This window comes from Methylobacterium sp. Leaf89, from assembly GCF_001422215.1.
In the GTDB taxonomy this organism is placed as follows: Bacteria; Pseudomonadota; Alphaproteobacteria; order Rhizobiales; family Beijerinckiaceae; genus Methylobacterium.
The window spans coordinates 58,001-115,671 of record NZ_LMML01000012.1 but is presented as its reverse complement, the minus strand read 5'-3'; the positions used below and the strand labels follow the sequence as shown (position 1 = coordinate 115,671).

Sequence of the window (57,671 nt, the reverse complement as noted above, 5' to 3'; positions counted from 1 at the left end):
TGGTGCCGAGGCGGCCCTCGCCCTCGCTGAGCTGGCGATCGGCCTCCGTGACCATGTCGCGCAGGCGAGCGAGGATCGTCTCGCCGCGCTGCTCCAGCACCGCGCCGAGGGAATTGCTGCCGAGGTCGAACAGCCGGGCGAGCTCGGTGATGCGGCCGCCGAGGGCGCCGAACACGGCGCGCCCCTTCTCGTCGAGCTCGGTGCCCATCGCGGCGGTGCGGGCATCGATGAGGCGGACGAGCTCGTCGGCGCGCTGCGAGAACGCCTCGCGGATGGCCACGGCCTGGGTGTCGAGGGCCTGGTTGGCGCTCCCGGTGCGCTCGACGATCATGTCGACGAGCTCGCGGGTGCGGGTCGCCAGATCCTCGTCCACCGCGCGGGTGCGGCTCTCGATCAGGCGGATCGCCTCGAAGGCCTGGGCTCCGAACGACTCCTCGATGAGGCGGCTGCGCTCCTCGAGGGCGGTACCGATCGCTTCCAGGCGACCGAGCACGCCGGCATCGAAGCGGCCGGCGCCCTCGTCGAGGCGGCGGGACAGCTCCAGGGTCTGCTCGTCGAGGCGGCGGGCGATGTCCGCCGAGCGCTCGCCGAGGACGTCGCCGAGGCTGGCGCCGCGCTGGGCGATGTCGAGGGCCATGGTATCCGCCCGCGTGTCGAGGGCCTGGACCAGGTCGCGGCCGCCCTCGGCCATGACGCGGGCCATCTCGGCGGTCCGCACGATCAGGGCTTCGTTCAGGGCGGTGGCGCGGCCGCCGAGATGGCCGTCGATCTGGGCGACCAGGTTGGCGAAGGTCTCGCCGATCTCGGTCGAACGACGGGCGGAGCGCTCCTCGAGGGCGCCGAGCTGGCTCTCGACGGTTTCCTGGGCCTCCCGGGTGCGGGCGGCGATGCTGTCGGCCACCACCTTGCCCTGCACCGTGATGACGCGGTCCATCTCCTCGAGGCGACCGGACACGGATTCCGTGAGGGCGGCGGTGTCGCGGGCGATGCGCTCGGCCAGGATGTCGCCGCGGGCGATGGTCTCCTGGAGGGTCGCGAGGCGGTCGTTGAGCACGCGGTCGATCGCCTGGACGCGGGTCTCGGTGGTGTCGGCGAAGCTGGCGCCGGTCTGGTTGAGGGCGTCGTTCACCCGCGCGCCCTGCGCGGTGACGGCCAGCACGATGTCGCGCCCGGTATTGGCGAGCTGGGTCTGGGCGTCCTGCGCCTGGGAGGCGATGAGGTTGCCCAGGGTCCGGCCGTGGTTGTCGAAGACCGTCTCGACGTCGCGGATGCGGGCGATGAGATCGCCGCCGAGGCCGTCGGCCGCACGGGCGATGGTGCCGGCGGCCTCCTCGGCGCGCCGGGCCAGCTCGTCGTTGACGGCATCCAGGGTGCTGCGCAGGGCCTCGATGGAGGCGCTGGCCCTGCTGCCCACCGTGCCGCCGAGGCCGTCGGCGGCGTTGCGCAGGAGCTCGGCCGCCTCGGCGGTCCGGGCCGCGAGATCGGCCGACGTGGCGGCCAGCCGGGTCTCGAAGATCTGCACCGCCTCGACGGTGCGGGCCTCCAGCTCGCCGGTGGCGCTGGCGGAGGCGCGGCGCAGGGACTGCGCGGCCTCGGTGGTGCTGGCGCCGAGGGCCACGGTGGTCTCCTCCGCGCTGCGGCGGAAGGTGTCGGCGGCCTCGGACGTCCGGTTGCCGATCTCGGATTCGAGGGTCGCGGCCGTGGCGCGCAGGCTGTCCACCGCCTCCAGGGCCCGGGTCTCGAAGGTGTAGCCGAGGGCCGACAGGGCGCCCTCGAGCGTCTGCGTGGCTTCCTGCGTCCGCAGGCGCACGAGTTCGCCGACGCGATCGCCGGTCGCCCCGAGGGTGGATTCCAGGGTCGCGCCCTCGACCGTGACGGTCCGATGCAGCTGGTTCGCCACCGTCTCGATGCGCTCGGCCAGGGCCGCGCCGTGCTGGTCCAGACCGTTGGCGAGGCCTTCCACCGAGCGGAGGAGATCGTCGCGCACGCCGCCGGCCCGGTTGCCGAAGGTCTCCACGATGGCGCTGGCGGCGAGGGCCAGGGCGGCCTGTGCCTCGCGGCCCGACGCGTCGATGCGCTCGGAGACCGAACCGCCATGCACGTCGATCGTCTCCCGCAGGCGGGTGGCCGCGGCCTCGATGCGCTCGGCCAGGGTGCCGCCGCGCTCGTCGAGGCGGGTCGTCGCGTCCTCCACCGAGCCGATCAGGGTCTCCCGGAGGGCGTCCGCGCGGGCGCCGAAGCTCTCGATGATCGCGCTGGCGGCCAGCGCCAGGCCGGCCTGGGTGTCGCGGCCGCGGGTCTCGAACAGGTTCGAGACTTCCGAGCCGTGGACCGTGATGGTCTCGTGCAGGCGGGCCGCGGCGGTCTCGATGCGATCGGCCAGGGCGCCGCCCTGGGTGTCGAGGCCGGAGGCGATGCCGTCGACGGAGCGGACGAGGTCCTCCCGCACGCCGTCGGCGCGGGCCGTGAAGGTCTCGATGATGCTGCCGGCGGCGGCGGCCAGACCCGTCTGGGCCTCGCGGGCCCGGGCCTCGATGAGGGCGGACACGCCGGTGCCGGCGGTCTCGATCTCGCTGCGCAGGGCATCGCCGCGCACGGAGATGTCGTGGGTGAGGGCGGCGCCGGTCTCGGCGAAGTGGGCGCGCAGGGCATCGCCCGTCTCGGCGAAGCGCGCGGTGATCTCGCCGCCCGTGGAGGAGAACTGGGCCGTCAGCTCGGAGCCGCGGGCCAGGAAGGCCTCTTCGAGGCCGCGCGCGGACAGTTCGAAGGTCTGGCGGACTTCGCCGCCCTGGCGGTTCAGGGCCTCGATGACCTCGGAACCGGTCTGGGCCAGGGTCCGCGCCACCTGCCCGGCATTCTCCGCCAGGGTGGTGGTGAGGATGCCGCCGGTGCGCTCGAAGGCCCGGGTGACCTCGTCGGCCCGGGTCTCCAGGGACAGGGTGAGGGCGCTGCCGACCTCCGCGAGGCTGCCGCGCACCCCCTCGCTGGTGGAGGCGAGGCGCTGCACGAGGTCGTCTCCGCGGCCGGAGACCAGCTCGACCACCCGGTCGCCGGCCTCGCCGAGGGCGGCGGTGATCGCGTCGCCGCGGTCGCCGAGGGCCGAGGTGATGGCCTCGCCGCGGGCGTCGAGGGCGCTGGTGACCCGGTCGCCGGCGCCGTTCACCGCGGAGACGATGCGCTCGGCGGCGCCGTCGAGCTCCGCCGTCAGGCTCTGGTGGGTGCCCGTGATGGCCCCGCGCACGCGCTCCGCATTGGCGATGATCGACTCGCGCTGGGCGACGAGCTCCTCGACGAGGGAGCGGATGCGGATCTCGTTGTCGGAATAGGCCCGCTCCAGGGTCGCGATCTCGCCGCGCACCAGGGTCTCGAGCTCGCCCGCCCGGGCCAGGGCCCGCTCGACGCCGTCGCCCACCGCCGCGACCTCGCGCCGGACGGTCTGCGACATGGTGAGCACCGCGTCGGTGGAGAAGTTCTCGGGCTCGGCCAGACGGATCGCCACCTCGCCCACGGCGCGGGCGACGAGGCGCATCTCCTGGGCGCGCACGGCGAGCATCCCCATGATGGCGAACAGCACCACGGGGCCCACGAGGGCGGTCGCCGCCACGGCGCCCTGAAGCGCGGTCAGGCCCTGGAAGAAGCCGCGCAGGTCGCCGGAGGACTGCACCCAGGCCAGGGCGAGGAGGCCGGCGATCCAGAGGGCGCCCGCCGCGGCGGCGATGAGGTAGGGGGTGCGCGAGGGGCGCACGCGCAGGGTCTGCTGCAGGATGCCGATGTTCTGGCGATCGTCGTTGGCCACCATGGAACGGTCGGGCGGCAGGAGGCCGCCCTCGCGGCGCGGCCGGTTGCGGTCCGGCGGCGGCAGGTCCGAGGCGAGGGGCTGGTCGAGGTCGAGGCGGGGCGGCGCGAGGCGACCGCTGGGATCGCGCAAGGGATCGCCGTCGCCGACATCCGGCAGGCGGGGTTCCACCCGGGATGCCTCGTCGCCCTGAGCGAAAGCGTCGAGGTTGAGAGCCTGCTCGATCGCCGACAGAGCCGCCTCGGCCGGGTCCTTGAGCTTCTTTTCCGTGGCCATTCAACGCCTCGTTACGCGTATCCCGATCGGCGGCCGCGCCCGTCGATCAAGGTTACTTTTACCAATTTACCAAGGAACTTTAGACTTCGGCACAGGGCTCGGATACCCGAGCCGGCCGCAGCGCCCAAAAAACCTTAACGGAATGGTTACCAAGCCGAGGGCCGGTACCGCGCCGTCGTCTTTCTGCATGATGCCTCAACGCGTAGACGGAAGCGAACGACGGCGGGGCTCAGCTGTGGATAGTCAGGATGGCCGCCGCCGCAGGCGCGCGAGGATGCAGTGCGAGAACCGGATTTCCCAGACCCGTCGGCGGCGGTGCTCCTCGATGCCGACCACCTGTCGCGCCAGACCTTCGGCGACGCCGCGCTGGCCGCGGAGCTCCTCGGGCTCTTCGCGGACCAGTGCCACCGCCTCCTGCCGGGAATCGTCGATCCGGACCGGGAGCCGGCCGAGCGGGCCGACCTCGCCCATACCCTGAAGGGCTCGGCTCTCGGGATCGGTGCGGTCCGCGTCGCCCGGATCTCGGGGGCGATCGAGGACGCGCTGCGCGCCGGTGGGACGGACGTCCCCGCCGAAACGCTCGCCGCCGCAATCGCCGAAACCCTCGCGACCTCGACGCGACCCCTCTGAAATACCGGGCCCGGACGTCGCGTCGCGGATCGTCGATGGAACGGCGCGGCCGCTGCGGCGTAAGCGCAGGAAACATCGCCCGGTCGGCGAGCGCGCTTGCATTCGGAGGCCTGCCCCTTCAAGGCAGGCTCTGCGCCGCACAACCGGCCGTACTACGCGTTGTCCGAGCCCGGAGCCCCCGATGCCCAAGATCACCTACGTCGACCACGCCGGAACGGCCAGGACCGTGGAGGGCGACGTGGGATCGACCGTGATGGAAGCGGCGATCCGCAACAACGTACCGGGGATCGATGCGGAATGCGGCGGCGCCTGTGCCTGCGCCACCTGCCACGTCTACGTCGATGCGGCCTGGGCCGAGGTCGTGGGTCCCGCCGAGGCGATGGAGCAGGACATGCTCGATTTCGCCTCCGACGTGCGCGCGACCTCGCGGCTGTGCTGCCAGATCCGCATCACCCCGGAGCTGGACGGGCTTAGCGTCACGACGCCGGCGCGTCAGGGCTGAAGGGGCGCTCGAAGCCCGCCAGCGCGCGAGGCCGCCCGAGCCCGGCGCCGGATTTCCGATGGCGGTAGAGTAACTTACCGGACCAAAGTCCGCATCGCCGCATCGATGCCTTCGAGGTTGAGCGGGAACATGCGCTCTCCCATCAGCCGGCGGATCATCCCGATCGACTGGGTGTAGGCCCAGTGTTCCGCCGGAACGGGGTTCAGCCAGACCGTCTTCGGAAACCGCTCGAGGATGCGGTTCAGCCAGACCTCGCCAGGTTCCTCGTTCCAGTGCTCCACCGATCCGCCCGCCATGGCGATCTCGTACGGGCTCATGGAGGCGTCGCCGACGAACACCACGCGATAGTCCGGCGGATAGGTCCGCAGCACGTCGAGGAGTGGCAGTGTCTCGTCGTGCCGGCGCCGGTTCTCGCGCCAGACGCGCTCATAGGGGCAGTTGTGGAAGTAGAAGTGCTCGAAGTGCTTGAACTCCGAGCGGGCAGCGGAGAACAACTCCTCGGCCAAAGCCACGTGGAAGTCCATCGAGCCGCCCACGTCGAGGAACAGTAAGACCTTCACGGCATTGCGCCGCTCCGGCCGGAGCCTCACGTCGAGGTAGCCCTTGGCGGCGGTCTCGCGGATGGTGCCGTCGAGGTCGAGTTCGTCCGCCGCGCCGCTGCGGGCGAAGCGGCGCAGGCGTCGCAGAGCGACCCGCATGTTGCGGGTGCCGAGCTCGACCGTGTCGTCAAGGTCCCGGAATTCTCGCTTGTCCCAGACCTTCACGGCGCGGAAGTTGCGGTTGCCGTCCTGGCCGATCCGGATGCCCTCCGGATTGTAGCCGTAGGCCCCGAACGGCGAGGTGCCGCCGGTGCCGATCCACTTGTTGCCGCCCTGGTGGCGCTCGCGCTGTTCGGCGAGGCGCTGTTTCAGGGTCTCGAACAGATTGTCCCAGCCGAGCGCCTGCAATTCCGCCTTCTCGGCATCGGTGAGGTACTTCTCGGCGAGCTTGCGCAGCCATTCCTCCGGGATCGCCGTCGGTTCGGATGCCGCGCCCAGGGTCTCGATGCCCTTGAACACGGTACCGAACACGCGGTCGAAACGGTCGAGGTTGCGCTCGTCCTTTACCAGGGCCGTACGGGCCAGGAGGTAGAACTCTTCGATCCGCTTCTCGGCGAGGTCCCGGTCGAGCGCACCCAGGAGCGTCAGGAACTCCCGCAGCGTGACGGGGACCTTGGCGTCGCGCAGGGCGGTGAAGAACTGGAGCAGCATGGGGCGACAACGCGGGAAGCCGGTGTCGCGGTCAAGACCCGACCCGCGCCCGACGCCTGGCCGAGTCACATACGTTAAGCTGGGTATAACCCAGGATTTCTGTTGATAGTGCCAAGCGGACGTTATTCCAGCGAACAGGACTTGTCATCTGAATCGAACATCTTGGCCCCACGGTCTCGTGCAAGTCAGGGCAAGTCGTCAGGGCGCATGGTCTTCGGGTTGAGTTGGGAGTGACCGACATGGCGCTCGCGTTGCGCTCGTTGAGCGATTTCAAGCGGTTCCTTTCGGAGCCGGGCGCGACGATTCAGGTGGTGCGCAACACCTTCATCGACCGGCAACCCGCCTCCTTCGCGGACGCCTACCGGGCCAAGGGAATGTACGAGCCGCGCACCATCCGGGCGGTTTCCAAGAAGGCGGCGATCTTCTCGATCCAGGGGCATCCGACGACGATCTGGCTTTACTGGGACAAGGGCACGCGCAAATGGCGCTTCAACGACGATACGGTGACGATCCCGCTCGACACCGGCCTCGGTCCGCCGGACGAGATCGTCTATCGCTGCAGCTACGCGCCCGGCATGGATCCGGCAGCCCATTCGTCCGTCCGTCGGGCCAAGCCCCGAACGCCGAAGCCGCCCGATGCCCTCAAGCCGGCATCTCCGAAGCCGCCACCGGGGCTCAAGGCCGGGCGGAGCGGCACTGTCCCCGGTCCATCCAAACCATCCGCTTCGAACTCCCTGTCCGTGCCCGTGATGCCCCCCCGTGGCCAGGGCCGGCTGCTCTGAAGCGCTCGGGTTCGTTCCTCAGGCGGTCTTGCTGACCGGTTTGGCCTCGTCCGCAGGCGTCGCGTCCCGGACTTCCACGACCTTGCCGACGGTGCGGCGAGCCCGAAAGGCCGGCCGGACCTCGGTCTCCTTCCGCTTCAGCATCGCCCGATACTCGTCGCGTCGTTCGTGGATCGAAGCGATCACGAGCCCCATCGGCACGCCGACATCGACGAGGACGGCTTCAGAGAGCTGGAGCGATGCCTCGATGGTTTCGGGAACCGCATCATCGACGCCCATCTCGTAGAGCGCGGTGGCGTGTCGGGCATCGCGCGCCCGCGCCACGATGGTGATGTCGCGCCGCTCGGCCCGGGCTGCTTCCACCACCGCCTCGACGGCCCTGGGATTGTCCAGGGTAACGACGAGGGCCCGGGCATTGGCGATGTCGCAGCGGCGCAGCAGCTCGGGATTGGCCGAATCCCCAAAGTAGACCGGATTACCCAGACGCCGATGTTCCGAGACTCGGGCCGCATCCGCGTCGAGGGCGAGATACGGGATCTTGTGTCGGACCAGCATCTCGCCAACGAGCCGCCCGACGCGGCCGTATCCCGCGATGATGACCCGGTTCTGCTGACGATCCGGCACCGGCTCGGCCCGCGCCCGGCCGAGCTGCGCGGTCGAGAGTCGCTTGCCGAGGCGTCGTGCCAGCACTGCGAGGGCCGGGATCGCGATCATGGTCACCGTGGTCACGACCAGGGCGGCCTGCCCGACCTCCTCGGGCACGAGCCCGCCCGCCAAGGCGCCACCGATCAGCACGAAGGCGAACTCGCCGCCGGGACCCAGCAGAAGGGCTGCTTCGACGGCCACTGCCCGGGACAGCTTCAGAAAACGCGCGGCGATGACGATGACGGCGCCCTTGATGAGGATCAGGGCCAGGGCGAGCCCCAGCACCGCGCCCGGGGCCGACATGAGGTGGGCTGGATCGAGATTCATGCCCACGGAGACGAAGAATACCCCCAGCAGCAGGCCCTTGAACGGGTCGATCGTCGCCTCGATCGCGCGGCGATACTCGGTCTCCGCCAGCAACAGCCCGGCCACGAAGGCGCCGAGGGTCATCGAGAGCCCGGCGGCGGCGGCCGTCACGGCGGTGCCGATGATGACGAGGAGGCAGGCCGCCATGAACAGCTCGGGCGAGCGCGTTCGGGCCACCAGCTGGAACAGCGGCCGCAGCGCCACGCGTCCCACCACGACGATTACCACGATGGCGACAGCCGCCTGACCGAGAGCGAGGGCGAGGGCGCCCCCCACATCCGAGCCGTCGTTCCTGCCGAGCACCGCGATGGCAAACAGGACCGGGGCCACCGCGAGGTCCTGGAACAGCAAGACCGCGAAGCTTGCGCGGCCCGCCGGGGTATTCAGTCGCTTCTGGTCCGCCAGGACCGGCAGCACGATCGCGGTCGAGGACAGAGCGAGGGCCAGTCCGACGATGATCGCGGCGGCGAGCGGCACTGACAGGGACAGGAGGATCAGGCCGATCACGACCGAGGAGGCAAGGACCTGGATGGAGCCGAGGCCGAAGACGAGGCGGCGGAGCGTTCGCAGACGTTCCCACGAGAGCTCGACGCCGATCATGAACATGAGGAAGATCACGCCGAACTCGGCGAGGTGCGCGATCTCCGCCCGGTTGGCGATGGTGAAGGTCGAGACCCAGTGGTGCGTCTCGGCGAAGCGTCCGAGACCGAAGGGACCGAGGAGTGCGCCCGCCCCGATGAAGCCCAGCACCGGACTGATGCGCAGCCGATGGAACAACGGTACCACCACGCCCGCGGTGACGAGGAATAGGATCGCTTCCTTGTAGGAGCCGGCGTGCACGTCCGTCATCAGTCGGGGATGTCTCCAGCGGCCGGAGCAATGGACGGGCGCGCCCCGGCCCAGTCCGTCTATGACCATGGGCACCGGGGCCATCCCGGCGCAACAGCGCACACACGCGGAAACAACAAAATGGTCGGCTGCGACCATTCGGATGGGGAGACCGTGCTGGTCAGCACCGCTGATGCGGCGCAAAAACGGCACAATATGCGCATAAGGCAAAGCCTTAACGGACGGTTAAGCGCGCAGCGTCGCGTTTCGAGACACGAGTGCCCCATGCGAAAGACGCCGCCCAACCGCGACGTGCAACGTGAAGCCCGAGACTGGCGCCGGGAGTCCGACCGCTGGACTCACGAACGACATATCGAGAGGGGCTACCGCATCAAGTGGGGCTACGTCGCGATCGCCTATCTCGTCGAGTTCATGGTCATCGGTGCCTCGCTCTGGGGAGCGTGGCTGTTCGCTGGCGTCTACAGCGACGGCGACTCGCAGGCGTTCTACTTCATGCTCCTCGCCCCGCTGGTCTACGCGGCGGTGGAGCTGTGCCGCGTCCCCCTCGGGATTCTGGCCCGCACGCAGCGCTCTTATTTCATCCGCGCGCTGGCGATCGTCGGCATCATCTTCGCGGCCGGCGTTACCACCAAGTCGGTGTCCCAGCTCGGCGAAATGATGTTTCATCCGCGCCTGATGGACGCCGCCAAGGCGAAGACCGCCCTGAAGGACGCACAGGCCGATCGCGGCACCATCGACAACCGCATCGCCACGGCGGATGCGCGGGTCGCGCAGTACACGACCGAGCTCGATCAGATCGAGAAGCGCGCTGCCGAGAACGCCAGCCAGCTCGCCGGCTTGCCGGCGCAGCGCTGCGAACGCGTCTACGGCACTAACAGCCGTGGTCAGCGCTACTCGAACATGAAGTGCGTCACCGATCCGCGCACGGCGACCCTCAATGCGAGCGTCGCGAAGGCCGGCTCCGACCGGGGCGCCGTGACGAAGATGCTCGAAGAGGCACGCAAGGCCCGCGGCGACCTCGATCGGGGCGCGGCGGAGCGCAAGGTCGCCGACGCCGAGCAGGCCTATCGCAACTCGGTCAACCGCTCGCAGCTGCACTCCTTCACCGCCATGGTCTACGGCGTCGACCCGATCGACGTGAGCGAGGCGCAGGTCCACGCCTTCCTGCGGATCTTCGTGTTCGTGCCGGCGGTCTGTGCCGCTTTCGCGTCGACGATCCTCGCCCTCTGCGCCGTGTCGGTGCGCAAGACCTTCATGGACGAGGATGACCTCGGTGCCACCGTCGACCCGGCCGCGACCCCCTACATGCTCGACTCGATCACCGACGCCCTGCGCCAGGAAATGGCCTTGAGCCAGCCTCGAGGCGTGCCGGATGAGCCTTCCGTCGCTGCCCAGGCGCCGGCCGCCGCGACACCCGCGGCTCCGGCAACGGCCGCGGCCGGCGGCGCGGTGATCCCGATCGATCGACGTGGCTCGGCACAGGCCGCGAGCGCAGGAGCCGGCGCGTGAGCATCCATACCCCCGGCACCCCTGAGAATGTCGTCCTCGCTCAGAGCGTGAACGGACGCCTTCGGGCCGAGGCGCGCATCATCGCCGCGCGCGCTTTCCTGTTCCGCTCCATCGGGGCAGGCGCCTTCCTGCTTCTCGCCGGCGCCGGACTCGGCGCGGCGTCCTACGGCTATGCCTACATGAACCAGTTCGATTCGGCGGCGGAGAAGATTGCGGCCGCGATGCAGGCGGCCCTGTCCGACGTGACCCTGAAGACCAAGGGCGAGGTCACACTGACGGATAACGTCCTCAAGCTCGAGGGCGGGGTGCCGAAGGCGGGTGGAGCGCCGATTCCGACGAAGGCGCAGCTCGGCAACGACGCCGCGCCGGCCTCGAAGGCCCCCGTGAACACCACCTTCACCGTGTTCAAGCAGGTGCCCTACATGGACGGCCAAATCGTCACCGGCTGGAACTTTCGTGCGAACGAAGACCAGCCGTTCCAGCAATACTGCTACTTCTCCCGGCGCCAGAACGAGGCGAAGGGGCAGGTCGAGATCAAGATCGATCTCGCTATGGACGGAAAGACGCTGCCCCAACCGCAGAAATCCGACGTCAACCTCGGCATCCTGGCATCGAACTGCGTCTGGCACGACGGAAAGACGCTCTAGCACGACCGGTCTTCGTCGGCCGCGGACGGTGCCTTGCGGGGATCCCGGCCGCGCTCTAACCCCGGATTTCTCAGCGTCCCCATCCCGCGAGTTCCGCCATGCGCTTCACCGGTACCGCCGACTACGTCGCGACCTCCGACCTGACCACGGCGGTGAACGCCGCCATCGTGCTGGAGCGACCGCTGCTGGTGAAGGGGGAACCCGGTACCGGCAAGACGGTGCTGGCCGAGGAGATCGCTAAGGGCCTCGGTGCGCCACTCCTCACCTGGAACGTCAAGTCGACCACTAAGGCGCAGCAGGGCCTCTACGAATACGACGCAGTCTCGCGCCTGCGCGACAGCCAGCTCGGCGACCCGCGCGTCTCGGACATCGGCAACTACATCCGGCGCGGCAAGCTGTGGGAGGCCTTCACCGCCCCCGAGCGCCCGGTGCTGCTCATCGACGAGATCGACAAGGCCGACATCGAATTTCCGAACGACCTCCTGACCGAACTCGATCGGATGGAATTCCACGTCTACGAAACCGGCGAGACGGTTCGGGCCGAGCGGCGCCCGATCGTCATCATCACCTCGAACAACGAGAAGGAGCTGCCGGACGCCTTCCTGCGGCGCTGCTTCTTCCACTACATCAAGTTCCCCGACGCCGAGACCCTGAAGGCCATCGTCGAGGTACACTATCCGGGTATCAAGCACCGTCTGGTCGAGGAGGCCCTGCGCGTCTTCCTCGAGACCCGCGAGGTCCCGGGTCTGAAGAAGAAGCCCTCGACCTCCGAGCTACTCGACTGGCTCAAGCTTCTCGTCTCCGAAGACGTGGCGCCCGAGACCCTGCGCGAGCGCGATGGCCGCAAGCTGATCCCGCCGCTGCACGGTGCGCTCCTGAAGAACGAGCAGGATGTCGGGCTGTTCGAGAAGCTCGCCTTCCTCATGCGGCGCGAGCAGCGCGGTAACTAAGCCGCACCATCGGGCGTCGGCCCCTGGCCCGGCGCATCGGCGGAACCCAGATAGATCGGGCGGCCCGCGCAAGGTTCGTCTCCAGTGGAACGCTTCCGATGAATCTGAAGAAGCTCGGTCGCACCGGCCTCGACGTCTCGCCTCTCTGCCTCGGCTGCATGACCTACGGGGTTCCCGAGCGCGGTCCCCATCCCTGGACCCTGCGCGAGGACGAGAGCCGGCCGATGATCAAGCGGGCGCTCGATCTCGGCATCAACTTCTTCGACACCGCCAATGCCTATTCGGACGGCACCAGTGAGGAGATCGTCGGGCGCGCCCTGCACGACTATGCCGACCGCGACGCCGTCGTGCTCGCCACCAAGTGTTTCTTTCCTCTGAAGAGCCAGCCCAATGCCGGTGGACTCTCGCGCAAGGCGATCTTCGCCTCCATCGATGCCAGTCTCAAGCGCCTCGGCACCGACTATGTCGACCTCTTCCAGATCCACCGCTGGGATTACGGGACGCCGATCGAGGTCACGCTGGAAGCGCTCCACGACGTGGTGAAGGCCGGAAAAGCCCGCTACATCGGCGCCTCATCGATGTACGCTTGGCAGTTCGCCAAGGCGCTCTTCACGGCCGACCGCTACGGCTGGACCCGCTTCGCCACGATGCAGGACCACTACAACCTGCTGCACCGGGAAGAGGAGCGTGAGATGCTGCCGCTCTGTCTGGATCAGGACATCGCGGTGCTGCCCTGGAGCCCTCTGGCCCGGGGTCGGCTGACCCGCGACTGGGATGTGCGCAGCGCGCGTCAGGATAGCGACGAGGTCGGCCGGCATCTCTACGCCTCCGCAGATGCGGCCGATCGGGCCATCGTCGCTCAGGTCTCGACCATCGCCACCACGCGGGGCGTGCCGCGCGCCCAGGTCGCCCTGGCCTGGTTGCTCCAGAAATCGGTGGTGACCGCGCCGATCATCGGCGCGTCAAAGCCGAGCCATCTCGCGGATGCCGTCGCGGCTCTCGATCTCGACCTTACGAGCGAGGAGGTGAGTGCCCTCGAAGCGCCCTATACCCCGCATCCCGTCGTCGGATTCACCTGAAAGTCCAAGCCCGCATGCGTCGCCTGATCCTCCTGCGTCACGCCAAGTCCGACCGTCCGCCCGGCATCGCCGATCTCGATCGCCCGCTGAACAACCGCGGCAAGCGCGCCGCCCCGCAGATGGGGGCGTACCTTTCGGCCGAAGGCTTGATTCCCGAGGCGGTCGTCGTGTCTCCGGCACAGCGCACCCGCGAGACCTGGGATGCGATACAGAGCGCCCTGCAGGGGCCCGAGGCCGAGATCGTCCCATCGATTTACGAGGCGCCGGAAACGGCCTTGCTCGCCGTCGTGCGGTCGACGCCGAATATGGTGGGGAGCCTCCTGATGATCGGTCACAATCCCGGCCTGCAGGATCTGGCGATGCGGCTGGCCGGCTCCGGCGACAAGGACGGACGCAAGCGGCTGGCGCTGGAGTTTCCCACCGCTTCTGTGGTGGTCCTGGATTTCGACGGGGACGCCTGGAATGCGGTCGCTGCCGGGATGGGACGGCTGGAGCGGTTCGTCGCCCCGAGGGACATCGACATCGCGGATTGAACCCTTCTGGCCCGGACGCCGTTGCCCTGATCCCGAACAAGCTTCGCAGATCCCGTGCTCCTGACCACGCTCCTCGTCCTCTCGACGCTGCTGCCGCGCCTGGAGGCGACGATCGAAGATCTTCGACCGGACGCGACGCGCTGGCGGATGGCATCTGCGGCATCCGAAAGGAATTCTGCGCCCTTCCCGGTCTTCGAATCCGAGGGCCGGGCCGTCTCGAACTGGCGCTATGAGGCAGCTGAAAGCCTGCGCCCCGCCTCACTCGCTCTAGTGGCCCGCTACACGTCCGGCGCCCCGGCCTTCGTCGCCCGTTGCGTCAAGCTGAACAATTACTGGTGCATCAAGAAGGCCCGCTGGAACGGGGAGATCGGCGCGGACAGCGAGGGTCATACCGGATTCGCCACCGCGGCCGATGGCGCCGATGCGGCGGCGCAGCTGCTTCGGCGCTACTATCGCGAATTCGGCCGCCGGTCGGCCCTCGCCATCGTGCGGCGCTGGGCACCCGCAGAGTGCCGGATCGGCGGGTCGGTCGCACCCCTCGCGAGCCGTCGAACAGGCACGAGGATTTCTCCGGAGATCGCGCCCCGCGGGATCGGCGGCACGCTCCGGGCCCGCTTCCTGGCTCGCCATTCGCGCGGCGGCATCTCCCGCGCGGCCATTGTGGGACGGGGCGGCCCTCTGCGGATTCAGCCTTGGTCGCCCCTGGCGCGCCTACGGGGGCGTCCGAGCCCGGTGCGCGAGACAGCCAAAGGTCCAGCTTCCACGAAGTTGGCAGCGGCGACGCCATCGAAATCGGCACTGCTGGTCCGCCCTTCCGAAATTTTGGTGAAGCCCTCGACGATGATCGCCAGGCCATCCGTGCTTCTCGTCGAGCCGAGCGCTGTTCTGAGCGCCGCATCGACGGCTCAACAGCGTGTGCCGCCTACGAAAGCCGGGTCGGTGGCGCATCTGCAGGAGCGTTTCGTGGCGGAGTCCGCCGCTCTGCCGGCGATTACGGCGGGCACGTCGAGCCTGCCGCCTCTCGATCTGAGCGTGCCGGCGCCGGTCTGCGGCAACGATGAGACCCGCATCCGCAACTATGCCACGCGGATCGCCGCCAGCGTCGGCCTGAAAGTCGAAGACGACCTCGAGCTGTTCGGACCCGACGGACGTCCATTGCCGAACCTGCGCCCGGTCATGCAGGCGATGTCGAGCGTGGAGCTCGGGGCCCTGCGCGCTGCCCCGGCCCTGGTGGAGACCGCCATTGAGCGTCTCGATACCAACACCCTCGCCGCCGCCAACGCACCGGTCACGGCACCCTGAGCAGCGAGGCTTGACCCGCACGTCTTGCAGCGGCGTTGTGGTCGCGCCACCTCAGCGACATCGCTGCGGCGTCCAGCCTCGCCTTCCCCAACCCGCCCCATAAGAAGGTTGCCATGAACAGCTTCGCCGCGCGTGCGGGTTCCGCGGTCAAGGCTTTCGCCGAGGCATCGAGCGACCTGCTGATCCAGCCCACCCTGCGGCTCGGCGTCACCGGTCTCGCGCGATCGGGCAAGACCGTCTTCACGACGGCCCTGATCCATCACCTCGTCGAAGCCCATGCCCTTCCGGCCTTTGCGCCGGCCCACGAGGGCCGCCTGCGCCGGGCGCGCCTCGTGCCGCAGCCGGACGACGACATTCCGCGCTTTCCCTATGAGGACCACTACGCTGCCCTGACCGAGCAGCGACTCTGGCCACGCTCGACCGACCGGATCAGCCAGTTCCGCCTCGCCATCGAGTATGAGAGATCCGGAGGCTGGCGCTCCGGTCCGGGCACATTGATGCTCGATGTCGTGGACTATCCGGGTGAGTGGCTTCTCGACCTCGCACTGATCGATCAAAGTTACACCGCCTGGTCGCGCTCCACCATCGCGGGCACGCGCCGAAGTGGCCGCGGAGCGATGGCCGCGCCCTGGCTCGAGATGCTGAGGGGTCTCGACCCGCACGGCGCCCTTGACGAAGTGGTGGCCGAGCGCGCCAGCACCGGTTTCAAGACCTATCTCTCGGCCCTACGCGCTGGTCCCGAAGCCGTGGCGACCACGCCGCCCGGACGCTTCCTGATGCCTGGCGATCTCGCCGGCTCGCCGGCCCTGACCTTCGCGCCTCTCGACAACCTGCCTGAGATCCTGGCGCCGGACAGTCTCGCCGGACTGATGGAACGCCGCTTCGAAGCCTACAAGGCGAAGGTCGTCGAGCCGTTCTTCCGCAACCACTTCCAGCGAGTCGATCGGCAGATCGTCCTCGTCGATGTCCTGGCGGCGGTGGATGCCGGACCGGCCGCGCTGGCCGAGCTCGAGGAGGCGCTCGATGCCGTGCTTCTCAGCTTCCGCATCGGGCGCAACACGATTCTGTCCCGGCTGTTTGCGCCACGCGCCGAGCGGATCCTGTTCGCCGCCACAAAGGCTGACCATTTGCACCAAACGAGCCACGATCGCCTCGACGCCCTGCTACGGCTGCTCGTTTCGCGGGCGATGCGGCGGACGGAGGCGGCGGGCGCACGGGTCGGCACCGTCGCCCTGGCTTCGGTCCGGGCAACGCGTGAGACCACCGTGCATGACGGAGACGAGATCCTCCGTGCCGTATCCGGTACGCCGGAAGCGGGCGAGCGCGTCGGGGACGAGATCTTCGACGGCTTAAGCGAGGCGGCGATCTTCCCCGGTGAGCTGCCGCAGCGCCCGGAATTGGTATTGGAAGGAGCCGTCCCTCCCGGGTCCTTACGGTTTCCCCGCTTCCGACCGCCCCTCGTGAAACCCGATGCCCTCGGCCGGCCTGGTAACCTGCCGCAGATCCGGCTCGACCGCGCCATGCAGTTCCTCATCGGCGACAAACTCGCCTAAGACCTCCGGGATGTCCCAGTCATGAGCTCGAGCAACCGCCCCCGTGCCTTTCGCATTCCGCCGAGCGGATCCGAGGAGATCACCGACGGCATTGCGCCGTCTCCCGCGGCGGCGGCCAATGTCCGAATCGTCGAGGAGCCCTTCGAGGTCGTCGATGCGGCCGACGGTGTTGCGGTGCCTGTCGCCCCCAAGGCGCGCGCTCCGTGGCTCAGCCTGCTTCTTATCGCTCTCGGAGGTCTCGTATCCCTCGGCGTCGGGTTGTCGGTGGAGCGCCTGATCGCAGACCTGTTCAGCGCCGCCCCCTGGCTCGGCACCGTCGCCCTGGTCCTGCTGGCCGTCGCGGCAGTCGCATTCCTGGCCCTCGTCGCCCGGGAGTTGTCGGGGATCTGGCGCGAGCGCCAGATCGAGCGGGTCCGCGCCAGGGCGATCGAGGCGATTGCCACCCGCGACCATTCCGCCGCGCAGGCCGTTGTGCGTGACCTGACGGGTCTCTACGCCGAGCGTACCGCGTTGGCGGCGGGCCGTGCTCGTCTCGCCACCCTCGGCGACGCGATCCTCGATGTGGACGACCGCATCGGCCTCGCCGAGCACGAGTTGCTCGCGCCCCTCGATCGCCAGGCTCGCAACGCCATCGCGGCCTCGGCCAAGCAGGTGTCGGCGGTGACCGCCCTGAGCCCACGTGCCATTGTCGACGTCGCCTTCGTGATCTTTGCCGCCGTGCGCCTGTTGCGCCGGATCGCCACGATCTATGGCGGACGCCCGGGCTTTTTCGGTTTCCTGCGCTTGGCGCGTGCCGCTTTCGCCCATCTCACCGTGACGGGGGGCATGGCGGTCGGCGAGAGTATGATCCAGCAGGTGCTCGGCCTCGGCCTTGCCGCCCGCGTCTCGGCGAAGCTGGGCGAGGGTGTCCTTAACGGCCTAATGACGGCTCGCTTCGGCCTTGCCGCGCTGGCAGTCTGCCGCCCGCTGCCGTTCGTGCGTGAGGCGCCGCCGCGACTTTCGGACGTGGCGGGCGAACTGCTCAAGCCGCTGACGGATGAGCCGAAGGGCTGATCGCTACAGGGTCTTCATGAAGCCGGCGAGGCGCATCAGGCCTTCCGGCCAGGGACCGTGCCCGCTCGCCACGTTGATGTGCCCGGCCTCCCCCGCATCGACCACGACGGCACCCCAGGCATAAGCGAAGTCCTCGGCACGGGCGTAGCTGCAATAGGGATCGTTGCGGCTGGCGACCACCAGGGACGGGAAGGGCAAGGGAGAGCGCGGCACCGGTGCGAAGGCGGTGACGCTGGCAGGCAGGTTCGGCGTCGTCTCCACGTCCGGGAAGGCGACGAGAAGCGCACCACGCACAACGCCCGGCGCGAAGTCCGAGGCGGCCTGCACCGCGGCCACAACGCCGAGGCTGTGCGCGATCAGGATCACGGGGCGGGTCGCGCCGTTCACAGCCCCGACGATCCGCGCGCGCCAAGCTTGAGCATCAGGGTGATGCCAGTCGTCTTGTACAACGATTCGACCCGTGGAAAGCCGATCGGCCCAGCGAGCCTGCCAATGCTCGTCTTCAGAGCCGGCATAGCCCGGCAAAATTAGGATCTCGCAGTCGGCAATCTTCATGGCTCTGCGATACCGGCGGGGCTCCGCGTCGTCGAGTCGTTCGAAATTCTCGATGTGGAAAGGGGCGGCACGATTGTGTGCCGCCCCTTTCGTGCCTGACGCGAAAGATCCGCGTGATCGATCAATGCGCCTTGGGCGCGGAGGACGGTGACCGAGCTTGTGCGGGAGCGCCGGTCTCCGGCTGCTCGTTGCCAGCGGCCCGTTGAACGGCGGTGTTCAGGTTCTCTGGATCGAGGGCGCTCGCGACGAAGTCCCGTCCGCGATGGGTAACGTCGCGGGCGTAGCGAAGGCCCTGGTCACGCACTTCGTCCGCCCAGGGACCGACATTCTCGTCCTCGGTGCGGGTCCGTGGAAGCAGGGCGCCGATGAGGAGACCGGCCGCGAGTCCAACGACGCCAACGAGGAGTGGGTTTTCAGATACGAAGTCCTCGACGGCCGAGCGGCCATCCTGGAGACGCGCACTGCTGCGCTCGCTGAGATCGTTGATGCGGCGGCGCCCCTCCTGGCGGGTGTCCGATGCCCAGCCTCGGGCGTCGTCGTAAACATCCGAAGCCCGTTCACGCAGGTCCTGAACCGTGTCGGAAACGCGGTCGCGGACGTCGCCTGCGGTCTCAGCCGCGCGGTCGCGGAGGTCGCTGGCGCGGGCCTTCACCTCGTCGGTGGTCGAGGAACCATGGCTGCCCTCCGTCGTGTAGATGCTGTGTGCCTCGGTGCCGGAGTGGTGGGAGCCCGGGCTCGGCACATCGTGCAGGGAGCCTTCGGCCTGATGGCCGCGCGGCATTCCGGCGGCGAGAGCGATATCGTCGGGGAGCGAGCGGTGCTCGTCACCGGGTTTCTGGGTCGAACTCATGGGTTGCTCCTGAGAGTCGCCGAAGGCCGCATGGGCTGGATCGGGTCACGTGCGGTTGTCCGCGAGGGCCTAAATCTGGGTTTCGCTGGCGAGATGGTTGACGGGACGCTGCGTCGGAAGATCCGGATCGTAGACGCGGTCGGCGCCCGTCTTCGTCACCGGAAGGCCGTCGACCGCGAGGCGCGCGCGCCGGCGGATTCCCGGCGTCGTCTGGTTGGTCGACATGCGGTGGATAAGCCAGCCGACTCCGGCGGCGATAAGGAGCACCGGAACCGGATTGCGCCGCACCGCCTCCAGAGCCCCATCATAGGCGCCGCTGAGCGGCGTACGCCGAGCGTTGCCTAGCATCTCGTCGACGATGCTGGAGACTGAAAGCCGCTCTTGGATTTGGTCAATGGTCTGGTCGAGACGGGCACGGCTCGCCTCGATGTCCTTCTCCAGATCGTTCAACGATTCGGTCATCCCGAGACCCTCTCAGACAATGTACGGGCGTCCTCGCGGACTTGGCGGGTCGTGCGCACGGGGGCGAGGGTCGAGAGCGACATGGCATTTCGCCCGATCAAGGCAAGCGCCACAGCGACGACGAGGAGGACGCCGCCGACGATCAAGGCGGCGAGGGCCTCCGAGTGAACCATGGTGGCAAGCCATTTCACCAAGGCGTCGACGAGGACGAAGAGAGCGACGACGCCGAAGACGGCGGCGCCGACGAGGAGCCCAAGGCCGATGAACAGCGCTCGGACGTTGCTGGTCATCTCATTGCGGAAGAGGGCAATCTCCTTCCGCGCAAGTTCGTTGGTTTCCCGCAGGGCGTCGCCGATCAGGCCCTGGATACTGGATTGCGGACCGGTGGTCATCGAACGGTCCTCAGAGGCGATGGGAGGTCGGATGGGTACTGTTCAGAGGTGCGGCACTCGTCGACTTGATGAAGCGGGCCACCACGAAGCCGGTAAGGAAAGTCGCGACCGCAACCGCCACGGGAGCGCGCCGTGCGAACGCTTCTGCATCCTCGTAGAATTCCGAGAAGCTGCGTTCCTCGATTGAAGTGCCGAGATGCTCGAGACCATCGGCGGCACTGTCGAAGAAGGCCCTGATGTTAGGCTGCGCCTCGAAGGTCTTGCTGGACTCCCGGACGGACGTCGCGAGGTCGGTCACGGAGCGCGCGGCGTCGCCCTTGCGCTGGTCGATGTAGTCGGTTGCGTGCGAACGAGCCGCTTCGACGAAGCTGCGGCCACGCTCCGCCGCAACATCCGCGATCCCCTCGACATCGCCGCGCAGAGCCTTCCAATCGGCCGCCTGGTTCGCCGGCTCCGCGCCCATGGGGCCTGGGGGTTGGTTTGCGGTCACGGTGATACTCCTCGGCACGAGTTGAAAAGAAACGGCATTTGCGACGGTTAAACAGCAGCGGAAGAGACAGGGTTCCGCCTTGGGGTACCGCGTCTCGGACGAGGCCTGGGACGACCGGCGTCAGGCTCCGTTCAGCCGCGGTCTAGCAAGGCGCGAAAGCTTGAGCGTTGCGGTGTTCGGTAGGGTGTTCGGCGATGTCTGCGAGATGCAACGCCGGGCGCCGGAATGAGACAGGACGGGTTTTGAAGTGGGTTTGTTTGCCGTGAACCCCACGCATTCAGGTCTTGACCCGGGTCCATCGAACGCGCTTGGCTGCACCGACGGATCGCGCTCGGCTTCCGCGCGTTCACCCAATGTATCAGTCTGGTCGCGCGCAATTCTGCGCGGGACCCGTGAGGACCGGAGCCGGCTTCGTGGCACGTCTCGTCATCGTATCGAACCGCGTTGCAATCCCCGAGGAAGGGGGAAAAGCCGTTGCGGCAGGTGGCCTCGCAGTGGCCGTCAAAGAGGCATTCACCGCCTATGAAGGCCTCTGGTTCGGCTGGAGCGGCAATGTCGTCGAGAATCCATCCAGCGAACCGACCCTGATCGATCGGGGGCATATCAGTTACGCCGTGGTCGATCTGTCACCGCAGGACCATCGGGAGTATTATAGCGGCTTCGCGAACCGCGCCCTCTGGCCGATCATGCATTACCGGCTCGGCCTTGGAGCCTTCTCGCGCTCCGATTATGCCGGTTATCAGCGTGTGAACCGCATCTTCGCCCGAGCTCTCGCGAACCTCGTCGAACCCGACGACATCATTTGGGTGCACGACTACCACCTGTTGCCCCTGGCTTCCGAGCTTCGCGGGCTCGGGATCGCCAATCCGATCGGATACTTCCATCACATCCCGTGGCCGGCGGCAGACGTGTTCAACACGCTCCCCGCCAGTGGCGATCTTCTGCGCGGCATCGCGGATTACGATCTGATCGGTCTGCAGACCGATCCGGACGTCCACAACCTGACACGCAATCTCATCGACGAACTTCGAGCGATTCCCCTCGGCGGTGGCTCCCTGATGGTGGACGGCCGCCGCACGCGCATCCGCAGCTTCCCGATCGGGATCGATGTGGCCGGATTCAAGGAAGCGGCCGAGAATGCCGGGTCCAACCGTACCGTCCGCGAGACGATGGCGGGCCTGCGGACGCGCAAGCTGCTGATCGGCGTCGACCGCCTGGATTATTCCAAGGGTGTGCCGGAGCGGATGGAGGCGGTGGACCGTTTCTTCGCCTCCAACCCGGACCAGCGCGGGAACGTGGTCTATCTTCAGATCACCCCGAAATCCCGGACCGAAGTTCCGGAATACGAGGACCTCAGCCGCGAGGTGAACGAGACCGTCGGACACATCAACGGAACACTCGGCGAGCCGAACTGGACGCCGATCCAGTACGTCACCAAGGCCTATCCCCGTCCTGTCCTCGCCGGCCTCTATCGGGCTGCACGCGTCGGTCTCGTTACGCCGATGCGCGACGGGATGAACCTTGTCGCCAAGGAGTACGTCGTCGCGCAGACGGAAGAGGATCCCGGTGTTCTTGTGCTGTCGAAATTCGCTGGCTCGGCCCGACAGTTGCCCGAGGCGCTTCTCGTCAATCCCTATGACCGCTTCGAAGTCGCGGAGGCGATTCGTACCGCGCTCTACATGCCACGCGGTGAGCGCCTCGAGCGCTGGAAGCCCATGGTCGAGCGTATGACGCGCGAGGATGTTGACTGGTGGGCGCGTAATTTCATGGCGGAACTCGAGAACTTTCGAACGATCGAGCGTGAGCCGCCCCGTACCGCCGCCGCTGCGGAATGATCTGTCGGCGTCGTCCGGCGACGCCTAAACCCGGGACGACACCAGATTCTTGATCGCAACTGACCACATGATCGGCGTCGATGACGGCGTGCCGGCGCCGCTCGGCGCGCATTTCGACGGGCGCGGTGTCAACTTCGCCTTGTTTTCGCAGAATGCCACGGCCGTCGACCTGTGCCTGTTCGATCCTGGCGAGCGCCACGAAACTCGTCGAATCCGGCTACCCTGTCGCACCGACGACGTCTGGCACGGTTACCTGCGCGGCGTATTCCCGGGCCAGCTCTATGGCTACCGCGTCCACGGTCCCTGGGATCCGGCTCAGGGCCACCGCTTCAATCCAGCCAAACTGCTGCTCGACCCCTATGCCCGAGACATTCAAGGCCGCATCCGTTGGCATGATTCGCTCTACGGTCACCGCCGCGGACTCCAGCGCGCGGACCAGATCGACCGGCGCGACAGTGCCGCATTCATGCCACGTGGCATCGTGGCGCCGCCGGAGGTGCCCGACCTCGCGGTGAGCCCGGTTCGACGACCGCTGTCGCAGACGGTGATCTATGAGGCGCACGTCAAGGCACTCACGCAGACCCATCCGGACGTGCCGGAGGCGGCACGCGGGACCTATGCGGCGCTCGCCCATCCGGCGATCATCGAGCATCTTCTGAAACTCGGCGTCACCGCCATCGAGCTCCTACCGATTCAATCCTTCGCCGACGACCGTTTCCTCGTCGAGAAGAACCTCGTGAATTTCTGGGGCTACTCGCCCCTGAACTACTTCGCCGCCGATCCACGCTACCGCGGCCCGGCCGGCATCGGCGGCCTGCGGGCGGCTATCCGCGAGCTCGCCGCCGCCGAGATCGAAGTGATCCTCGACGTCGTCTACAATCATACGGCGGAGGCCGATCACACCGGACCAACCCTGTCGTTCCGCGGCATCGACAACGCCAGTTATTACAAGCTGAAACCGGACAATCGCCGCGAGGAAATCGACTGTACCGGCTGTGGCAACACCCTCGACCTCGACCATCCGCGCGTCATGCAGATGGTCCTCGACTCCCTGCGGCACTGGGTGACCGCCTACGGCGTCGCGGGTTTCCGCTTCGATCTGGCGACGAGTCTCGGTCGCAACCCGTATGATTTCAGCCCCAAGGCGGCCTTCTTTCAGGCCGTCGCGCAGGATCCCGTCCTCGCCCAGGTGAAGATGATCGCCGAACCCTGGGACATCGGCGCAGGGGGGTATCAGCTCGGAGGCTATCCCCGCGGCTGGAGCGAGTGGAACGATCAGTTCCGCGACAGCATCCGGGGCTTCTGGCGCGGCGATCGCGGCACCCTGGCCAAGGTCACGCAGGGTCTCTCCGGCTCACGCGAAATCTTCGCGGCCTCCGGGCGGTGGCCGCTGTCGAGCATCAACTTCGCCGCCTCTCATGATGGCTTCACCCTGGCCGACGTCGTAGCCTACGAGGAGAAGCACAACCTCGCGAATGGTGAGGACAATCGCGACGGCCATGGACACAATCTCTCGCGTAATTACGGCGTCGAGGGCGAGACCACCGATCCAGTCATCCTTAACCTGCGGGCCCGTCAGAAGCGCAATCTCCTGGCGACAGTGTTCCTCGCGCAGGGCGTGCCGATGCTGCTCATGGGCGATGAGCGCTCGCGCAGCCAACGCGGCAACAACAATGCCTACGCGCAGGACAATCAAACCAGCTGGATGGACTGGGAGAACGATCCCGATCTCAGCCTCACGACCTTCGTCGGCAACCTGACACGCCTTCGCCGCGAACAGCCCGCCCTTCGTCGGCGCGACTATCTCACTGGAGCACTGGTCGATGACGGGCCTCTACGGGACGTTCATTGGCTTGCCCCGGGCGGGACTGAGATGGCAGATGGCGATTGGGCGGATTCCGAGCGGCAAGCCTTCGGCATGCAGATCGGGAATGACCTACCGCAGGCGGATCGCCTGCTGATCCTCGTCAACGCGGCTGAGGAGCCCTGCGACTTCACCCTGGCGCCGATCATCGGCGGCCCCTGGACGCTCGTTTTCGACACCACCAAACAGACCGGTGCGGTACCGGCCGGACAGGCTCTGTTTCCGCCAGGGGCCGGGATCCGCCTTGATGCGCAGGCAATTTACGTCCTGCGCGCGAGGCCGGCTTCGGCCTATCGGGGATAAGCGCAGGGCGGATCGAAATCGTCGCCGGGGCTCGGACGAGGGCTCATCCCGCCGATCCCTCATGGCACAGCTCATGACGCGCTTGTTCGAGGAACTCTTCGCGTTCGGAATTCGAAAGCGGTAGCAAAGCGCATTCGGAGGTCGGGTGGGCGTCGGCGCCGTCGGCGTCCCATCATCGCTCTGCGTGACCGTTCCGGGCGAAATTGAGCTTGGCCCTCGCCAGGACCAGGACTGCAACAGTTTCTTTCATTTCGGATCTCAGAGCAGGGGCGAGCGTGTCCGTCGCGCATTAGGCAAATGTCGGACCGTGCCCGTATTGACGCCGAGAAGCCGGTGCGGTGCACAAAACTCTTTCGGCCGGTGGTTGTCGCTGCCGAGCCACGCCTTACCTCGACGGTGATCCCGCAGGGAACAACACGGTGCGCGCCGGCTTCTGCAAGGTGCGACGGACGCTCATGTCCCCCCGAAGCGTGCGAGAGACGGAAGATGGTGGCTTGATGCGGCGCGCCCACAGCATGGCTTTCGGCAGCGAAGTGACGAAGGACGGGGTTCGCTTCGCCTTCTGGGCGCCGACGGCCCAGGAAGTGAGCCTGGTGCTCGACGGGGCCGACCATACGATGCCGGAAGCCGGTGCAGGCTGGCGCCGGCTCACGGTTCCGAACGCCGGCGGTGGTGCGCGCTACGGCTATCGCATCGACGGCGATCTCGTCGTACCGGATCCGGCATCGCGGTTTCAGCCCGACGACGTCTCCGGCTTCAGCGAGGTGATCGATCCGCGCGCCTACGATTGGACCGACAGCGCCTGGACCGGACGCCCCTGGGAGGAGGTCGTGCTCTACGAACTCCATGTCGGGACGGCAACGCCGCAAGGCACCTACGCGGCGCTGGAGGGCAAGCTCGAGGATCTGCGCGACCTCGGCATCACGGCAATCGAACTATTGCCGCTGGCCGACTTCAAGGGCACCCGCAACTGGGGCTACGACGGGGTGCTGCCCTACGCGCCGGACAGCGTCTACGGCCGACCGGACGACCTGAAGCGCCTCATCGACAAGGCGCACGCCCTCGGGTTGATGGTTTTCCTCGACGCCGTCTACAACCATTTCGGCCCGGCTGGGAATTACCTCAACGCTTACGCCAAGACCTTCTTCACCGAACGACACCAGACGCCCTGGGGCGCCGGAATCAATTTCGACGGCGAGACCAGCGGACGCGTTGTCCGCGACTTTTTCATCGAGAATTCCCTGTACTGGCTCGAGGAGTTTCATTTCGACGGTCTGCGCTTCGACGCGGTCCATGCGATTCTCGACGATTCCGAGAAGCACTTCATTGGAGAACTCGCTGAGACGATCCGCGCAAGGCTGCCCGGCCGCCACATTCACCTTGTTCTCGAGAACGAAGCGAACCAAGCCCGCTGGCTTGAGCGCGATCCGCAGGGTGAGGCGATCCAGCACAACGCACAATGGGCCGACGATCTGCATCATTGCTGGCATGTGCTGCTGACCGGCGAGGATGCCGGATACTATGCTAGCTTCGCCGACAAGCCGGTTCAGCATCTGGCTCGCTGCCTGTCGGAAGGCTTCGCCTATCAGGGCGAGCCGTTCCCGACCCTCGACAACCATCCGCGCGGCGAGCCTTCAGCCCACCTGCCGCCCTCGGCCTTCGTCACCTTCCTGCAGAACCACGATCAGGTCGGAAACCGGGCGTTGGGTGAGCGCCTGAGCGACCTCTGCGATCCGCAGAAGCTTGCGCTTGCCCGGGCCGGGCTGATCCTGAGCCCGCAGATCCCGATGCTGTGGATGGGCGAGGAGTGGTCGGCGACCGCGCCGTTCCTGTTTTTCGTCGATTTCGCGCCAGACGGGGAATTGAACAAGGCCGTTCGTGAGGGCCGCCGCCGGGAGTTCAAGAGCTTCGCCGCCTTCGCCGACGACACGTCGGTGATCCCAGACCCCACCGAAGCGAAGACGTTTACGGATTCGCGGATCGACTGGTCCGAGCGCTCGGATGCTCCGCACCGCGCGGTGCTCGCCGATACGCGCAACCTGCTTCAGATCCGTCATCAGAGCGTGGTGCCGCTGACGAAGACCCGCTACCTCGGCGCGAAGACGACCCTCCCGCGGCCCGACATCGTCGACTGCACCTGGACCTACGCGGGCGGCTGGCTTCGCTTCGTGGCCAATGTCGGCAGCGAGGATTTTACCGTCGAGCGTGGGAGCGGTCAGGTCATCTGGTCGAGCGGGTCGGGCAACGGATCGATCGTACTTCCGTCTTGGACGGGTGTTTTCCTGACGGGTGTGAACTGATGAGCCGCGACCTCGAACGCCTCGCCGACCTCCTTGGCGTCGCCGCCGGCTACACCGACGCCTTTGGGCAGCCGGTGGAGACCGCTCTTGACGTCCGGCGCGGGATGATCACCGCCCTCGGCTATCCCGCCGAGACCGATGCGGATATCGCCGCGAGCCTCTCCGAAGTCTCGGCCGTGCGGAGCGGGTTGATCCCGCCGCTGCTGCCAGCCGAGGCCCGCCGCGCCACGAGTGTCCCGATCCAAGTGGCAGGCGCCGGCGGGACCTTGTCCTGGCGTCTGGTCGACGAGCGTGGACATCACCGCGAGGGTCGTGTCGCGGTCACGGGCTCCAGCTTCGAGTTGCCGCCACTCACTCCCGGCTATCACCGCCTCTCCGTCGCACTTGGTGAGCATCGCTCGGATGCTTGGGTGATCTCGGCGCCGCAGCGCTGTTGGCGCCCGCGGGCCTACGCCGATGAGGGAGCCCGCGATTGGGGGCTCGCGGCACAACTCTATGGCCTGCGCTCACCCGACAACCTCGGGATCGGCTCTTACGCCGATGCGGGGCGGGCAGCGCGGGCTGCGGGCCTACGCGGTGCGTCCTTCCTGGGCCTCAGCCCCGTCCACGCGCTGTTCGCCACCGACCGCACAAAGATCTCGCCCTACTCGCCGTCGTCACGGCTCTTTCTCGAGACCCTGTTCATCGAGCCCGGTGTCCTGCCGGGCTTCGTCGGCTCGAAGGCGGCCGCTCTCCTCGCCTCCATGGCGGATCGCGTGGAGAGCCTGCGCGAGGCCAAGCTCGTCGAGCATGCTGGCATCTGGGCCGTGCTCTCGCCGGTGCTTCAGGCCCTCTGGCAGGAATCCGCGGCGCGCGACGGGATGGACGCGGGCTTTGCCGCCTTCCGGGCCGCCGGCGGCCCGGATCTCGAAGCCCACGGCACCTTCGAGGCGCTCGCCGAGCATTATCAGACACAGGGCGCCCAGTGGCTCGGTGACTGGCCGGAAGAGATGCGCCGCAACGGGACGCCCGCCGTGCGCGCCTTCGCCGAGGCCCACGCCGAGACCGTGACCTACCACATCTGGCTGCAGTACCTTGCGGATCGCCAACTGGAGGACGCATCCAACACCGCGCTCGCCACCGGCATGCGTCTCGGGCTCTACCGCGATCTCGCCGTCGGCGCCGACCGCGGCGGCTCGGAGATCTGGTCGCATCCCGAGCGGTTCGCGAACGGCGTCTCCATCGGGGCACCGCCGGATCTTCTGGCGCCGAAGGGTCAGGATTGGGGCCTGCCAGCCTTCCATCCCCTGGAGATGGAGCGCGACGGGCTCGCGGCCTTCCGCGCCCTGGTGGTGGCGAACATGCGCCACGCCGGCGCGATCCGGATCGACCACGCCTTCCAGCTTGCGCGCCTGTTCCTGATCCCGGTCGGCCGCTCTGCCAAGGAGGGGGCTTACGTCGCGATGCCTTTCGAGCCGATGCTCGCGGTCCTGCGCCTGGAAAGCCACCGCGCCAAGTGCCTCGTGATCGCGGAAGATCTTGGCACTGCGCCGGAGGGCTTCTCAGACGCCCTGATGCAGGCCGGCATCCTGAGCTACCGGATCCTCGCCTTCGAGCGCGAGCAGGGCGCCCGCTTCAAGCCCCCGGCAGCCTATCCCCGCGATGCCCTCACGGCCATCACCACGCACGACCTGCCGACGTTCGTCGGATGGTGGCGGGGCGTCGACACCGACACACGTCAGGCGCTGGGACTCTACGATTCCGAGCGGGCCGATGCGGAGCGACGCGAGCGCGTCGAGGAGCGCGCCCGCCTCACCGAGGCGCTCGCTGCTGAACAGCTGCTGCCGAGCTATGATCCGCCCGAGGCCGCGCCGTTCGAAGCTGCTGCCCGTTATCTTGGGCGCGCGCCGTCCATGCTGACGGCGGTCCAGTACGAAGACGTCGTGTCCGAGCTGTCCCAAGCCAACGTCCCGGGCTCGACGGAAGGCTATCCGAACTGGCGGCGTAAGCTCGATCGCACCCTGGAGAGCATCGCCGCCCCAGGGGGGCCGCTCGCTAAGCTCGCCGCCTCCCTTGCCGCCGAGGATCGCGGGCCGCGCTCGGGCGCCGCGCGCCTCGCATCGGCTCCCCCCCGATCGACCTACCGCCTTCAGTTCCACAAGGATTTCACCTTCGCGGATGCGGAGAAGATCGTCCCCTACCTTGCCAAGCTCGGCATCAGCCACGTTTACGCCTCGCCGATCCAGAAGGCCCGGCCTGGCTCGACGCACGGCTACGACATCGTCGACCACTCCACGATCAACCCGGAGCTCGGCGGCGAGGAGGACTTCGTCCGCTTCTCGGACACGCTGCACGGTGCCGGACTCAAGCTCCTCCTCGACATCGTGCCGAACCATATGGGCGTGGGCGGCGCCGACAATCCCTGGTGGCTCTCCGTGCTCGAATGGGGTGGCCTCTCCCCCTCGGCCGAGGCCTTCGACATCGACTGGTCACGGCTCGGCGCCAAGAACAAGCTTGTGGTGCCCTTCCTCGGCGACCGCTACGGCGAGGCCCTGGAAAAGGGGACTTTGGCGCTGAAGTTCGACCCGGAGAAGGGGGCCTTTAGCATCTGGCACTACGAGCACGAATTCCCGATCTGCCCGTTGCAGTATCCGACGATCCTGAACCGCTCGCTTGCGGCCCTCGGCGACATCGAGGACGCAGCTGCCCTGGAAGTCTTGGGCATCTCCGAGCGCTTGCGCCTCATGGGCGAGGAAACGACCGACGAGCGCCGTCGCGCCTTCCCGGCTGAGGCCGAGGAATTGAAGGATCGCCTCGTGGAGGCCGTCGAGGCCTCGCCAGCCATCGCGGCCGCGATCGGCCGCACGCTGAAGCTTCTCAACGGCGCCAAGGGGCACCCCGACAGCTTTGGCCCGCTGCACCGCCTGCTGGAGCAGCAATCCTACCGCCTCGCCCATTGGCGGATCGCCGCGAGCGACATCAACTATCGCCGGTTCTTCGACGTGAACGGCCTCGCCGGCCTGCGCGTCGAGCAGTCCGACGTGTTTCGGCGATCGCACGAGACGATCTTCCACCACATCGCGGCCGGGCGGATCGATGGGCTGCGCATCGACCACATCGACGGGCTCGCCGATCCCCTTGGCTACGCGCGCGCTCTTCAGGCCGCCATCGGCCCGGGCTTCTACGTGGTGGTGGAGAAGATCCTCGAACCCGGCGAGCGCCTGCGGCCCTGGCCCGTGGCGGGCACCACCGGCTACGACGTCCTGAACCAGCTCGACGGTATTCTCGTCGATAAGGGCAAGCGCGCCGAGATCCGCCGGCTCTACGAGAGCCGGACGCAGTTCGACGAGCCCTACAAGTTCATGCTCCGGGCCGCCAAGGCCGAGATCCTGGAGATCAGCTTCGCCTCCGAGCTCGAGGTGATGACCTCCGACCTGAAGGCGGTGGCCGATGCCGACCGGCGGACTCGTGACTTCTCGGTGAACGCCATCCGGCGGGCGCTCATCGAGACCATCGCCCGCTTCCCGACCTATCGCAGCTACCTGCCGGGCGACCTCGACGAGAGTGATGTCGAGTACGAGGATATCCGCCTCATCGAGACGGCGGTGAAGAAGGCCAAGCGCTGGAGCGCGCTGCCGGACCGCTCCGTGCACGACTTCGCCGCCGACGCCATGCTCGGCCGCATCGACGTGACGGGCCCGGGCAGGCCGGACCCGGAGGTGATCCTGCGTTTTCGCCGCCGCTTCCAGCAGCTCACTGGCCCGGTGATGGCCAAGAGCCTTGAGGATACGCTGTTCTACCGTTTCGCGGAGCTCCTCGCCCTCAACGAGGTCGGTGGCGATCCGGGCGAGTACGGCCTCGACGCGGAGCACTTCCATGCGCTCCAGGCGGCGCGGGCGCGCGACTGGCCGAACGCGATGATCACAACCGCGACCCACGACACCAAGCGCGGTGAGGATGCCCGCTCCCGCCTGCTCGCCCTGTCGGAAATCCCGCAGGATTGGGCCGCCGCCTGGGAGACCTGGACGAACCTCGCCCAGCCTCACCTGACGGTGATCGACAAGGAGCCGGTGCCGGACGCCAACGACCAGTGGATGTTCTTCCAGGCCATCCTCGGTGCGTGGCCGCTGGAGCTTCTCGACGCGGACGATCCCATGGCGATCGAGGATTTCCGTCATCGCCTCGACGCCTATGCCGAGAAGGCCCTGCGTGAATCGAAGCGCCGGTCGAGCTGGGTCAACGTCGACGAGGACTACGAGGGCGCGGTCCACGCTCTCTTCGCTCAGCTCATCGCGCCGGGGTCGGCGTTCCTGGCTCAGCTGCGCCCCTTCGCGAAGCGCCTTGCCCATCTCGGCATGATTGCCGGTCTTGGCCGAACCGTGCTGAAGGCGACCCTGCCGGGCCTTCCCGATACGTACCAGGGGACCGAGTTCTGGGATTTCTCGTTCGTCGATCCCGACAACCGGCGCCCCGTGAACTATCCGGCCCTGGCCCGTGCGCTCGAGGAGGGCCTGCCCGCCGCCGATCTGCTGGCACACTGGACGGACGGGCGCGTCAAGCAGGCGACTCTTGCCAAGCTTCTGGCCGACCGCGCCGCTCGCCCGAGCTTCTACGCCGACGCCGATTATCAGGCACTTCCGGCGTCCGGTTCGCAGGCGGAGCATGTCATCGCATTCACACGGTCCGATGCGACGACGGGTGAGGGCGATCTCGTCGTGGCGGTCCCGCGCCTTGTCTCGGGCCTCGTCGGCGAGGACCTCTGGTCGAGTGAGGCTTTTGCGGGCACGGGCGTGGCGGTGACGCCGGCCTCGGCCTGGATCGATCTCGTCACCGGCGACGAGATTGCTGCCGAGGATGGCCGGATCGAACTCGGACGGGCCTTCGCGCGTCTGCCCTATGCCGTCTTGAAGCGGATCCGCTGACGGCGCGTCGAACGCGTCTCGCATGGCGAGGGCGCACCGACACGATCGACACGGGGGAGGGATCGGCCTTCCCCGTCACGGCTTCGCCTTCTCGGGACAGCCGCTCGCCGGTTCAAGCGGTCCCTGCCGGGGTCCAGAGCCGTGCACGCAGAGACGAAATGGAGCACGCATGAACGCACCCAGTCCCGCAACGACCGCCGCCCAGCGGACCGCCGCCGGTCAGGTGCCGCTTCCCGCCGCCCTCGCGCCCCGGGCCGAGGGGCCCCGCATCTACAACCTCTTCCCGCTTCTCGTCGGCCGGGTGTCCGCCTGGACCGCCGAACTGCCTCGGATCGCCGCCCTCGGTTTCAACTGGGTCTATCTCAATCCCTTCCACCAGACCGGTGGGTCGCGCAGCCTCTACGCCGTGGCCGATCCGGACCGTCTGGACGAGCGCTTCCGCGACCAGGACGGAACTTCGGACGACGAGCAGATCCGTCGGTTCTGCGCCGCTGCTGCGGCGCACGGTCTCAGCGTGATGACGGACCTCGTGATCAACCACACCGCGATGGATGGCCCCCTTGCCAGCCAGCGTCCGGACCTGTTTGTGCGGGATGCCGAAGGCCAGATCGAGAGCCCCTACGCGGTCGACCCCGACGATCCGTCGATACGCACGGTCTGGGGCGATCTTGCCGAACTCGACTATCATTCGGACAGTGCGCGTCGCGAACTCACCGCCTTCTGGTCGGGCTACGTCAATCGGCTGCAGGATCTCGGCGTCCAGGGCTTCCGTTGCGACGCCGCCTACAAGGTCCCGGCTACGGTGTGGCGCGACCTCATCGGTGCTGCCAAGGCGCTGGAGCCGGATTGCCTGTTCGCGGCCGAGACACTCGGCTGCACCTTCGAGGAGGCGCAATCCACCGCCGGCGCCGGGTTCGATTACCTCTTCAACAGTTTCGCCTGGTGGGACTTGAAGGCTTCCTGGGCGCTGGACCAGTACGAGCGCCTGCGCGTCATCGCGCCCTCGATCGCTTTCCCCGAGAACCACGACATGGCCCGCTTGGCGGCTGACCTCGACGGCGACGCGGCGGCCATCGCCCGTCATCTCACGGCGCGCTATGCCCTGTCGGCGTTCTTCTCGGCCGGTGTGCTGATGCCGATCGGGTACGAATGGGGCTACCAGCGTGCCCTGCACGTGGTCGACACGACGCCGGAAGCGCGGGAATCGAACACCGGAATCGACATCTCGGCTTCGATCGCAGCGATCAACGCACTGCGGGCCGAACTTCCGGCTGCCAACGTCGAGGGCGCCCAGGCGCGCATCTCCTCGCCGGACGCGCCCTACGCGGCTCTGCTGCGCTTCGACACCGGACATGGCGCCTCCGCGCGCAGCGCCACGCTGGTCCTGTACAATCCGACGGAGGCTCCGGTGCCGGTGGAGCCCGGTGTCCTGCTGGCCCGGACCGGTGGCATGCTCGGCGATTTCATCGATCGGACCCCCGAGGCGGAGCCCATCGATTTTCGCCCGGGCGTCGCCCTGACTCTGGCGTCGGGAGAAGTCCGCATTCTCGCCGCGGAGCGCGCGGACGTACAGGTTGAGCCGAAGCCGAGCACGCCCACCGGTGAGGGACGGGTGGTGATCGAGGCGGTGATGCCGGAACTCGACGGCGGTCGGTCGGCGGTCAAACGCGTCGTCGGCGAGAGCGTCCACGTCACCGCCGACATCTTCAGCGACGGCCACGAGATCATCGACGCCGAGATTCTCTCGCGTGTGGTCGGCGAGACCGAATGGCGGGCCGACCGCATGGTCTTCGTGGACAACGATCGCTGGGGCGGCCACTTCCCGCTCCTTCGCAACGCCCGCTACGAGTTCACGATCCAGGCCTGGCGAGATGGCTATTCGTCCTGGGTCCGCGACACCCTGAAGAAGCGCGACGCCGGGGTCGACGTCCGTCTGGAGACCATCGAGGGCGTGGACTTCGTGACGGGCGCGGTGGAGAACGCCGAGGGCCCGGATGGCGACCGACTGAAGGCGCTCGTGCGCGAACTCGCAGCGCAGCCGACTGGCTCGTCGGCGCAGCTCGACCTCATGCTTGCGCCAGCCAACGCGCACCTGATCCGTCGGCATGCCCCGCGCAACAACCTCTCGCGCTATCCCGTGAAGGTGCCGGTGATCGCCGACCGCCTCGCCGCTCGATTCTCGGCTTGGTACGAAGTTTTCCCGCGCTCCCAGTCGATGGACGTCGACCGCCATGGCACCTTCGACGACGTGATCCGACGCTTGCCGGAGATCCGCGAACTCGGCTTCGACGTGCTGTACTTCACGCCGATCCACCCCGTCGGAAAGACCAACCGCAAGGGCAAGAACAACACCCTCAAGGCCCTGCCCGGGGATGTGGGCTCGGTCTACGCGGTCGGCTCCGAAGAGGGCGGGCACGAGGCCGTGCACCCGGATCTCGGCACCCTCGACGACTTCCGCCGCCTCGTGGCGGCGAGCCACGCCTACGGGATGGAGATCGCCCTCGACTTTGCGATCCAGTGCTCGCCCGACCATCCCTGGATCAAGAACCACCCCGAATGGTTCGAGTGGCGCCCCGACGGCACGCTGAAGTTCGCCGAGAATCCGCCCAAGAAGTACGAGGACATCTCCAACGTCCACTTCTACGGTGGCGCGCTGCCGTCACTTTGGATTGAGCTGCGCGACATCGTCATGGGCTGGGCCGAGCTCGGCGCCCGGATCTTCCGCGTCGACAACCCGCATACGAAGCCGATCCCGTTCTGGGAGTGGATGATCGCCGAGGTGAATGCCCGCTACCCGGACGTGATTTTCCTCGCGGAGGCCTTCACCCGGCCGAAGATGATGAAGAAGCTTGCCAAGGCCGGCTATCAGCAGAGCTACACTTACTTCACCTGGCGCGACACCAAGCAGGATCTGATTGCTTATTCGACCGAGCTAGCCGGAGAGATGGGCGAATATTATCGCCCTAACTTCTTTGCCAACACGCCGGACATCAATCCGATCTACCTGCAGACCAGTGGACGGGCGGGCTTCGTCGTACGTGCGACCCTCGCCGCCACGCTGTCGAGCGTCTGGGGCATCTACAACGGTTTCGAGATGTGCGAGGCCGAGCCCTACCCAGGCAAGGAGGAATACCTCAACTCCGAGAAGTACGAGCTGAAGGCCTGGGACTACCACCGCCCCGGCAACATCCGCGACCACATCATCAAGCTGAATCAGATCCGGCGCGACAACCCGGCCCTATGGGACTTCCGCAACGTCGTCTTCACCGGCGCCTACAACGACCAGATCATCGGCTACGCCAAGGTGACGCCGAACGGGGACAACTGCATCTTTGTGCTGGTCAACCTCGACCCGCGCAACCGTCAGGAATGCACCTACGAGGTGCCGCTCTGGCTGCTCGGACAGCCCGATGACGGCGCGGTCGAGGTCGAGGATCTGCTCCTCGGCTACAAGTTCGCGCTGCGTGGGAAATCGCACCGGATCGCCCTTGATCCCGCAGAGCGCTCGGCGGTGATCTGGCGCCTTCGCGCCCCGAGCCGGGTTGCGTAAGCCGCGTGCCCGTGTCAGCAAAAAACCCGGCGGCCCAGACGGGCCGTCGTCGTGTCGCCCGATTGTCGGCGCCTACCCCGCCGACGGACGCCGCGCTCGCCAGTCTCACCGCTGAGAGTGGTGCGGATGCCCCGGACACGCCCTTGAACTCGACGCATGAGGCAACGACGCGATGATCGATCGCAGCGATCCGCAATGGTACCGTGACGCCATCATCTACCAGATCCACGTCAAGTCGTTCTTCGACTCCAACAACGACGGGATCGGCGATTTCGAGGGCCTGACGCAGAAGCTCGACTATGTCCGCGACCTCGGTGTCACGGCCATCTGGCTGATGCCGTTCTATCCGTCGCCCCTGCGTGATGACGGTTACGACATTGGCGACTATCGCGAGGTGAATCCCTCCTACGGGACGATGGAGGAGTTCCGGAAGTTCGTGGACGCCGCGCACGAGCGCGGCCTGCGGGTGATCACCGAGCTCGTCATCAACCACACCTCGGACCAGCACCCCTGGTTCCAGCGGGCCCGCGAGGCCCCGGCCGGTTCGCCGGAGCGCGACTTCTACGTCTGGTCGGACACCGACACGCCGTACTCGGACACGCGCATCATCTTCCTCGACACCGAGGTCTCGAACTGGACCTGGGACCCGGTCGCGAAGCAGTACTTCTGGCACCGCTTCTACAGCCACCAGCCGGACCTGAACTTCGACAACCCGGCTGTGCTCGAGGCGGTCATCGAGGTCATGCGCTACTGGCTGGACATGGGCGTGGACGGCCTGCGCCTCGACGCGATCCCCTACCTGATCGAGCGGGATGGCACGAACTGCGAGAACCTTCCCGAGACCCACACGGTCATCAAGGCCATCCGCACCGCGCTCGACGCGAGCTATCCCGACCGCATGCTGCTCGCCGAGGCCAACCAGTGGCCCGAGGAGACCGCGCAGTATTTCGGCGACGGCGACGAGTGCCACATGGCATTCCACTTTCCGCTGATGCCGCGCATGTACATGGCGATCGCCCGGGAGGACCGGCATCCGATCACAGACATCATGCGCCAGACGCCGGAGATCCCCGAGGGCTGTCAGTGGGCGATCTTCCTGCGAAACCACGACGAGCTGACCCTCGAAATGGTCACGGCCGAGGAGCGCGACTACCTCTGGTCGTTCTACGCCGCCGAGCGACGCGCCCGCATCAACCTCGGCATCCGGCGCCGCCTCGCACCCCTGCTGGAGAACGACCGCCGCAAGATCGAGCTGATGAAGTCCCTCGTCCTGTCGATGCCCGGTACGCCGGTGCTCTATTACGGCGACGAGATCGGCATGGGCGACAACATCTACCTCGGTGACCGCGACGGCGTCCGCACGCCCATGCAGTGGTCGCCGGACCGCAACGGCGGCTTCTCGCGGGCGAACCCGCAGAAGCTGTTCCTGCCTTCCGTGCAGGACCCGATCTACGGTTTCGACGCGATCAACGTCGAGGCACAGACCCAGTCGCAGACCAGCCTGCTGAACTGGACGCGTCGGATGATCGCGATCCGCAACAATTCGGTGGCTTTGGGCCGCGGCGGCATGCAGTTCCTGTATCCCTCGAACCGCAAGGTCCTGGCCTGGATTCGCGAGTTCGAGGGCGAGCGCGTCCTCTGCGTCGCCAACCTGTCGCGGGCGCCGCAGGCGGTGCAGCTCGACCTGTCGGAACTCCGCAGCGCTGTGCCGATCGAGTTGACCGGCGGTTCGGAGTTCCCGGCCATCGGCGAACTACCCTATCTGCTCACCCTGCCGTCCTACGGCTTCTACTGGTTCTCCCTCAGCGCGGCGAACGCCGGGAGCATCGGCCCGCAGCCGGAACTGCCGGAACTCTTCACCCTCGTTCTTACCGGCGGCATCGAGACCCTGATGGCCGGGCGCGAGCGCACGGCGTTCGAACGGACCGTCGCTCCGCGCTTCATCGCCACCCGCCGTTGGTTCGCCGCCAAGGGCTCGCGCATCAAGTCGGTGCAGGTCACCGACAGCGCGGCGCTGAAGGACAGCACCGGCGAGGCGAAGTTTCTTCTGCCCCGCGTCGCGGTCCACCTCTCCACCGGCGAGCGGCAGGACTACTTCGTACCAGTGGCCGTCGATGAGGGCCGCGAGGACGAGGCGATGCTTCAGCACGCCGTGGCCCGCGTACGCCGCGGTCCGCGCACCGGCCTGCTGCTCGGCGCGGCGGCTTCGCCGAGCTTCGCGGTCGCGATGATCGAGAGCATGCGCGAGGGTCGCGAGATCCCCACCGAGACCGGGCGCCTCGTGTTCTCGACCACCTCCGCCTTCGAGAGCGACGTCACCGTCGAGGCCGGCGAAGTCCGGTCGCTCAACGCCGAGCAGAGCAACACCTCGATTGCCATCGGATCGAAGATGATGCTCAAGCTCCTGCGCCGCCTGCAGACCGGAATCCATCCGGAGATCGAGGTCGGTCGCTTCCTCACCGAGACCGCGCATTTCCATAACACGCCGGCGCTCCTCGGCGTTCTCGAGCACGTCGACGCAAGGGGTACCCGCACGGCGCTCGCAGTGCTGCAGAAATTCGTGCCGAACCAGGGCGACGCCTGGACGCTCATGCTGGAAGGCCTGCGCCGCGACTTCGATACCGTAGTGCTGGCTCCGGAGAGCGAAGCGCCGTCCCCGGCCGAGGCCTTCGAGACACATCTGCGCTGGGCAATCCTGCTCGGTCGCCGCACGGCCGAGATGCACAACGCGTTCGCGGTCGAGACCGACGACCCGGCCTTCGCGGCCGAGCCCTTCGACCACGCCGACCTCTACGCCCTCGGCGACGACACCCGCCGCCAGGCGGAGCGGGCCTTCCGCGGTCTCGACGGCCTCGCGGGCCGCGCCTCCAACGCGGCGAGCACCGAGTTGGCGGGTCGCCGCCATGAGGTCGAGGCGGCGATCGAGACCCTCACCGCCAAGGCACCTCAGGGGGCCATGAAAACCCGCATCCACGGTGACTATCACCTCGGACAGGTGCTGGCGGCCGAGGCCGATCTCATCATCGTCGACTTCGAGGGCGAACCTTCGCGGCCGGCCGACGAGCGCCGGATCAAATCGACGCCCCTGCGCGACGTCGCCGGCATGCTGCGCTCCTTCGCGTACGGCGCCGAGACGGTGACTCGCGGAATCGCAGCCCGCTTCTCGGATTCCGAGGAGCGGGCCCGTCGGGCCTCGATCGCCTGGCGCGGTATGATCGATGCCGCCTTCCTCGACGGTTACCGCGAGGCCGTCTCGGTGAGCCGGGCCGCCGTGACCGATCCCGAGACCGAGAGCCGCCTCCTCAAACTCTCCCTTCTGACGAAGGCGCTCTACGAGGTCGATTACGAAGCCAACAACCGTCCGGACTGGATCGAAATCCCCGCCCGTGGGGTTCTCAACATTCTGGACGAGATCAAGAAAGGCGTTTGAATGATGGGCATCGACGAGACGTTCGCGAGCAGGACGGACCAAGCGTCCGGCACCTCAAAATCGGCGGACGTTGCGCCCGTTGCCACCCGGGCGCCGCAGGCGGCGGCGCCCGAGACCGGTTCTCTCCACCCGGACGCGATCGCCGCCATCATGGCGGCGAACCATGGCGATCCGTTCTCGGTGCTGGGCCCCCATCAGGTCGGTCCGGGTCAGTGGGAGATCCGTGCCGTCCTGCCCGAGGCAAAATCCGCCAGCCTCCTCGTGGGCGGCCGGCGCATCCCATTCGAGCGCAAGCACCCGGACGGCTTCTTCATTGCACCCCTGCCGAGCGAGGGGCGCCCGCTCTATGAACTGTCCGTCGAGACCTGGGATGGCTTGGAGCGCTCGCGCCATGACCCCTATGGATTCGGTTCCTCCCTGCGCCAGGAGGACATCGACAACCTGCGCGAGGTCGGCAGCAACGTCACCTACCGCATCCTCGGTGCGCAGCATCGCCCCGTCGACGGCATCGATGGGTTCCGCTTCGCGGTCTGGGCACCGAATGCCCGCCGTGTGAGCGTCGTTGGCGACTTCAACAACTGGGATGGCCGTCGGCATCCCATGCGGCTCTGGCAGAATGGCGGGATCTGGGAGCTGTTCATCCCCGGCCTGAAGGCCGGTGCGCACTACAAGTACGAGATCCGTGGCGCCGATGGATCGCTCCTGCCCCTCAAGGCCGATCCCGTCGCCTTCGCGGCCCAGAAGCCGCCCGAGACTGCCTCGGTTCTCCAGGGTACGAACGATCCTGCGTGGCACGACGAGAAGTGGATGGCGACGCGTGGGGCGAAGGATCCGCGCCATATCCCCATCTCGATCTACGAGGTTCATCTCGGTTCCTGGGCACGCGTCGCCGAGGAGGGTAACCGTTACCTGACCTACCAGGAACTGGGTGAACGCCTGATTCCCTACGTAAAGGAAATGGGCTTCACCCATATCGAGATGCTGCCGATCACGGAGTACCCCTTCGACGGATCATGGGGTTACCAGCCCGTGTCGTTGTTCGCGCCGACGAGTCGCTTCGGTACGCCGGACGACTTCGCCGCCTTCGTGGATGCGGCCCACGCGGCCGGGATCGGCGTCATGCTCGACTGGGTCCCGGGCCACTTCCCCCTCGATGCACATGGCCTGGGCCAGTTCGACGGTACGCACCTCTACGAGCACGCCGACCCAAGGCAGGGCTTTCACCAGGATTGGGGCACCTACATCTACAATTTCGGCCGGACGGAAGTATCCAGCTTCCTGGCCGCCAATGCACGGTTCTGGCTCGAGCATTACCACCTCGATGGCCTGCGCGTGGATGCCGTCGCATCGATGCTTTACCTCGACTACTCCCGTCGTCAGGGCGAGTGGATTCCGAACCGCTACGGTGGCAACGAGAATCTCGACGCCATCGAGTTCCTGCGCAAGACCAACGAGGCAACCTACGCCCATGCACCCGGCACTCTGACGGTGGCTGAGGAGTCCACCTCCTGGCCGGGCGTCTCGCACCCGACCTATACGGGGGGGCTCGGCTTCGGGTTCAAGTGGAACATGGGGTGGATGCACGACACCCTGAACTTCGTCTCGAAGGAGACGATCCACCGGCGCTACCACCACCACGACCTGACCTTCGGTCTTCTCTATGCCTTCTCGGAAAACTTCATCCTGCCGCTGTCCCACGACGAGGTGGTGCACGGGAAGGGTTCGCTCCTCGGCAAGATGCCGGGCGACCGCTGGCAGAAATTCGCGAACCTTCGCGCCTACTACGGCTTCATGTGGGGCCATCCTGGAAAGAAGCTGCTCTTCATGGGCTGCGAGTTCGGCCAGGAGAAGGAGTGGAACCACAACCAGAGCCTCGATTGGCACCTGTTGGAAGACGGGCTGCACCAGGGCGTCAAGGATTTGATCCGCGACCTGAACCACCTCTACACGGCGACGCCGGCCCTCCATAGCCGGGACACCGAGGCCGGTGGCTTCCAGTGGCTGGTGTCGGACGATCAGGACAACAGCGTCATCGCCTGGGCCCGGAAAGGCCGCGAGCCCAATGAGATTGCGGTCGTGGTGTCCAACTTCACGCCAGTGCCGCGCGAGGGATACCGGGTCGGCGTTCCCGCCGAGGGCTTCTATCGAGAAGCGATCAACTCGGATGCGGAGCGTTACGGCGGTTCGAACGTCGGCAACATGGGCGGCGTTCAGGCCGAAGCCGTGCCGAGCCACGGCCAGCCCTATTCCGTGTCCCTGACGATTCCGCCCCTCGCGACGACGATCTTTATCCGAGAGGGATAAGAGCGTATGCCGCGCGTCCCGCCCTTCGGGATGGGACGCCCAGACACGAACACAGCCGGCGGGTGTCCCCGCCGGCTGTGTTCGTTTCATTGATGTGGACGTGCCGAGATCAGGCGGCGCGCAGGCGCAGACCGGCCGTATTGCCGAAGGCACGAGCGTAGAGAGAGGCGTAGTTCATCGCGGCCTGATCCCAACCGAACGAACGCGACATGGCGTGGCGACGCATCGCGTTCAGCCGCTTCTTTTGCGCGAAGGTGTCGAAAGCGCGCCGGATGGCGCCGGAAAAGCCCCGCGCGGAAGCCTCACCGAAAGTGAAGCCGGTGACGCCGTCCTCGACCGTGTCGGCGAGGCCGCCGGTGCGGTGAACGATCGGCAGGGACCCGAAACGCTGGGCGTACATCTGGGCGAGGCCGCAGGGCTCGAAGCGGGACGGCATCAGCAGAAAGTCGCTCCCCGCGAACATGCGGCGGGCATCGCGCTCCTCGAATCCGACATGCACGCCGACGGAGGAGGGGTAACGGCGGGCAAGGTCGCGCAGCGCGCCCTCGAACCGACCCTCGCCCTGACCGATCACCACCAACTGGCCGCCCTCGGCTACGATCGACTCGGCCGCGCCGATGCTGAGATCGATGCCCTTCTGGTGCACGAGGCGGGAGACAACGGCAAAGAGGGGGCCGCGCGACACGGCCAGACCGAACTGTCGGCGGACGGTCTCGGCGTTGGCGCGCTTGCCCTTCCAGTCGTCGATCTCGAAGCGGGCGGCGAGATGCGGGTCGGTGCGGGAGTCCCAGCTCTCGTCAATGCCATTAAGGATGCCGGCGAGACGACCTTGCGCGGCTCGAGTTCGCAGAAGGCCGTCGAGGCCGCAGCCCGATTCCGGCGTGATGATTTCCCGGGCGTAGGTCTCGCTGACGGTCGTGACGTGCGAGGCGTAATAGAGCCCTGCCTTGAGAAAGGAGAGCTGCCCGTAGAACTCGACGCCATCCATCCGGAAGGCATCCTCGGGGATGCCGAGACGCCCGAGGGCCTCACGCGGGAAGACGCCCTGATAGGCGAGATTGTGCACCGTGAGGATGCTCGGCACCCGCAACCCGCTCCATGCGAGGTAGGCGGGGGCAAGGGCTGCTTGCCAGTCGTTCAGGTGTAGCAGATCCGCGGCCCAGGTCGGGTCGATACCGCGCGCGATTTCCGCGGCCGCGAGGCTCAGGCGGGCGAAACGGATGTCATTGTCCCCGAAGTCGCCCTGAGCGTTGCCGTAGGGCGTCCCATCCCGCTGATAGAGGTCTGCGTTGAGGATGACATAGACTTTGAGCCCGTCGCTGGTCTCCACGAGTCCGAGATCGCTGGGTGGAATGCCGGCCTGGGCCGGCAACTGTGCGACGACCGGAATGTGATCGAACTGCTCGATGACCTGTCGATATCCCGGAATCACGACGCGGACATCGTAATGCCTGCGCAGGGCCCGCGGAAGGGAGCCTGCGACTTCCCCGAGGCCGCCCGTCTTCACGAAGTCGGCCATCTCCGGCGTGGCGAAGAGGATACGGGGCTGGAGTTGATGACGGGATCTGGGGCTGTGGTGGAGGTCGATGGGGTCTTGCTGGTCCGCCACGCTCATGAATTCGTTCCCGCGTCGTGCGGTGGGCGGGAACAGAGAGCGAGAGCCCAGCATCGACGTCGACCTCGTGAACGCAGCGTGATGGCTATTGTTCCGTTGCGTTGCACAATTCAAGCCACGTTCAGGAACTTTCTCGTTTTGCGACGAATGTGCCCGCGTTTTACACGGTGACGTGATGTCGGGGGTAAGCCCCGGCAGGGTCCCGGAGCAGGATCAAACCCTCATCGGCTTCGAGGACCATAGCGTCATCGGACCGGCTAATGGGCCGGTCCGGGCGCGTCGAAAGGAGAATGGCCCAGGTGCTACCGTCTTCGGCGGTATCGATGATGGTTTGCCGCGATGCACTGAAGTTCAGCAATATGCGGAGCGTCGCATCACCGTCGTGCCGCTCATAGGCAAAGACGAACGCCGTTGAGGAGGGAAGGCTGCGAAATCCTCCGGTCGAGAGGGCGGTATGATCCCGGCGCAGGCGCAGGAGGCGGCGATAGAGGGTGAGAAGCGATCGGGCATCATCGCACTGGCACTCGACGTTCCGGGTTGCCGCATCCGGGCTCAACGGGAGCCAGGGCTCTCCTGCACTGAAACCAGCGTGGAACGAGTCGTCCCACTGCATCGGCGTGCGTTCCGGGTCGCGGCCATGGCCCGGCTCGTTGCGCTCCCAGGGATCCTGGACGCGGTCCGGTGGAATGGTCACGTGGGCGAGACCGATCTCGTCGCCGTAATAAAGGGTGGGCGTGCCGCGCAGGGTCAGCAAAAGCATCGCCGCGATGCCGGCCTGCGCGGCGCCGACCCGTGCCGCGATCCTGGACTGGTCATGGTTGCCGAGCACCCAGTTTGGCCAACCGCCAGGGGGGAGGGCGTTCTCGTAGGCGATTACGAGCTCGGCCACCGAGCGGGCGTTCCAGGGCGTCTGGATAAGCTGGAAGTTGAAGGGCAGATCGACGCCTGCCAGATCGGCACCGTAATAGGCTACGAGGCGCTCGACGGGCAGGTAGATCTCGCCGATCAGAACGCGCTCACCGTAGGGCGCCAGCACGGCCCGCATCTCGGCGATGACATCGAAGATCTCCGGACGATCGGCGGAGTAGACCTGGGCGAATCGATTGATCTCAGCCTGTCCGGAGCTGAACCCCGGATTCTCGGGATTGTCGCGGAATCCCTCATCCTTCATCAGGTGCCAGATCACATCGACGCGGAAGCCGTCCACGCCGCGGTCAAGCCAGAAGCGAAGTACGTCGTGCATCGCCGCGCGAACGCTCGGGTTGCGCCAGTTCAGGTCCGGCTGCTCGCGCAGGAAGGCATGGTAGTAGTATTGCCCGGTCGCTTCGTCGAGGGTCCAGGCAGGGCCGCCGAAATTGCTGATCCAGTTGTTCGGCGGGCCTCCATCGGGGGCGGGATCGCGCCAGATATACCAGTCCCGCTTGGCGCTCGTGCGTGCGCTGCGGCTGTCCGCGAACCACGGATGGGCGATCGAGGTGTGGTTCGGGACGAAATCGAGGATCACCCTGAGCCGCCTGAAATGGGCTTCCGCCACCAGGGCGTCGAAATCCTCCAGTGTTCCGAACAGCGGGTCGACGCCGCAGTAATCCGCGACGTCGTAACCGAAATCCGCCATCGGAGAGGGATAGAACGGCGAGATCCAGACGGCGTCGACGCCGAGCCAGGCGAGGTAGTCGAGGCGGCGGGTGATGCCGCGCAGGTCCCCGATTCCATCCCCGTCGCTATCCTGGAAGGAGCGCGGGTAGACCTGATAGACGGTGCCGCTCTTCCACCAGACCGTATCCGCCATGCAATCCTCCGGCGACGCGTCCCGATCGCGTCCGGGCCGGACCCTAGCCGTAGACGCGACCCTGCGCGACCCGTTCGATCCGGAGGGCGTTCAGACAATATTCGAACGTGGTGTGGTCTCATTCCCGCACGGTTTGGCTGGGACTGTCGGACACCGTGACGCAGGTTTGATCGCTGGTGCAGGACTGTGGTCTCGATCGCGGCCCCACAGGGCACGTTCGCACAAGCAATGCTCCGCATCCTAAAGGGGTACCGAATTCTCAGGATGGGTGGAGTGCGGGAAAACGGCTCCGGCGCGACGATCGGATACCAGACCAGAGGACGATCGCGGGTCCGGTGCAGCCCATACGGCACCGGTCCGTGAGACGAGGCGAGGGGACGAGGCCGAACGCAGAACAGGAATGCCCGAGCGCATGATAGCCCCAGGGTTGTCATCCCGTCAGCGGCGTCCAAGTTTCACGGCCGAGAGGGGGACTGACACGTGCTGAAAGACAAACTCATCGGACGAGACAATTCGGACGCCACCGTTTCCTCGGAGGCCTCGGACGTGGCTCAGCGATCGCCTTCGCCGATGGCGCAAGAACGCACCCGACCGGTGCGCAAGGCATCCGGCGATGCGGTGGCGGACCTGCGGGAGGCCATCCTGGCCAAGCTGGTCTACGCCATTGGAAAAACGCCTTCGACCGCACGTGAGCGCGACTGGTTCGCCGCGACGGCACTCGCCCTGCGCGACCGGGTCGTCGATGCTTGCCACGATGCCGACGGGTCGATCCCGAACAAGCGGGTCTATTACCTGTCCCTGGAGTTCCTCATCGGTCGTCTCCTCTCCGATGCCATGAACAATCTCGGCCTTGTCGAGACCACCCGCGCGGCCCTGCGCGAACTTGGCGTGCAGCTCGGCGACGTGGAAGCGGCGGAGCCGGATGCTGCGCTGGGCAATGGCGGCCTCGGGCGCCTCGCCGCCTGCTTTATGGAAAGCATGGCGAGCCTATCGATTCCCGCTATCGGCTATGGCATTCGCTACGATCACGGCCTCTTTCGGCAGTTCCTGGAGGACGGTTGGCAAAAGGAAGCCCCGGAGACCTGGCTCGCGGAGGGTAACCCGTGGGAATTTCCGCGGCCCGACGCGACCTACACCATCGGCTTCGGTGGCCATGTCACGATGTCGGCGGTCTCTGACGGCGTGATCCGCCGCCATTGGCATCCGGCCGAAACGGTTCGGGCGGTGGCCCATGACGTGCCGGTGGTCGGTTGGCGGGGACGCCATGTGAATACGCTGCGCCTCTGGAAGGCCGAGGCCCAGGTGCCTGTCGATCTGGCCCGGTTCAATGGCGGCGATCATGTGGGCGCCGTCGCGGGGCGTGCCCGTGCCGAGGCGATCTCCCGCGTACTCTACCCGAGCGACTCGTCCGCCGAGGGCCAGGAGCTGCGCCTTAGGCAGGAATACTTCTTCACCTCGGCGTCGCTGCAGGATCTGGTGCGCCGGCATGCGGCCGAGCGCGGCGATCTGCGCTCGCTGCCCGACCATGCCGCGATCCAGCTCAACGATACGCATCCCGCTATCGCCGTGCCGGAACTCATGCGCCTTCTCCTCGAGGATCACGGGTTCAACTGGGAGGATGCCTGGCACGTCACCACGCATACCCTCGGCTACACGAACCATACGCTCCTGCCGGAGGCGCTGGAGACCTGGCCGGTCGAGCTGATGGAGCGCGTGCTGCCGCGGCACATGCAGATCATCTACCTGATCAACTGGATGCACCTCGAAGAGCAGGGCAAGCAGGGCCGGGGTTCCGCCGAGAAGCTCGCCGCCGTGTCGCTCATCGACGAGACCCACGGCAAGCGGGTCCGCATGGGCCATCTCGCTTTCCTGGGGGCGCGCAGGGTCAACGGCGTTTCCGCCCTGCATACCGATCTGATGCGCTCGACGGTGTTCAAGGAGCTCCACGCCCTCGACACCGACAAGATCGTGAACAAGACCAATGGCATCACCTTCCGGCGCTGGCTCCACAACGCCAATCCGGAGCTCACCGCCCTTGCCGTCGAGGCGGTCGGACCGGAAGTGCTCGATACGCCGGAACGGCTCGCCGGCTTGGCCGACGTCGCGTCCGACGCGAACTTCCAGTCCCGCTACGCGGCCATGCGCCGTGCGCGGAAGGCGGCTCTCGCGCAGGTGGTGGCCGATCGCACCGGTATCACGGTCGATCCGTCTGCCCTGTTCGACGTCCAGATCAAGCGCATTCACGAATACAAACGCCAGCTCCTCAACGTGATCGAGACCGTTGCCCTGTATCAGGCAATCAAGGCTGATCCGAAGGCCGCTTGGACGCCACGCGTGAAGATTTTTGGCGGCAAGGCGGCGCCAAGCTACGTCCAGGCCAAGCTCATCATCAAACTCGCCTGCGACGTCGCCAAGGTGGTCAACGCCGATCCGGACGTGGCGGGCCGCCTGAAGGTGGTCTTCCTGCCGAACTACTCGGTCAGCTTGGCGGAGGCGATCATCCCCGCCGCTGACCTCTCCGAGCAGATCTCCACAGCCGGCATGGAGGCCTCCGGCACCGGGAACATGAAGCTCGCCCTCAACGGCGCGCTGACCATCGGCACTCTTGATGGTGCCAATATTGAGATCCGTGACCATGTCGGCGCGGACAACATCTTCATCTTCGGCCTGGATGCGGCCGGAGTGCAGGCGCGGATGGCCGAGCCGAACTACGCCGAGGTCGCCATCGGCGCTTCGCCCCGCCTGAAAGCCGCTCTCGACCTCATCGAGGCTGGAGGCTTTTCGCCCGAGGAGCCGGACCGCTTCCGACCGATCGTCGACGACCTGCGCCACAACGACCGTTATCTTCTCACCGTCGACTTCGACGATTACTGGCGCGTGCAGCGCTCGGTGGATCGGGCTTGGAGTGATCCGAAGACCTGGTGGCGGACGGCCATCCTCAACACCGCCCGGATGGCGTGGTTCTCCTCCGATCGTTCCATGCGGGAATATGCCGAGGAAATCTGGCGGGTTCGGCTCGGCTGATCCGCCCAGTCTGCCCGGTTCTCAAGATGGGAACCGGGCAGGTCACGGCCGCAATCTTGAAAAACAAATGAGCTGCATTCCCGGGGGATGCAGCTCATTTCGTTCGATCGCCTCAGCCTGGACAAATACCGGGTCAGATGCCGGCGTCGATCAGGATCGGATGGCACCGGGCACCGGTCGTCGCAGCGAGCACCTCGACGGCCCCGACCGTCGAGGCGTCCCCGGCAACGTGAACCACATCTGTGCTGCGCAGCGACGGCAGGTGAGCGGTGAGTGGACCGGGACGAACTTCGGGCGGGCGCTGGCGGGCACGATCCGATACTGTGACGATTCGGGTCACGCCGGTCGCGCGCAGCCAATCCAGGGCCGGTCGCATGTAGAGATCAAGGGGATTGCGCGCACCCACCACCAGGATGATTTCGCGGGCCGGTTCGATGTAGCGCGCTGCATGGGCGATGGACCAGATTGGTGCGAAGCCGGTCTCTGACGCAACAAGAACGAGGCGTCCGCCCCCGGCGCGGTAGTAGCCGCGGCCGACAGGGCCTTTCACCTTCACCGGGTGGTCGCAAGCGAGAGCGTCTACCAATTCGTGCCCAAGACCGAATCCGTCGCGATCCTGCCGCAGATGGAACACCAGTTCGTTGAGCTCGGCCGATCCGTCGACGCGCAGGGTTGGGCTCAAGGTGACGGGCGCGAAATTCTCGAAGGTGACGTCGACCCCGTGACCCGGCTCCAGGGCGAGCCGACGGGTGATCGTGACGACGACCTGAAAGGTATGTGAACCGAGGGCGGTGATCTCGGTGACCGTACCGGTCCGCTTTTGTACGGCGGTAGGCCGGCTCGGCAGCACGAGGCGAGCGGGCGGCTCGATGGCAGCCGCGCGAGGTAGTGAGAGCTTGATGGCCTCACCGCGATGCGCGCGAGTTTGAGCCCGACGTGGGGCAGGGCCGATGCCCTGGCCACCGGCTCCGGGGGTGGCAGCGATCATCCCATCGGCGAGAGCGGCTTCCAGCGGGGTGTCGCCGGTGGAAACGCGCACGGACTTGCCGTTGACGACGAGCGAGCAGCGGGCGCTCATGGTCGTCCTTCAGGTGCGGGGAATGGGGTGGGCGCGTCGCATAAGGCTCGCCGGGCGAACCCTCGCCTCAGCGCGGTTCGTTGAGCAGGTGATCGACAAGGGCGGCCCAACGGTCACGGACCGCCTGTGCCTCGGGTGACAGCGGCTCGGCGCCGTCGATCCGGCTGATGCAGGCGCGGAGCCGTTCGGCCTCGCGACGCTCGGCCCCAAGCACGGCTTTCATAACCATGACCTCGGCCTTGAGCCGCGATACCTCACCTGCCGCGGCCGTAACCGTCGTCGCGATCGCGACCGGTGCGGAAGCCGGGGCCTCGGGGGGTGCCGCGACGTCGGGCACCGCGCGAAGTGGGCGCGCCATCAAGCGTCGGACGAGGCCGGTGTCGATCTCGTCGTCCACGATTCGCAACGCAGCCTGCGCCATGACCCCATCTCCCTCGGCCGGCGCGTCGCACCTTGCCGCCCGCACATCAACTCGAAGCTGAGGATGGCGGATCATGGTTAAGGGAGGTTTAACCCGATGCGTTGGTTTGCCCGCATCTGCCTGATTTCACTCAGGCAGCTTCAGGCGCCGCACCAAGCAACTGCCGAGCTTGAAGCATCGACATCGGTTCGCCGAAGGCGAAACCCTGAGCATATTCACAGCCCAATTCGAACAGAATTTGGGTGTCGACTTCCGACTCGGCGCCTTCGGCGATGATCGACAGTCCGAGTTCCTGAGCCATCTTGACGATCGATCGCAGAATGGCGGTCTGGCCCGTCGCGATCTGGCGTACGAAGGACTGATCGATCTTGATCGTGTCGAAGGGGAAGCGCTGAAGGTAGGAGAGGGCCGAGTAGCCGGTCCCGAAATTGTCCAGGGACAGGCCCGCGCCAAGGTCGTGGATGCGGTGAAGCATCTGCGCTGCGTATTCCGGATTCTCCATGACCAGGCTCTCGGTCATCTCCAGCTTCAGTGAGCCGGGGATGACGCCGGATCGGGCCAGGATCGTCTTTACGTCATGCAGGAGATCGTGGCGCAGGAGCTGCCGCGAGGAGATGTTGACGGAAGCGAAGATCGGCGGTTCCACGTCGAGGGAGCGCTGCCAGGCCGCCAGCTCGAGGGCGGTCCGCTCCAGGGCAAAGATACCCAAATTGACGATGAAGCCGCTCTCTTCCGCGATCGGCAGGAAGGTCGCGGGACCGATACGGCCGAGCTTCGGATGGTCCCAGCGCAGGAGGGTCTCGAAGCCGGCGACGGTGCGGTCCTCCAGGCGGACGATCGGCTGGAACAACACCTTCATCTCGTTGCGATCCAGCGCCCGGCGCAGATCAGCCTCCAGCATCATGCGGTCGCCACGCTCGTTGCGCATGGTGGCACGGAACACCTCCGTGCGATCCCCACCGCCGCGCTTGGCCTGGATCATCGCCATTTCGGCGTTCTTGAACACCTCTTCCCGTTTCAGGTTCGCCCCACCCTCGTAGAGGGCAAGACCAACAGAGACCGTCAGGAAGATTTCGCGATCCGCATAGGTGATCGGCGTCGCGATCGCTTTGCGGATCATTTCCGCGAAGGCGAGGATGCGATCCGGCTCCCGCTCCGAGATCAGGATCAGGGCGAACTCATCGCCGGCCACGCGTGCCAGGGTATCCTGCGGTCGGAGGAGGCGTCCGAGCCTGCGCGACAGCGTCAGCAGGATCGAGTCACCGGCCGACAGACCGATGGCGTCGTTGATGGCCTTGAACCGGTCGATGTCGAGGACGATCGTCGTCGGCCGAAGTCGGGGATCCTGGCTGGCGAACGCCAGTCCTGCATCGAGGCGGTCGTAGAAGAGTTCGCGGTTCGGCAGGCCTGTCAGACTGTCATGCACTGCATCGTGAAGGAGGCGTTCCTCCGCCGTCTTCACCTCAGTGACATCGCTGATCGTGCCGACGATCCGGATCACCTCTCCGTCGGAACCGATCACAGGTCGCGCCTTCAGGCGATACCAATAGTACGGGCCGGCAGTGGAGCGCAGGCGAAAATCGTGCACGATGCGGCCACGGCGCTCCTCGATGACCGTGTCGAGGGCCGCCGAGTAGCGCTCGACGTCGAAGGGGTGGACCAGGTTGAGCCAGTTGGCCGCTGGGCCTTCGAGGGCACCGCGTTTCAGACCGAGCTGTCCCTCGATCTCCTGACCGGCGAAGACCCGGTCACCCGGTACGTCCCAGTCGAATACCACGTCCCCTGCGCCCGTGAGGGCCAATGCGCGCCGCTCTGTGTCGGAGACGAGAGCATGGGTCAGGCCACCGCCCGCGAAGGCGTGCTGCATCACGGTAAAACCGATCAGCATGACGATCAGCACGAGCCCGCCGATGAGGGCGGGCTGCACCAGATCGCTGCTGATCTGCCCCGTGATCGCGAACCCGGCAGCCACCACCCAGACGAGAAGTAGGCACCAGGTGGGCACCAGCAGGATGGCGCGGTCATATCCGTTATGCGCCGCGAGATAGACGATCAGCAGCAGGCCGACGCCGGCCACCGCCGCGATAGAGATGCGGGCGACGCCGGCCGCCACGGGCGGATCGAACACCGCGAGGCCCACCAGGCACGCCAGGAACAGGAGCCAGATGATCGCCACGTGGCTGTAGCGCACGTGCCACCGGCTGAGGTTGAGATAGGCAAACAGGAAGACCAGGAGCGTCGCGCCGAGAACCGCCTCCGTCGAGGCGCGATAGACACGCTCGGCAACTTCGGTGATGGGAAACACACGCTGCAGGAAGCCGAAATCAATTGAGGCATAGGCCAGCACGGCCCAAGCCAGGGACGCGGCGGCGGGAAAGATGATCGCGCCCTTCACGACGAAGATGATCGTCAGGAACAGGGCGAGGAGACCCGCAATGCCGATGATGATACCCTTGTACAGGGTCAGGCCGTTGGCCTTCTTGCGGTAAGCTTCCTGATCCCAGAGGTACACTTGCGGGATGTTCGGCCCTCGCAACTCGGCCACATAGGTTACGGTCGCCCCGGGATCGAGGGTGATGACGAACTGATCGGCTTCCGGGTTCTCGTCGCGCTCCGGTCGAATACCCTGGCTCGCCGTGATGGCGGCGATGCGCGAGCCTCCGAGATCCGGCCAGACAACACCCGAGCCCACGAGGCGGAAATGCGGGGCGACGAGGACCCGGTCCACCTGCTCGTCGGTGTCGTTGGTGAGGGCGAACACCATCCAGTCGGGACGGGCGCCGGTCTCACGGGCCTTCACCACGATGCGGCGGACGATCCCGTCCTTCCCCGGGGCGGTGGAGATCTGGATCAGGTCGCCATCGGAGCGATAACGTTCGATCATCGGCGTGAGATCGATGACGGGCGCGTCGAGGGTGACGCGGACCGCCTCAACGGCCTGCGCCGGTCCTCCGACGATCAGGGCACTGAGCAGTGCCGCAGCGAGGGCGGCCAGGACGGGGGCGAATCTACGCAACGGGCGAGTGTTCCGGCCGGGCGAGGCATGATCGATGGAAACAGGCGACGGGAGACGGCTCAGCTGTGCATCCAGTCGTATCGGTGGGGGCCTCGACGAGCAAGGCGAACGGTCGCCTTGCGCGACGGCGTTCACCGTTTGTGAACCGTGGCGCCGATGAATTTCGATCGCCTGCCTTTGCGGCCAAAACAAGCCGCGTCGGCCAAGCTCATGCCGCCTGCAGCGCCGCCGCGATGCGATCGAGGGTCGGAAGCTTCTTGATCGGACCGATGGCGGCCAGGGTCGGAGCGCCCTTCAGCAGGCGCCGACCAGCCTGGCGGACGTCGTCGACCGTCACCGCATCCACCTTGGCGATCACCTCGCTGGCTGGGATGACGCGGCCCCAGGCCAGGATCTGTCGGGCATTGCGCTCGATCCGGCCGCCGGGCGTCTCCAGGGCGGAGAGCAGCGCGACCTTGAGCTGCGCCTTTGCCCGAGCGACTTCGATCGTGTCGGCATCCGCCGCAGCGCGGATCGTTGCGTCCAGCGTCACGTCCATCAGCTCGGCGAGGTCACCCCCGGATGTGCCGGCACCAATGCCGAACAGGCCGCAATCGTAGAATGCCCAATGGAAGGACTGGATTTCGTAGGCAAGGCCACGCGTCTCGCGCACCTCGTGCCACAGCCGCGAGGTCAGGCCGCCGCCCAGCACCTGCGCGAAGATGTGGAGCGCGTAGTAATCGTCGTCGCGAAACGACAGGCCCGGCAGGCCGAGGACGACGTTGGCCTGCTCGAGTTTCTTCGGCAGCCGCTTCTCGCCGCCGCCATAGATCCCCGGCACCGTCTCGGGCGCCTGCATCGGCTTCAAGTCGCCGAAATAGCGCGATGCCGATTCGACGATCTGGTCATGTCCGATGGCGCCCGCCGCAGCCAGGACGATGCGATCGGGCGTGTATTCCCGGGCGATGTAGGCTTCGATCGCGTCTCGGTCGAAGCTGTTGATCGTCTCGGGCGTGCCGATGATCGGACGGCCCATTGGCTGGTTCGGAAATGCCGCCTCGGTGAAGGCCTCGTAGACGACGTCGTCTGGCGTATCCTCGATCGCCGCATATTCCTGCAAGATCACGCTCTTCTCGCGGGCAAGCTCGCCGGCATCGAAGACCGAACCCGTGAGGATGTCTCCGATCACGTCGAGGGCGACGCTCGCATCCTCGCCAAGCACGCGTGCGGTGTAACTCGTTCCCTCGGCACTCGTCGCGGCGTTGATGTCGCCGCCCACATTCTCGATATCCTCGGCGATGCGGCGAGCGGACCGGGTCTTGGTGCCCTTGAAAGCCATATGTTCGATGAGGTGGCTTAGACCGCCCTCGTCGGTGCGCTCATGACGCGAGCCGGCACCGACCCAGACGCCGAGCGTCGCCGTCGCGACGCCCGGCATCGCCTCGGTGACGACGGTGACCCCATTGTCGAGCTTGGTGATCTTGAGATCGGGCGATGCACCGTGCGTGGCGAAATGCTGGTTCATGAGCCGTTACGCTCCCTTGGTGATGCGGGCGCGCTCGCGGATGAAGGTCTCGACCGCCGCCTGATCGTTGGCAACGCGCGAGAAGGTCTCCTTACGGTCCATCAAGTCGGCGAGGTGCGGCGGAAGCTCAGGACGCCGCCCGCCGATCGCCTTCGCGACGGCGTCGGGGAACTTGGCGGCGTGCGCGGTGGCGAGCGCGACGACCGGCGTGCGCGGATCCTGGCGCAAGAGCTTGCGTGCCGCATGCACACCGATGGCGCTGTGGGGATCGATGACGTGTCCGGTCTCCGCATGGGTGCGGGCGATCTCAGCCATGACTTCCGGCTCGGCGACGGCGGTGGCGTCGAACTCGCTGCGCACGGTCTTCAGAACCGACGGATCGAGGTGAAAGCCGCCCGACTGCTTCAGCCCGGCCATCAGCCGGCCGAGGCTCGTGGAATCGCGCCCCAGAGCTTCGAACAGCAGGCGCTCGAAGTTCGACGAGATCTGGATGTCCATCGAGGGCGTGGTGGTCGGCTGCACGCCGCGGACCTCGTAAGCACCATGCTCGAGTGTCCGGGCCAGGATGTCGTTGGCATTGGTTCCGATCATCAGGCGCTCGATCGGCAGTCCCATGCGCTTGGCGACCCAGCCGGCGAGAATGTCTCCGAAATTTCCGGTTGGCACTGCGAAGGAGATCGGCCGGTGGGGGGCGCCCAGGGCCACGGCCGAGGTGAAGTAGTAGACCGCCTGCGCGGCGACCCGGGCCCAATTGATCGAATTGACGCCCGAGAGCCGAACGTCGTCGGCGAAATCAGCGTGCTGAAACAGGGCTTTGACGATGTTCTGACAATCGTCGAAGTTGCCGTCGATGGCGATGGCGTGAACGTTGTGTGCCCCCACCGACGTCATCTGCCGGCGCTGGACTTCGGACACGCGCCCTTCTGGGAACAGGATGAAGATGTCGACCTGATCGAGACCGCGAAAGGCCTCCACCGCGGCGCTGCCGGTATCGCCCGACGTCGCGCCCACGATGGTAGCCCTTGCATCGCGGGCGCGCAGGACATGGTCCATCAGGCGCCCAAGGAGTTGCATCGCCACGTCCTTGAACGCGAGCGTCGGGCCGTGGAAGAGTTCCAGCAGGAACAGGTTGTCGTCGAGCTGGGTAAGGGGGCAGACCGCCGGGTGCCGGAAGGTGGCGTAGGCCTCCTCGATCATGCGATCGAGGTCCACGTCCGCGATCTCCCCGTCGATAAGGGGGCGTAGAACGGTCTTGGCGGCATCGGCATAGCGCAGACCTGCCAGACCGGCGATCGCCGGTCTGGTGATCTGCGGCCAATTTTCGGGCACGTAGAGCCCGCCGTCGCGCGCAAGGCCGGCGAGAAGGGCGTCGGAAAAGCTGAGGGGCGCCGCGGCGCCGCGGGTCGAGACGTGAAGCAAGGGGGCCTCCGGGAAGGCGCTCCGTCTACACGATGTCGGCGGGCGTGTCGAAAGTCTTGGACATCGTCAGGCGTTGCTGCCCGGGGCCCTCGTCAGGCGGCATCCCGTGATCCGCCAAGCGCCGTCCGGCTGCTTCTCCAGGCTGTAGAGAGCAGCCCAATCGGCCCCGTCCTCATCCTGCAAGGTAACCCCGAGGGCCACGCCGTCGTCTCCGGCATCCTCGATGCGATCCACGCTGTAGCGCCGATTTCGGTAGACGGCGCCGTAGCCCTGTCGGACCATTGCGATGAAGGTCTCGGGAGAGGGAAAGAGCCCCTGGATCGCGGGCGCGGCCTGAGCGTAGGCCGTAGCCGCATCGTCTCGACGGAATGCTTCGATCTGGCGTTCCACCGTGGCCTTCGCGGCATCCCGGGCGGCTGCGTCCACCGCGAAGGCTGTCGAAGGGATCCACACCGTTATCAGGATCAGGAGGATGGTGCGCATGGGGCCCACTCCGTAACGTAACCGTTCGTCCGAAGATAAGCTGGAACACATGAGCGGTCGAAGCAAGTTTTCGGCCGCACGCGTCCCAATTACGCGGGGGGCTGATCCTCGTGGAGCCGGCGCCAAGCGAAGACCCCGAACACGCCGACGAGGCACGCCGCGATCCCGAACCACGTGAAGGCGTATTGCAAGTGGTTGTTCGGCAGATCGACCCGGAGCTGACCTCCCTTCGGCCAGCCGCCCGGGTTCGGCGTCGCATCCGCCTCGACGAGGTAGGGCCGGGGATCGGGGAGGCCGCGTGAAGCGCTGATGCCGGCGATGTCGCGGTTAAACCATTCGTTCCGTGCGGGGTCCGGCGCTGGCACGAACATCGTTCGTGGTTCGGACCCCCGGAGTATGCCGGTGACGGTGGTGGCGCCCTCGACCTGCCCGGCCGCGCGGTTTGCGGGCGCCTTCAACTCGGTGGGCACGAAGCCGCGGTTGATAAGGATGGTGCCACCATCCTCGAGCAGGAAGGGCGTCAGGAGGTAATAGCCCTGAAGGGCTCGCCCCGGAACGTCGCCCGCGGCGAGACCGTGGACCAGCGTCTCGGCTTCGTGCCGAAACCGGCCGGTGATGCGGACACGCCGGAACTCGTCCCGGGCTGGATCCCAATCCTGCGGCAATGGAAGCGCGGTTGGCGGCTCGACCTTCGATCGCGCCAGGATGCGCGTGATTAGGGCTTCCTTCTCGCCCTTGCGCGCGAGCTGCCAGACTCCGAGGCCGAGAAGAATCGCGAGGCAGATCAATGAAACGAGGCTGGGCATCAAAATGCTGCGCCAAGCGCCGGGACGGAGGGGCGAAGCCATGGTTAACGGAAGCGTCCTTGCTCGGCCTTGTTGGTGAATTGCAGGGCCGCGAGGACGCCCTTCAGCGGCCGCACCAGGAGAAGGCTGAGGCCGATCGACAGGGTGCCGGCCACCAGGGCGTGAACCCAGATCGGCGGCTCGTAGGTGATCTCCATCCAGAGAGCCAGCCCGACGACGATGATGCCGACGATCGACATGACGAAGAAAGCAGGGCCATCTCCGGAATTGAAACTGCCGTAGTCAAGGTCGCAGACCTCGCAGGAGGGGCGGAATGTGAGGAATCCGTCGAACATATGCCCCTCGCCACAACGGGGACAACGGCCGCGCAAGCCGGCGGAGACGGGGGAAGGCTTCGGCCGCGATGCGTCCAAGATGGAGAACTCCTCGTACGGCGCTGCGCCGTATCAATCCATATGGGCATGGAAGGTGCGCGCTTCAGGCACGAGCGTGAAAAAGGGCGGCTCGCGCCGCCCTCTTCAACACTGGCATGCGGTGCAAGCCGGGCTCAATGAGCCGCGTGACCGACGCCGGCGCCCCAGACGTAGATCGAGGCGAACAGGAACAGCCAGACGACGTCGACGAAGTGCCAGTACCAGGCAGCGAATTCGAAGCCGAGATGCTGTCGGGTGGTGAACTGACCGAGATAGGCGCGGTAGAGGCAGATCGCGAGGAAGATCGTGCCGATGATGACGTGGAAGCCGTGGAAGCCCGTCGCCATGAAGAAGGTTGACGAGTAAATGCTGCCAGAGAAGCCGAAATGGGCGTGCGCGTACTCGTAGGCTTGGCAAGCGGAGAACAGAACGCCCAGGATGATCGTCAGCCAGAGACCGTACTTCAGGCCCTTCCGATCATCATGCAGCAATGCGTGGTGCGCCCAGGTGATCGTCGTACCGGAGGTGAGCAGGATCAGGGTATTGAGAAGGGGCAGATGCCACGGGTCGAACGCCTCGATGCCCTTCGGCGGCCAGGTGCCGCCCGTGAAGTCGACGCGCGAGGCCTGGATCGGATCGGCGGTATAGAGCGCCGCTTCGAAATAGGCCCAGAACCACGCGACGAAGAACATCACCTCGGAGGCGATGAACATGATCATACCGTAGCGGTGGTGCAGCTGCACGACACGGGTGTGATCGCCCGTGTTGGCCTCGTGCACGACGTCCTTCCACCAGGCAAACATGGTGTAGAGAACGCCGAGCGTTCCTGCGCCGAAGATGTAGGGGCCCGGGGTCAGGGTGCCAATCTGAAGGCTCTTCATCCAGAACACGGCGCCGAACGCCATCAGGAAGCCCGAGAACGCGCCGATCAGCGGCCAGGGACTCGGGGCCAGAATGTGGAAGTCGTGATTTTTGGCGTGCGCCTCGGCCATTGAACTCTTCTCCTACCCCCGACCTCCGGACCGTCACCGGCCCTCGATCCACTGAATGCATCGTCCTGACCGGGTTGCCCCGGATTGTTGTGGCAAACCCTTACCCAGGGTCGCGCGCTGTTGTCACGCTTGCGCCGTCAAAAATTCGACTTC

Annotated in this window: 38 protein-coding genes and 1 pseudogene (2 of these 39 running past the window's edge); 19 read left to right on the top strand and 20 right to left on the bottom strand. The window is 66.7% G+C overall.

Annotated elements, in window-relative coordinates; translation table 11 throughout:
- Positions 1-4,072 carry the 5' portion of a hypothetical protein gene (locus tag ASF18_RS06825; protein WP_056350381.1) on the bottom strand. 3,989 nt of this gene lie to the left of the window's left edge, so 4,072 of the gene's 8,061 nt are visible here — the first part of the coding sequence; it begins with the start codon at positions 4,070-4,072; its stop codon lies off the left edge, out of view.
- A gap of 279 nt (positions 4,073-4,351) precedes the next feature.
- Between ASF18_RS06825 and ASF18_RS06820 the strand changes: the two genes are divergently transcribed.
- Both ASF18_RS06820 and ASF18_RS06815 read left to right on the top strand, forming a co-directional pair.
- Entirely contained in the window at positions 4,352-4,702 is a 351-nt protein-coding gene (locus ASF18_RS06820) for an Hpt domain-containing protein (RefSeq protein ID WP_082487177.1), read from the top strand.
- Between the two features lie 181 nt (positions 4,703-4,883).
- On the top strand, positions 4,884-5,204 hold the full coding sequence (locus ASF18_RS06815; RefSeq protein WP_055954982.1) for a 2Fe-2S iron-sulfur cluster-binding protein: 321 nt from the start codon (positions 4,884-4,886) through the stop codon (positions 5,202-5,204).
- Positions 5,205-5,278: 74 nt separating this feature from the next.
- Here ASF18_RS06815 and ASF18_RS06810 read toward each other — a convergent pair whose 3' ends face one another.
- Positions 5,279-6,454 (bottom strand): VWA domain-containing protein, encoded by a 1,176-nt coding sequence (locus tag ASF18_RS06810; protein WP_056350379.1) that lies wholly within the window; start codon positions 6,452-6,454, stop codon positions 5,279-5,281.
- Positions 6,455-6,693: 239 nt separating this feature from the next.
- Between ASF18_RS06810 and ASF18_RS25155 the strand changes: the two are divergent.
- A pseudogene (locus ASF18_RS25155) lies at positions 6,694-7,017 on the top strand (hypothetical protein); the annotation flags it as partial.
- A gap of 237 nt (positions 7,018-7,254) precedes the next feature.
- Here ASF18_RS25155 and ASF18_RS06800 read toward each other — a convergent pair.
- Positions 7,255-9,096 carry a cation:proton antiporter gene (locus ASF18_RS06800; protein WP_056350377.1) on the bottom strand — a complete coding sequence of 614 codons (1,842 nt, stop codon included), beginning with the start codon at positions 9,094-9,096 and terminating at the stop codon, positions 7,255-7,257.
- A 264-nt stretch (positions 9,097-9,360) separates the two neighbouring features.
- Here ASF18_RS06800 and ASF18_RS06795 point away from each other — a divergent pair, with 264 nt between their 5' ends.
- The 8 genes from ASF18_RS06795 (at position 9,361) to ASF18_RS06760 (ending at position 17,722) form a co-directional block, all read left to right on the top strand.
- Entirely contained in the window at positions 9,361-10,605 is a 1,245-nt protein-coding gene (locus ASF18_RS06795) for a hypothetical protein (RefSeq protein ID WP_056350374.1), read from the top strand.
- A complete protein-coding gene (locus ASF18_RS06790) occupies positions 10,602-11,252 on the top strand; it encodes a hypothetical protein (protein ID WP_056217218.1) in 651 nt (216 codons plus the stop codon). The genes ASF18_RS06795 and ASF18_RS06790 overlap by 4 nt, the downstream gene beginning before the upstream one ends.
- Positions 11,253-11,350: 98 nt before the next feature.
- Positions 11,351-12,202: a MoxR family ATPase gene (locus ASF18_RS06785; RefSeq protein WP_056217221.1), complete on the top strand. Its 852-nt coding sequence runs from the start codon at positions 11,351-11,353 to the stop codon at positions 12,200-12,202.
- 98 nt (positions 12,203-12,300) lie between these two features.
- Positions 12,301-13,281: an aldo/keto reductase gene (locus ASF18_RS06780; RefSeq protein ID WP_056269645.1), complete on the top strand. Its 981-nt coding sequence runs from the start codon at positions 12,301-12,303 to the stop codon at positions 13,279-13,281.
- A 14-nt stretch (positions 13,282-13,295) separates the two neighbouring features.
- Positions 13,296-13,814, top strand: a complete 519-nt coding sequence (locus tag ASF18_RS06775) for a histidine phosphatase family protein (protein WP_056350372.1) — start codon at positions 13,296-13,298, stop codon at positions 13,812-13,814.
- Between the two features lie 54 nt (positions 13,815-13,868).
- Positions 13,869-15,116, top strand: coding sequence for a hypothetical protein (locus ASF18_RS06770; protein WP_056350371.1), 1,248 nt, complete (start codon positions 13,869-13,871; stop codon positions 15,114-15,116).
- Between the two features lie 113 nt (positions 15,117-15,229).
- Positions 15,230-16,669 carry a YcjX family protein gene (locus ASF18_RS06765; RefSeq protein WP_056350581.1) on the top strand — a complete coding sequence of 480 codons (1,440 nt, stop codon included), beginning with the start codon at positions 15,230-15,232 and terminating at the stop codon, positions 16,667-16,669.
- 21 nt (positions 16,670-16,690) lie between these two features.
- Positions 16,691-17,722, top strand: coding sequence for a TIGR01620 family protein (locus ASF18_RS06760; protein WP_056350368.1), 1,032 nt, complete (start codon positions 16,691-16,693; stop codon positions 17,720-17,722).
- Between the two features lie 3 nt (positions 17,723-17,725).
- On the opposite strand, the gene ASF18_RS06755 is transcribed toward ASF18_RS06760, so the two are convergent.
- The 5 genes from ASF18_RS06755 to ASF18_RS06735 form a co-directional block, all read right to left on the bottom strand.
- Positions 17,726-18,277: an alpha/beta hydrolase gene (locus tag ASF18_RS06755; protein WP_056217242.1), complete on the bottom strand. Its 552-nt coding sequence runs from the start codon at positions 18,275-18,277 to the stop codon at positions 17,726-17,728.
- A gap of 121 nt (positions 18,278-18,398) precedes the next feature.
- A complete protein-coding gene (locus ASF18_RS06750) occupies positions 18,399-19,127 on the bottom strand; it encodes a hypothetical protein (RefSeq protein WP_082487175.1) in 729 nt (242 codons plus the stop codon).
- Positions 19,128-19,196: 69 nt separating this feature from the next.
- Positions 19,197-19,589: a DUF3618 domain-containing protein gene (locus ASF18_RS06745; protein ID WP_056350366.1), complete on the bottom strand. Its 393-nt coding sequence runs from the start codon at positions 19,587-19,589 to the stop codon at positions 19,197-19,199.
- Complete coding sequence (locus tag ASF18_RS06740) at positions 19,586-19,981, bottom strand: phage holin family protein (RefSeq protein ID WP_056217248.1); 396 nt, start codon at positions 19,979-19,981, stop codon at positions 19,586-19,588. The genes ASF18_RS06745 and ASF18_RS06740 overlap by 4 nt, the downstream gene beginning before the upstream one ends.
- Positions 19,982-19,991: 10 nt before the next feature.
- Positions 19,992-20,471: a hypothetical protein gene (locus tag ASF18_RS06735; protein ID WP_156394190.1), complete on the bottom strand. Its 480-nt coding sequence runs from the start codon at positions 20,469-20,471 to the stop codon at positions 19,992-19,994.
- A gap of 413 nt (positions 20,472-20,884) precedes the next feature.
- Between ASF18_RS06735 and ASF18_RS06730 the strand changes: the two genes are divergently transcribed.
- The 7 genes from ASF18_RS06730 to glgB all read left to right on the top strand — a co-directional run bounded on the left by ASF18_RS06730 (position 20,885) and on the right by glgB (position 40,958).
- Positions 20,885-22,306, top strand: coding sequence for a trehalose-6-phosphate synthase (locus ASF18_RS06730; RefSeq protein ID WP_055954941.1), 1,422 nt, complete (start codon positions 20,885-20,887; stop codon positions 22,304-22,306).
- A gap of 67 nt (positions 22,307-22,373) precedes the next feature.
- Positions 22,374-24,473 (top strand): glycogen debranching protein GlgX, encoded by a 2,100-nt coding sequence (glgX, locus tag ASF18_RS06725; RefSeq protein WP_056350364.1) that lies wholly within the window; start codon positions 22,374-22,376, stop codon positions 24,471-24,473.
- A 497-nt stretch (positions 24,474-24,970) separates the two neighbouring features.
- The gene (gene treZ, locus ASF18_RS06720; RefSeq protein ID WP_056350362.1) at positions 24,971-26,773 is read left to right on the top strand and encodes a malto-oligosyltrehalose trehalohydrolase; all 1,803 of its coding nucleotides are present in this window, start codon (positions 24,971-24,973) and stop codon (positions 26,771-26,773) included.
- Positions 26,773-31,674: a malto-oligosyltrehalose synthase gene (locus tag ASF18_RS06715; protein ID WP_056350360.1), complete on the top strand. Its 4,902-nt coding sequence runs from the start codon at positions 26,773-26,775 to the stop codon at positions 31,672-31,674. Before treZ ends, ASF18_RS06715 begins: the two co-directional genes overlap by 1 nt.
- Positions 31,675-31,843: 169 nt before the next feature.
- Complete coding sequence (locus ASF18_RS06710) at positions 31,844-35,224, top strand: maltotransferase domain-containing protein (protein ID WP_056350358.1); 3,381 nt, start codon at positions 31,844-31,846, stop codon at positions 35,222-35,224.
- Positions 35,225-35,396: 172 nt separating this feature from the next.
- Entirely contained in the window at positions 35,397-38,654 is a 3,258-nt protein-coding gene (gene treS / locus ASF18_RS06705) for a maltose alpha-D-glucosyltransferase (RefSeq protein WP_056350355.1), read from the top strand.
- Positions 38,655-40,958: a 1,4-alpha-glucan branching protein GlgB gene (gene glgB, locus ASF18_RS06700; protein ID WP_056350353.1), complete on the top strand. Its 2,304-nt coding sequence runs from the start codon at positions 38,655-38,657 to the stop codon at positions 40,956-40,958. It begins immediately after the preceding gene.
- A 109-nt stretch (positions 40,959-41,067) separates the two neighbouring features.
- On the opposite strand, the gene glgA is transcribed toward glgB, so the two are convergent.
- Positions 41,068-42,627, bottom strand: coding sequence for a glycogen synthase GlgA (gene glgA, locus ASF18_RS06695; RefSeq protein WP_244472616.1), 1,560 nt, complete (start codon positions 42,625-42,627; stop codon positions 41,068-41,070).
- A gap of 106 nt (positions 42,628-42,733) precedes the next feature.
- Positions 42,734-44,362 (bottom strand): alpha-amylase family glycosyl hydrolase, encoded by a 1,629-nt coding sequence (locus tag ASF18_RS06690; RefSeq protein ID WP_056350350.1) that lies wholly within the window; start codon positions 44,360-44,362, stop codon positions 42,734-42,736.
- A gap of 570 nt (positions 44,363-44,932) precedes the next feature.
- Here ASF18_RS06690 and ASF18_RS06685 point away from each other — a divergent pair.
- Positions 44,933-47,386, top strand: a complete 2,454-nt coding sequence (locus ASF18_RS06685) for a glycogen/starch/alpha-glucan phosphorylase (protein ID WP_156649701.1) — start codon at positions 44,933-44,935, stop codon at positions 47,384-47,386.
- Positions 47,387-47,519: 133 nt separating this feature from the next.
- Here the strand turns inward: ASF18_RS06685 and ASF18_RS06680 are convergent, their stop codons facing one another.
- The 10 genes from ASF18_RS06680 to ASF18_RS06635 all read right to left on the bottom strand — a co-directional run.
- Positions 47,520-48,464, bottom strand: coding sequence for a ferredoxin--NAD(+) reductase (locus ASF18_RS06680; protein ID WP_056269596.1), 945 nt, complete (start codon positions 48,462-48,464; stop codon positions 47,520-47,522).
- A 67-nt stretch (positions 48,465-48,531) separates the two neighbouring features.
- Positions 48,532-48,885: a hypothetical protein gene (locus tag ASF18_RS06675; protein WP_056217286.1), complete on the bottom strand. Its 354-nt coding sequence runs from the start codon at positions 48,883-48,885 to the stop codon at positions 48,532-48,534.
- Between the two features lie 130 nt (positions 48,886-49,015).
- Positions 49,016-51,880 carry an EAL domain-containing protein gene (locus ASF18_RS06670; RefSeq protein ID WP_244472615.1) on the bottom strand — a complete coding sequence of 955 codons (2,865 nt, stop codon included), beginning with the start codon at positions 51,878-51,880 and terminating at the stop codon, positions 49,016-49,018.
- A gap of 229 nt (positions 51,881-52,109) precedes the next feature.
- A complete protein-coding gene (locus tag ASF18_RS06665; RefSeq protein WP_056350345.1) occupies positions 52,110-53,405 on the bottom strand; it encodes a pitrilysin family protein in 1,296 nt (431 codons plus the stop codon).
- 6 nt (positions 53,406-53,411) lie between these two features.
- A complete protein-coding gene (thrC, locus tag ASF18_RS06660; RefSeq protein WP_056350342.1) occupies positions 53,412-54,824 on the bottom strand; it encodes a threonine synthase in 1,413 nt (470 codons plus the stop codon).
- A gap of 66 nt (positions 54,825-54,890) precedes the next feature.
- Positions 54,891-55,307, bottom strand: a complete 417-nt coding sequence (locus ASF18_RS06655) for a DUF4864 domain-containing protein (RefSeq protein ID WP_056350341.1) — start codon at positions 55,305-55,307, stop codon at positions 54,891-54,893.
- A gap of 89 nt (positions 55,308-55,396) precedes the next feature.
- Positions 55,397-56,155, bottom strand: a complete 759-nt coding sequence (locus ASF18_RS06650; RefSeq protein ID WP_056350339.1) for an SURF1 family protein — start codon at positions 56,153-56,155, stop codon at positions 55,397-55,399.
- A gap of 2 nt (positions 56,156-56,157) precedes the next feature.
- Entirely contained in the window at positions 56,158-56,529 is a 372-nt protein-coding gene (locus tag ASF18_RS06645) for a DUF983 domain-containing protein (RefSeq protein WP_244472614.1), read from the bottom strand.
- A 131-nt stretch (positions 56,530-56,660) separates the two neighbouring features.
- Complete coding sequence (locus ASF18_RS06640; protein ID WP_056217308.1) at positions 56,661-57,518, bottom strand: cytochrome c oxidase subunit 3; 858 nt, start codon at positions 57,516-57,518, stop codon at positions 56,661-56,663.
- Between the two features lie 137 nt (positions 57,519-57,655).
- Positions 57,656-57,671, bottom strand: partial view of a cytochrome c oxidase assembly protein gene (locus tag ASF18_RS06635; protein ID WP_056350337.1) — the end only. It continues 599 nt past the right edge of the window; 16 of the gene's 615 nt are visible here — the last part of the coding sequence; its start codon lies off the right edge, out of view; its stop codon occupies positions 57,656-57,658.

Coding starts and splice junctions, on each gene's coding strand:
- ASF18_RS06745 (WP_056350366.1), bottom strand. CDS start 19,589: ATGACCGAATCGTTGAACGATCTGGAGAAGGACATCGAGGCGAGCCGT.
- ASF18_RS06815 (WP_055954982.1), top strand. CDS start 4,884: ATGCCCAAGATCACCTACGTCGACCACGCCGGAACGGCCAGGACCGTG.
- ASF18_RS06685 (WP_156649701.1), top strand. CDS start 44,933: ATGGCGCAAGAACGCACCCGACCGGTGCGCAAGGCATCCGGCGATGCG.
- glgB (WP_056350353.1), top strand. CDS start 38,655: ATGATGGGCATCGACGAGACGTTCGCGAGCAGGACGGACCAAGCGTCC.
- ASF18_RS06655 (WP_056350341.1), bottom strand. CDS start 55,307: ATGCGCACCATCCTCCTGATCCTGATAACGGTGTGGATCCCTTCGACA.
- ASF18_RS06750 (WP_082487175.1), bottom strand. CDS start 19,127: ATGAGTTCGACCCAGAAACCCGGTGACGAGCACCGCTCGCTCCCCGAC.
- ASF18_RS06680 (WP_056269596.1), bottom strand. CDS start 48,464: ATGAGCGCCCGCTGCTCGCTCGTCGTCAACGGCAAGTCCGTGCGCGTT.
- ASF18_RS06740 (WP_056217248.1), bottom strand. CDS start 19,981: ATGACCACCGGTCCGCAATCCAGTATCCAGGGCCTGATCGGCGACGCC.
- glgA (WP_244472616.1), bottom strand. CDS start 42,627: ATGCTGGGCTCTCGCTCTCTGTTCCCGCCCACCGCACGACGCGGGAAC.
- treS (WP_056350355.1), top strand. CDS start 35,397: ATGATCGATCGCAGCGATCCGCAATGGTACCGTGACGCCATCATCTAC.
- ASF18_RS06690 (WP_056350350.1), bottom strand. CDS start 44,362: ATGGCGGATACGGTCTGGTGGAAGAGCGGCACCGTCTATCAGGTCTAC.
- ASF18_RS06665 (WP_056350345.1), bottom strand. CDS start 53,405: ATGAACCAGCATTTCGCCACGCACGGTGCATCGCCCGATCTCAAGATC.
- ASF18_RS06710 (WP_056350358.1), top strand. CDS start 31,844: ATGAACGCACCCAGTCCCGCAACGACCGCCGCCCAGCGGACCGCCGCC.
- ASF18_RS06675 (WP_056217286.1), bottom strand. CDS start 48,885: ATGGCGCAGGCTGCGTTGCGAATCGTGGACGACGAGATCGACACCGGC.
- ASF18_RS06715 (WP_056350360.1), top strand. CDS start 26,773: ATGAGCCGCGACCTCGAACGCCTCGCCGACCTCCTTGGCGTCGCCGCC.
- ASF18_RS06810 (WP_056350379.1), bottom strand. CDS start 6,454: ATGCTGCTCCAGTTCTTCACCGCCCTGCGCGACGCCAAGGTCCCCGTC.
- ASF18_RS06775 (WP_056350372.1), top strand. CDS start 13,296: ATGCGTCGCCTGATCCTCCTGCGTCACGCCAAGTCCGACCGTCCGCCC.
- ASF18_RS06640 (WP_056217308.1), bottom strand. CDS start 57,518: ATGGCCGAGGCGCACGCCAAAAATCACGACTTCCACATTCTGGCCCCG.
- ASF18_RS06795 (WP_056350374.1), top strand. CDS start 9,361: ATGCGAAAGACGCCGCCCAACCGCGACGTGCAACGTGAAGCCCGAGAC.
- ASF18_RS06780 (WP_056269645.1), top strand. CDS start 12,301: ATGAATCTGAAGAAGCTCGGTCGCACCGGCCTCGACGTCTCGCCTCTC.
- treZ (WP_056350362.1), top strand. CDS start 24,971: ATGCGGCGCGCCCACAGCATGGCTTTCGGCAGCGAAGTGACGAAGGAC.
- ASF18_RS06755 (WP_056217242.1), bottom strand. CDS start 18,277: ATGAAGATTGCCGACTGCGAGATCCTAATTTTGCCGGGCTATGCCGGC.
- ASF18_RS06760 (WP_056350368.1), top strand. CDS start 16,691: ATGAGCTCGAGCAACCGCCCCCGTGCCTTTCGCATTCCGCCGAGCGGA.
- ASF18_RS06800 (WP_056350377.1), bottom strand. CDS start 9,096: ATGACGGACGTGCACGCCGGCTCCTACAAGGAAGCGATCCTATTCCTC.
- ASF18_RS06765 (WP_056350581.1), top strand. CDS start 15,230: ATGAACAGCTTCGCCGCGCGTGCGGGTTCCGCGGTCAAGGCTTTCGCC.
- ASF18_RS06785 (WP_056217221.1), top strand. CDS start 11,351: ATGCGCTTCACCGGTACCGCCGACTACGTCGCGACCTCCGACCTGACC.
- ASF18_RS06650 (WP_056350339.1), bottom strand. CDS start 56,155: ATGGCTTCGCCCCTCCGTCCCGGCGCTTGGCGCAGCATTTTGATGCCC.
- glgX (WP_056350364.1), top strand. CDS start 22,374: ATGATCGGCGTCGATGACGGCGTGCCGGCGCCGCTCGGCGCGCATTTC.